Raw genomic sequence first — 57671 nt, 5'->3', positions numbered from 1 at the left:
GGTTCTGCGCCAGCGCGCCGCCCAGCGAGAAGCCGGCGTACACCAGCCCGCCCTCGGACAGCGGCGCGGCCGCCGTCACGCCCCGCCGCAGCAGTTCCTCGCTGCCGCCGAGCTCCTCCTGGAACTCCTGCGCCTCCTCGACGGAGTCGAAGGTCCGCCCGTCGAACAGGTCCGGGGTGTGCACGGTGTGCCCGGCGGCGCGGAGCCGCTCGGCGGCGGCCCGCACGGCGGGGCGCAGCCCGTAGGCGGAGTGGAAGAGGACGATCTGGGCCACGGTTCGGGTCCTTCATCAGGGGAGTCGGCTACCCACCCATGATCCCGCATCCCTCACCGGGCCCGACGATCCCACCTCCGGCTGGGGCTCCACGCCCGGCTACGAGACCACGTCCTTGCGCGCGAACCCCCGGAATGCCAGCGCCAGCAGCACCACCGCGTACGAGAGCGACAGCGAGACGCCCTGCACCATGCCGCCCCACTCCAGTTGCGGCTGGAGGGCGTCCGCCCAGGAGTACTGCCAGTGCGCCGGCAGCCACTCCCGCAGGTCGCCCAGCGCGGTGACGGCGTCCAGCACGCCCGTGATGATCGACGCGAACACCGCGCCGCCCACCGCGCCCAGCGGCGCGTCGGTCGCCGTGGAGAGCCAGAACGCCAGCGCCGCGATCACGATCTCGCCGAAGAACACGAAGGCCACCGCGACGGCGATCCGGGGCAGCGCCTCCCCGGCCGGCAGGCTGACCCCGGCGGGCAGCTTGAGGTCCCCCCAGCCGTACGCCGCGGTGCCGACGACCAGTCCGATCGCGGGCAGCATCACCACAGCCACGGCCGAGAACGCCAGTCCGACCGCGAACTTGCGGGCCAGCAGCCTGGCCCTGGGCACCGGCGCGGCCAGCAGGTAGCGCAGCGAGGACCAGCTCGCCTCGGAGGCGACGGTGTCGCCGCAGAACAGCGCGACCGGGATCACCAGCATGAAGCCGGTGCCGACGAACAGCATGGTGACCGCGAAGTTGGCCCCCGAGGCGGTGGCCAGCTCGATGAAGGTGGTCCGGCCAGGACGGCCCGGGGTGCCGCCGATCTGGAACGCTGCCAGGAGGACGAACGGCATGGCGGCCAGCACCGCGCCGATCACCATCGTGCGGCGCCGGCGCAGCTGGCGCATCGCCTCCACCCGCAGCGGCAGCGTCCGGCTCGCCCGGTACCCCTCGGCATGGTCCTTCGACTCGGCGAGGTCCGTCGTCGTCACGGCGCTCACTCTCCACCTCCGATCAACGACAGGAACGCGTCCTCCAGGCGCCGCTGCGGTCCGGCGCTCTCCACCGGCACCTCCAGCCGCACCAGCTCGGCCAGCAGCGCGCTCGCCGCCAGCCCGTCCAGGCGCACCAGCAGTCCGCCCTCGACGGCCTCCGCCGAGCCGACCCCGGCCAGCGCGGCGACCTTCCCGGCCACCGGCACCGGGTCGTACGGGCCGGCGATGCCGACCATCAGCAGCTCGCCGGCCCCCACGATGTCCCCGACCGGCCCGGCCGTGACGAGCCGCCCGCGGTCCATCACCACCAGGTCGGTGCAGCTCTGCTCGACCTCGGACAGCAGGTGGCTCGACACGATCACGGTCCGCCCGCCGGCCGCGTACCGGATCATGACCTCGCGCATCTCGCGGATCTGCGGCGGGTCCAGCCCGTTGGTCGGCTCGTCCAGGATCAGCAGGTCCGGCATCCCGAGCATCGCCTGCGCGATCGCCAGCCGCTGCCGCATGCCCTGCGAGTACGTCCGCACCGCGCGGTCCAGCGCCTCGCCGAGCCCGGCGATGGCCAGCACCTCGTCGAAGCGCGCGTCGGCCTCCGGCCGTCCGGTCGCCTGCCAGTACAGCCGCAGGTTGGCCCGCCCGGTGAGGTGCGGCAGGAAGCCGGCGCCCTCCACGAACGCCCCGACCCGGGACAGCACCGGGGCGCCGGGCCGCACCAGGTGCCCGAAGATCCGGATCTCGCCGGCGTCCGGGCGGATCAGGCCCATCAGCATCCGCAGCGTGGTGGTCTTGCCCGCGCCGTTCGGCCCGAGCAGTCCGAGCACCTGCCCCCGCTCCACCCGGAAGCCGAGGTCCCGGACGGCGTAGCGGTCCTGGGAGCCCTTGTAGCGCTTGCTCAGCCCGCTGATCAGCAGCGGCACCGCGGCCAGCTCCGGGTCGAAGCCGGGCCCGGCGGCCGCCCTGCGGCGTCGCAGCCGCGGCACCAGCACCAGCCCGGCGGCCACCACGACCGCGACCACCGGCAGCAGCCAGGTCCGCGAGGGCAGCGGCGCCGCCTCGGTGACCAGCTCCTCGACGGTCGGCACGGTGAGCGCCCCGGCCGGCGCCACCTGGTAGGTGGCCGGCTCGACCGGTGAGGCGTACGCCAGGTCGGTGCTCGCCAGCACCAGCCGCACCCGGTGCCCGGCCGGGAAGGTGTGGTCGACGGTCGGCAGCGCCACCGTGACGGTCTTCCCGGCGTCCGCGCCGGTCACCCGCAGCGGGGCGGCGAGCTGCTGCGGCAGCACCGCCTTGCCGTCCGGGCCGACGTCGTACAGCTTCGCGAACAGCACCGCGTCCGGCCGGTCGGCCTTCACCCGCACCGGCACGGTCGGCTGCCCGGTGAGGTGCAGCGGCGAGTCCAGCGGCGCCGAGTCGAAGGCCGCGTTCTGCCCGGGGAAGTCCAGCGACAGTCCGGCGCCCAGCGAGGCCGCCTGGCTGAGCGCGCCGACGCCGGGCAGCGTCGAGATCCCGGGCGGCGCGCCGCCGGGCGGGTTGACGAGGGTCTTCTCGCCGCCCGCCAGCTCGACGGGCCGCGAGCCCGTCCCGCCCAGCCCCGGGTACCGGTCAGCGGTGGCCCCGCGCAGCACGGCCTGGAAGCCGGTCGAGTCCACCCCGCCGGTGCGGGTGACCCGGAACGCGGCACCGGTGTCGGTGCCGCCGCCCTTCAGGCCGTGATCCTTCAGATACCGGTCGAACCAGGCGGTCGCCCGGTCGTCCACCCGGGCGCTGGTGTCCGTCCCGCCGTCGTGGCCGCCCGCGAACCAGTCCACCGCCACCGGTGCGCCGTTGGCGGCCACCGCCTTGGCGATGCGGTCGCCCTGGTCCAGCGGGAACAGCGAGTCCTGCTGCCCCTGCACCACCAGCGTGGGCGCCTTGAGCTGCGCCGCCACCGAGGACGGGCTGGAGCGCTCCAGCAGCGCGACGGCCTCCGGATCGGCGTGCCCGGCGGTGGCGACCTGGTCGTACATCGCGCAGAGCGACTCCAGGAACCGCCCGCAGCCGACCGGTCCGTCCGCCTGCGGCTGTGCGCCGCCGCCCGTCGGCGCCCCCGCGCCGCCGCTCTCCCGCGGCGCCTCGCCCGAGGGGCCGAGGTCCCCGGCCGCGCCGGTGGTGAAGAAGATCCCGGCCCACAGCTTCTTGAACACGCCGTCCGCCGCGCCCGAGCCCTGCACGCCCTGCGGGAACAGCGCGTCGGCCAGGTTCCACCAGGTGATCTGGGTGGCCACCGCGTCGATCCGGTGGTCGTACGCGGAGGCCAGCAGCGAGACCGCCCCGCCGTACGAGGCACCGGTGATGCCGACCTTCGGGTCGCCTGGCCCGTCCAGCCGCACCTCGGGCCGCTGGGCCAGCCAGTCCACCAGGTGCCTGACGTCCTCGACCTCGCGGTCGGGCGCGTTCAGGCCGATCCTGCCGCCCGAGTGCCCGAAGCCGCGCGCCGACCAGGTCAGCACCGCGTACCCCTGCCGGGCCAGCTGCTCGGCGCGGGCGCGCTGGCCCTCCTTGGAGCCGCCGAAGCCGTGGGCCAGCAGCACCGCGGGGCGCGGACCGCTGCCGGTGGTGAAGAACGAGGTGTCCAGCTGGACCTGCTGGTCACTGCCGGGCGTCTCGGGCATGGCGAGGAACCGGTCCTCCTGAAGGACCGCCTGCTCACCGCCGGAGGCCACCGTCACGGTGCCCGCTCCGGCCACCGCCACCAGGGCCACCGCCCCGGCCAGCAGCCGACGTCTGACCGATGTTCCCCGGGCGCGCCAGCGACGCCATGCCCCACCGAACTCCATGGGCGCTGATCGTATCCGCCGTCCGGGTAGGCCGCCGATAAAGCCGCCGCACGCTTTCGCCCGGTTCGCCCCGCTGTGCACGGGTATCGTACGGCCCATGCCCTGGCCGCTGATCTCGCTGCTCGCCACCGTCGCCGCCACCCTGGCGATCGGCTGGATCGTCGACCAGGCCCTCCAGCGGATCGCCGCCCGCCGGCCGGGGGCACCGGTCTGGCCGCTGCTCCGACGCTGCCGGATCCCGCTCCAACTCACCGTCGTGTCGGCCCTGTTGCTCGCCGCCAAGCCGCTCCAACAGGCCTTCCGCCTGAAGCGGGACGACGGCGCGCACCACCTGCTCCTGCTGCTCCTGCTCGCCTCGCTGGGCTGGCTCACCGTCCGCGTGGTGGCCGCCGTCCTGGAGGCCCTGCTCAGCCGGTACGAGACCCGGGTCGACGACCCGGCCCGGGTCCAGCGGGTGAACACCCAGATCAGCATGCTGCGCCGGGTGGTCAGCGCGGTGATCGTCGTGGTCACGGTGGCCGTGATGCTGCTGACCTTCTCCGCCATGCGCACCATCGGCGCCAGCCTGCTCGCCTCGGCGGGCATCATCGGCATCGTGGCCGGCATCGCCGCCCAGAGCACCCTGGGCAACTTCTTCGCCGGCCTCCAGATCGCCTTCGGCGACACCGTCCGGATCGGCGACACGGTGGTGGTGGACGGCCAGCAGGGCACGGTCGAGGAGATCACCCTCAGCTACCTGGTCGTCCGGCTCTGGGACTACCGCCGGCTGGTCGTCCCGGTCTCGTACTTCGTCAACAAGCCCTTCGAGAACTGGACCCGCAGGGACCCCGGCCTGCTCGCCGCCGTCCTGCTCCACCTCGACCACACCACCCCGGTGGACGAGCTGCGCGCCGCCCTGCGCGCCCGCCTCGACCGGAACCCGCTCTGGGACGGCGCCGAATGGGCCCTCCAGGTCACCGACACCACACCCAGCACGATGGTCGTCCGCGCCACCATGACCGCCCGCACCCCCGACGACGCCGCCCAGCTCCGCTTCGACGTCCGCGAACAGCTCATCGCCTACCTCCGCGACGAGCACCCCGACGCCCTCCCCCGCCTCCGCACCACCGGCACCTGACCCCCGCCGGCCCCGGAAACACGTGCCGCCCCCGGCCGAAGACCGGGGGCGGAACCGTGCGAGGAACGCCTACAGCACCCGCGTCATCGTCCGGTGCGGGATCCCCGCGTCGTCGTACACGGGCCCCTCGGCCACGTACCCCAGCCGCTCGTAGAACCCGAGCGCCTGGACCTGCGCGTGCAGCTCGACCTCCGCGCCACCGCGCCCGGCACCCGCGGCCTCGACCGCCCTGACCAGCTCCGCGCCCAGACCCGTGCCCCGGGCCGCCGCGACGACCGCGAGCCGCCCGAGCAGCACCCGCCCCTCGACGCCGCCGGTCAGCTCCCGGGCGTGGTCCCCGAAGATCAGCCTCGCGGTCCCCAGCCCGGCCCCGTCGGCCCCCACCGCCAGCAGGTGCACCGAGGTCGCGTCGTACTCGTCGTACTCCAGCTCCTCCGGCACGCCCTGCTCGACGATGAACACCTCACGCCGGACGGCCCGCACCAGCTCCAGGTCCGCCTCGCCCTCGGCGACCCGGACGGCAGTGGCCGACATGTCAGCTCTCCGCCGCGATGATGTCCAGCGCCTTCGTCAGGTCCTCCGGGTACTCGCTGGAGAACTCGACCCACTGGCCGTCCGCCGGGTGCTCGAAGCCGAGCGACACCGCGTGCAGCCACTGCCGGGTCAGCCCCAGCCGCTTGGCCAGCGTCGGGTCGGCGCCGTACGTCAGGTCGCCCACGCAGGGGTGCCGCAGCGCGGACATGTGGACGCGGATCTGGTGGGTGCGGCCGGTCTCCAGCTTGATCGTCAGCAGCGACGCGGCGCGGTACGCCTCGATCAGGTCGTAGTGGGTGATGGACGCCTTGCCGTCCTTGGTGACGGCCCACTTCCAGTCCGAGCTGGGGTGCCGTCCGATCGGCGCGTCCACCGTCCCGCTCAGCGGGTCCGGGTGGCCCTGCACCAGCGTGTGGTACCGCTTCTCGGTGATCCGGTCGTGGAACTGGCGCTTGAGGTCGGTGTACGCGCGCTCGGACTTGGCGACCACCATCAGCCCCGAGGTGCCGACGTCCAGCCGGTGCACGACGCCCTGGCGCTCGGCGGCGCCCGAGGTGGAGATGCGGAACCCGGCCGCGGCCAGCCCGCCGATCACGGTGGGGCCGGTCCAGCCCGGGCTGGGGTGCGCGGCGACGCCGACCGGCTTGTCGACCAGCACGATGTCCTCGTCCTCGTGGACGATCCGCATGCCCTCGACCGGCTCGGCGACGATCCGCACCGGGGCGGCCGGCGCCGGGATCTCGACCTCCAGCCAGGAGCCGGCGGTCACCCGGTCCGACTTCCCGGCCACGGCGCCGTCGAGCGTCACCTTGCCGTCGGCGGCCAGCTCGGCGGCCTTGGTCCGGGAGAAGCCGAACATCCGGGCCAGGGCGGCGTCGAGGCGTTCGCCCTCCAGGCCGTCGGGTACGGGGAGGCTGCGGATCTGCGCTGCGGTACTCACCCGTACGAGTATGCCGGAAACGCGACCCGCCCCCGCCCGCCGGTGATCCGGGGGCTACTTCCCGGCCTGCTCCGGCTTCTCGCCCTTCCCGTCCTTCTCGGGCTGCTGGTGGACGGTCCCGTCCGGGTTGCTGCCGCGGAAGGAGAGCAGCACCACCAGGATCCCGCCGCAGACGATCGCCGAGTCCGCGAGGTTGAAGACCGCGAAGTGCTGGACGGAGATGAAGTCCACCACGTGCCCGCGGAAGACGCTCGGCGAGCGGAACAGCCGGTCGGTGAGGTTGCCGAGCGCCCCGCCGAGCAGCAGCCCGAGCGCGATCGCCCAGGGCAGGCTGTACAGCCGGCGGGCGATCCGCCAGATCACCACGATGACGGAGGAGGCGATCATCGTGAAGACGACGGTCAGCGCCTGCCCCATCCCGAAGGCCGCGCCCGAGTTGCGGATCACCTGGAAGGTGACCACGTCCCCGATCACCTTGATCGCCGAGTGGTTCTCCAGCCGGGCGACCACCAGCGACTTGCTGGCGAGGTCGATCAGGAACGCGAGGACGGCGATGACCAGCAGCACGCCGATCCGGCGCGGGCCCCTGGGCTTCTCGGCCGTCGCGTCGTCCACGGGCGAGGCCTCGGCCGGCTCGGCCACGGGCACCTCCACGGCATCGGCGGGGGACGGGACGGCGTCGTCCCGGGTCTGGGGGGAACCTTGCGTACTGATGATCCGCTCCGCTGCCGATGGAGCTCCCCCGGTCCGCAGGAGGGGGAGGGTGGTGGGCCGATGACGGCCTGCCCGCGTTCACGAACGCGTCAGGCGACGTTTATTCAGGCGACGATACGGGGTCGAGCGTACGGCAAGCCCGACCCCCCACGTCGCTCCGGTCGCCCGGTTCAGCGGCGCTCCTGCTTGGCCTTGCACTGTACGCAGAGCGTCGCCCTGGGGAAGGCCTGCATCCGGGCCTTGCCGATGGCCTGCCCGCAGGACTCGCAGGTGCCGAAGCCGACGCCCTCCAGCCGCCCCAGCGCGCGTTCGGTCTGGGCCAGGCTGTCCCGCGCGTTGTTGGCCAGCGCCAACTCGCTCTCCCGCGAGATGTTCTTCGTACCGGCGTCCACCTGGTCGTCGCCGGCTCCGTCGTTGGAGTCGCGCATCAGTCCCGAGATGGCCGCCTCGGCGGCGTCGATCTCGCTCCGGAGCCGGTCCAGCTCGCTGATCAGCTCGTCGTGCAGCTCGTGGACCTCCGCCCTGGTCCACGGTTCCTCGCCGGGCCGGACCGGCAGCGTGGCCGGGTCCACCGACTCGGCGCCGTGCGGCCCGGTGACGGTGTCCTTGCTGGTCTTCGGTGCGGTAGTGGTCACGGTCCCCTCCCCTGGGTCGACCGCCACGGCCTTGCGTGCCCGCTTGGTGGCGGTACCCGCGCCGGTTCCCTTCTCAGCCATGGCTTTCGACCCCATCTACGAACGAATCGAGCCGCCGGTTCCCGGCGGCTTCCAGTGCCGGAACGATAATCCCGATCAAAACCGGTCACAACATGACATACCGACGCCTCATAACGATCCCACCCAGGCAGCCGCCCCAACCGTCACGCCCCGTACGCTCAGAGATTTGTGCCCAGATCGACTCCGGCTAATCTCCGCCGTCGAACGCCACGGAATGCCACCGAACGGCACCGCACGGCACCGCACGGCACCGCACGGCACCGCACGGCACCGGACAGCGCCGTACGCGCCTCCGCGTACGCGCCTCCCCGGGCGGCCCCGGAGAGCCCCCGGGGAACCACCCCGGGGGCCGCCCGCCGGAAACGGTTTGGACAAACCGCCTCACCCGGCCGATACACTGGCCGTGCGAGGCGCAGATGGGACGAGTACCGACGTACGCAGCCACCAGCGACCCGGGGACGGTGCGAGCCCGGGGGTGTGCACGGCGGGAAGATCACCCCGGAGCCGCCGGAAGAACGGCCACCGACCACGGCGGCCCACTAGACCCGGCAGCAAGCCCAAACAAGAGGGCCGCGAACGCAGCACCGCGGCCAAGGAGGGTGGTACCGCGGGGCGGCCAGGCCGTCTCGTCCCTCCGGAGGATCCAGTCCCAGTATCCGCCGGAGGTCGACGCCCGCGATGAGCAGCTCCTACAACCCCGTCCCCGCGCAGGTGGACCTGCCTGCCCTGGAGCACCAGATCCTGTCGTTCTGGCAGGACAACAAGATCTTCCAGCGCAGCCTGGAGCAGTCCGAGGGCCGCCCCGAGTGGGTGTTCTACGAGGGCCCGCCCACCGCCAACGGCATGCCCGGCGCGCACCACATCGAGGCCCGCGTCTTCAAGGACGTCTTCCCGCGCTACCGGACCATGAAGGGCTACCACGTCGCCCGCAAGGCCGGCTGGGACTGCCACGGCCTGCCGGTCGAGCTCGCCGTCGAGAAGGAGCTGGGCTTCTCCGGCAAGCAGGACATCGAGGCGTACGGCATCGCCGAGTTCAACGCCAGGTGCCGCGAGTCGGTGACCCGCCACACCGACGCCTTCACCGAGCTGACCACCCGCATGGGGTACTGGGTCGACCTGGACGAGGCCTACCGGACGATGGACCCGTCGTACGTCCAGTCCGTCTGGTGGTCGCTCAAGCAGATCTTCGACAAGGGCCTGCTGGTCCAGGACCACCGGGTCGCCCCCTGGTGCCCGCGCTGCGGCACCGGCCTCTCGGACCACGAGCTGGCCCAGGGCTACGAGACCGTGGTCGACCCCTCGGTCTTCGTCCGCTTCCCGCTGACCAGCGGCCCGCTGGCCGGCCAGGCCGCCCTGCTGGTCTGGACCACCACCCCGTGGACCCTGGTCTCCAACACCGCCGCCGCCGTCCACCCCGAGGTCACCTACGTGGTGGCCACCGACGGCGCGGAGAAGCTCGTCGTCGCCGAGCCGCTGCTGGCCAAGGCACTCGGTGAAGGCTGGGAGACCACCGGCGAGTCCTTCACCGGCGCCGAGATGGAGCGCTGGGCCTACCGCCGCCCCTTCGACCTGGTCGCGATCGAGGACGCCCACTACGTCGTCAACGCCGACTACGTCACCACCGACGACGGCACCGGCATCGTCCACCAGTCCCCCGCCTTCGGCGCGGACGACCTCGCGGTCTGCCGCCGCTACGGCCTGCCGGTGGTCAACCCGGTGCTCGGCGACGGCACCTTCGCCCCCGAGGTCCCGCTGGTCGGCGGCCAGTTCTTCAAGAAGGCCGACGAGGCCCTGGTCGCGGACCTCAAGGAGCGCGGCCTGCTCTTCCGCCACCTGCCGTACGAGCACAGCTACCCGCACTGCTGGCGCTGCCACACCGCGCTGCTCTACTACGCGCAGCCGTCCTGGTACATCCGGACCACCGCCGTCAAGGACGCGATGATCCGTGAGAACGAGGCCACCAACTGGTTCCCCGACACGGTCAAGCACGGCCGCTTCGGCGACTGGCTGAACAACAACATCGACTGGGCGCTCAGCCGCAACCGCTACTGGGGCACCCCGCTGCCGATCTGGCGCTGCGAGGAGGGCCACCTCACCTGCGTCGGCTCGCTGGCCGAGCTGTCCGAGCTCACCGGCACCGACCGGAGCGACCTCGACCCGCACCGCCCGTACATCGACGAGGTGACCTTCGCCTGCCGCGACTGCGGCGGCACCGCCACCCGCGTGCCCGAGGTCATCGACGCCTGGTACGACTCGGGCTCGATGCCCTTCGCCCAGTACGGCTACCCGTACCGGAACAAGGAGCTGTTCGAGAAGCGCTACCCGGCGCAGTTCATCTCCGAGGCGATCGACCAGACCCGCGGCTGGTTCTACACGCTGATGGCGATCGGCACCCTGGTGTTCGACAGGAACAGCTACGAGAACGTCGTCTGCCTGGGCCACATCCTGGCCGAGGACGGCCGCAAGATGTCCAAGCACCTGGGCAACATCCTCCAGCCGATCCCGCTGATGGACCAGCACGGCGCCGACGCCGTCCGCTGGTTCATGGCGGCCGGCGGCTCGCCCTGGTCGGCCCGCCGGGTCGGCCACGGCACCATCCAGGAGGTGGTCCGCAAGACCCTCCTCACCTACTGGAACACCGTCGCCTTCCAGGCGCTGTACGCGCGCACCTCGGACTGGGCCCCCTCCGCGGGCGACCCGGCCCCGACCGACCGCCCGCAGCTGGACCGCTGGGTGCTGTCCGAGCTGAACACCCTGGTCCGCGACGTCGACGCGGCCTTCGAGGCGTACGACACCCAGCGCGCCGGCAAGCTGCTGTCCGGCTTCGTCGACGACCTGTCCAACTGGTACGTCCGCCGCGGCCGCCGCCGCTTCTGGCAGGGTGACGCCGCCGCGCTCGCCACCCTGCACGAGGCGCTGGAGACGGTCACCCGTCTGATGGCCCCGCTCACCCCGTTCATCACCGAGCGGGTCTGGCAGGACCTGGTCGTCCCGGTCGCCCCGGACGCCCCGTCCTCGGTGCACCTGGCCACCTGGCCGGAGGCCGACGAGTCGCTGATCGACACCGAGCTGTCCCGGCACATGGCGCTGGTCCGCCGCCTGGTCGAGCTGGGCCGGGCCACCCGCGCCGAGTCCGGCGTGAAGACCCGTCAGCCGCTGTCCCGCGCGCTGGTCGCCGCCCAGGGCTGGGAGGACCTGCCCGCCGACCTGCGCGCGCAGATCGCCGAGGAGCTCAACGTCTCCACCCTGGAGTCGCTGGCAGCGGTGGGCGGCTCACTGGTCGACACCAGCGCCAAGGCCAACTTCCGCGCACTGGGCAAGCGTTTCGGCAAGGGCGTCCAGGACGTCGCCAAGGCGGTCGCCGCCACCGACGCCGCCCGGCTTGCCGCCGAGCTGCGCGCCGGCGGCGAGACCTCGGTCGAGCTGAACGGCGAGACGATCACCCTCTCTCCGGACGAGGTGATCATCACCGAGACCCCGCGCGAGGGCTGGGCCGTCGCCAACGAGTCCGGCGCCACCGTCGCCCTCGACCTGGCCATCACCCCGGAGCTCAAGCGCCTCGGCATCGCCCGCGACGCCATCCGCCAGATCCAGGAGGCCCGCAAGAACTCCGGGCTGGACGTCGCCGACCGCATCGTCCTGCGCTGGCGCGCCACCTCGGAGGAGACCGCCGAGGCCATCGCCGAGCACGGTCCGCTGGTCGCCGAGGAGGTCCTCGCCACCGACTTCGCCGCCGGCGCGGCCGACTGGGAGTCCGAGAGCTTCACCGACGACTCGCTCGGCCTCGCCTTCCAGCTCCGCAAGGCCTGATCCGCACGACGAAGCCGCCGTCACCCCCACGTGACGGCGGCTTCGCCATACCTGCCCCATATCCCACACCCACCCCAACTCCCGCACGCCCCCGTCGAGTTCCCCGCGCCCCTCAGCACTCCCACGCGCCCCCCGGCACACCCGCACGCCCCTCCCCACGCAGAGAGGCGCCCCCTCCCCGACCCGTGGGTCGGAAGGGGGCGCCTCCGAAAGGCCCTGCTACAACCTCAGTTGTCGCCGTCCTCGTCGATCAGGAAGCCCCGCATCGGCGCCGGAGCCTGCTGCATCGGCTGCGGCGGCTGCGGACGGACCGCCGCCATCGGCTGGGTCATCCCGGCCGGCTGCATCTGCGGAGCACCGCTGTTGCCACCGGCCGACTGCCCGCCGAAACCCGGCGCCGAGGAGCCGCCACCGAAGGAGCTGCTCCCGCCGAAGGACGGCGAGTTGCCACCGAAGGACGGCTGGTTGCCACCGAAGCTCGGCGCGCCGCCGCTCATCGCACTGGCACCGGCCGGCGCCATCGACGAGGCCGCCGGCGGCAGCGACGCGGTGGCGGGGATCCGCGGCGGGGCGAGCGAGTCGTCCGCCTGCGACTCCAGCTGACGCAGCTGGGTCTCCAGGTACGACTTCAGACGCGTGCGGTACTCACGCTCGAACGCCCGCAGGTCCTCGACCTTGCGCTCCAGCGTGGCCCGCGCGGACTCCAGCGAGCCCATCGCGACACGGTGCTTCTCCTGCGCGTCCCGCTCCAGCGCGTCGGCCTTGGCACGGGCGTCGCGCTCCAGGCCCTCGGCCCGGCTGCGCGCCTCGCCGACGATCTTGTTGGCCTCGGAACGGGCCTCGGAGATCGCCTGGTCGGCGGTCTGCTGAGCGAGCGCCAGCACACGGGCGGCACTGTCTCCGCCGGGGCTCTGCTGCTGCATCGGGCCGCCCATGGGGCCGCCCATCTGCTGCGGGCCGCCCATCGGGCCACCCATCGGCTGCATCTGCTGCTGGCCCATGCCCTGGCCCATCGGGTTGCCCATCTGCTGCGGGCCACCGGGGCCGCCCATGGGCTGGAGCATCTGACCGCCCATCGGCTGGACCAGCTGCTGCTGTCCGCCCATGGTCTGGTTCATCTGCTGCTGCTGTCCGCCGGCAGCCGGAAGCTGCGGCTGGGAGCCGGCGGGCAGGCCGAGCGGCTGGTTGCCCATCTGCTGCTGCGGGCCGCCGGGGCCCATCTGCTGCGGACCACCCGGACCCATCTGCTGCGGACCGCCGGGACCCTGCTGGCCGGGGACCGGCGGACCGGATATGGCGGCGGGCACCGGAGCACCACCCTGTCGGGGGGCGTCCTGCTGCGGCTCCTTGCGCAGGTTGGCCTGGTTCTGCGCGGCGGCACGAGTCGCGGCGGCCAGCTTGGCACGCAGGTCCTCGTTCTCCCGGAGGAGGCGGGTCAGCTCCCCCTCGACCTCGTCGAGGAAGGCATCGACCTCGTCCTCGTCGTAGCCTTCACGCAGGCGGACGGTCGTGAACTGCTTGTTCCGAACGTCCTCGGGGGTCAATGGCATCTCTTCACCTCAACGTGATCGTCGGCACACCGGCATCCTGTCGCATCGCTCACCTACGACTAGGGGTGCACAAGCGAGATCAGGACATACACAATGATCATCAGTACGAAGAAGGACAGGTCGAGCGCCACGCCCCCGAAACGCAACGGCGGAATGAGCCGCCGAAGAAGCTTGAGCGGCGGATCCGTGACAGTGTACGTGGCCTCCAGGACCAGGACCATGGCCTTGCCGGGCCGCCACGAACGCGCGAACTGGAAGACCCAGTCCATGACCAGCCGTACGAGCAGGAACACCAGAAAGACGGTCAGGGCGTAGTAGAGCACCGCCCATACGATGTCCATCCCGTTTCCCTCTCCCCGGTCCCGATCCCTCGGGCCTGCCGCTCGTCACCTGTCGCTAACCCACTGTTGATCAGATCCACACGTAAAGTCGTGGCCGGGTCAGCTCTGGTTGAAGAACCCACCCTCGGCGATCCGAGCCTTGTCCTCCGCCGTGACATCGACGTTAGCAGGCGACAGCAGGAACACCTTCTGTGTCACGCGCTCGATACTGCCGTGCAGACCGAAGACGAGTCCAGCCGCGAAGTCTACGAGGCGCTTCGCGTCGGTGTCGTCCATCTCGGTCAGATTCATGATCACGGGAGTCCCGCCACGGAACTGTTCCCCGATGGTACGGGCCTCGTTGTAGGTTCGGGGGTGCAGCGTGGTGATGCGGTAGGGCTCTCGTTCGTTCACTACCTTGGGCATGATCACCGGTGCGCTCTTCTCCAGGTTGTGGCGACGTTCGGGTGTGATGGACGACACGGGGGCCATCCTCGGAGTCTCCTGTCGGATCGGCACCGCCGCGGGCACCGGCTGCGGGGTGATCGAGGAGACCGGGGCCGGCGCGGCGGCCGCCGCGGCCGGGGCCGGACGGGGAATGTCCTCGGTCCGCTGTCCCGTCCGGATCGGCTCGGGATCCGCGTCGTAGTCGTCGTCGGGGTCGTACCCCTGGCCGTCGTACGTCTCGTCCTCCACGAGGCCGAGGTAGACCGCCATCTTGCGCATTGCGCCGGCCATGCTCCTGTCTCCTCCGCTCATAGCCACCTCGCTGACGCTCGGTGGCAGCTTCGCGATGCGCGCGCCTTCTGATGGTCGCTCGCTTCGCTCGCTCCGTGCGGACCGGCGCTCCGTCCCGGCAGCCCGGGCGCGTGACGGCCCTGCCTGCGGATTCCGCGGTCCCTCCACGACGGAACGTCAGCCCGACGGCCGGTCGGATTCGTGGTGTGGGGGCCGCGGAGCTGCGATCCACGGTTCGCTAGCGCTCCGGGGAGCTGCTAGATTCTGTCCTATTTTGTCCTGCTGTCTGATCTACTACCCGGTGACGTTACCTGAGGGGTGACCTCACTCCGAGTACCGCCGTTCCGACGCGCACATGTGTCGCCCCGGCGGCAATCGCCTGCTCAAGGTCGCCGCTCATCCCTGCGGAGACCATGGTGGCAGCCGGATGGTCCGCCCGTACGGCGGTTGCGATTTCCGCCAGCCGCTCGAAGGCGCGGGCCGGGTCACCGGCCAGCGGGCCTGCCAGCGGAGCGACGGTCATCACACCGTCCAGTCGGAGCCCGGGCGTGTCGGCGATCGCGTCGGCCAGTCGCACGACGTCCTCCGGCGCGACCCCCGCCCGGTGCTCGCCCTCCCCGTGCTCCTTGTCCAGCGCCACCTGCACCAGGCAGCCCAGCTCGGGGCGCTCCGACTTCAGCACCGCCGCGGAGAGCGACTCGACCAGCCGCGGCCGGTCCACCGAGTGCACGTGGTTCGCGTACCGGACGACCGAGCGGACCTTGTTGGTCTGCAACTGTCCGACGAAGTGCCAGTCAAGAGGAAGGTTTCTGCACTGCTCCGCCTTCGGCGCGGCGTCCTGGTCGCGGTTCTCCGCGACGTCCGTCACGCCCAACCCGGCCAGCAGCGCGCTGTCCTCGGCGGGGTAGGTCTTGGTGACGACGATCAGGGTGACCTCGTCCCGGGCGCGTCCGGCGGCCGCACAGGCGTCCGCGATCCGGCGCTCGACCACGTCGAGGTTGGTCCCGAGCTCCTCGTAGCGCGCCCGCTGGCCGTCCGTCAGGGCCGCCACGAACTCGGCGCCACCGGGGAACGGTCCGTAGATGTCGTTCGTCATCAGTGATCAGAGTCCAACCAGACGTAGCTCGCGAGCCGGCCCGTGCGCTGCTCGCGACGATAGGAGTAGTGATCGGCGGATTCGAGGGTGCAGACCGCTGATCGCACCACCTCGCTGACCCCCGCCGCCGCCAGCTGGGCCGCGACTCCCCCGGGCACGTCCAGGGCCGGGGTCCCCCAGGAGGTCTCGGCGAAGGCCTCCGGCACCACCGCGGCGACTTCGGCACGCAGTGCGGCCGGCACCTCGTAGCAGCGGCCGCAGACCGCGGGGCCGGTGGCGGCGGTGATCCGCCCGGGCTCCGCGCCCAGCTCGACCATCGCCCGGACGGCCGCGGGCACCACCCCGGCCGCCAGCCCCGGCCGGCCCGCGTGGGCCGCGCCCACCACGCCCGCCACCGGGTCGGCCAGCAGCACCGGGGTGCAGTCGGCGGTCAGCACCGCCAGCGCGAGCGGCCGGTCGGAGACCACCGCGTCCACCGTCGGCGCCTCGCCGAGCGGCTGGCGCCCGGTCACCACCGCGACCTCGGCGCCGTGCACCTGGTTCATCCACACCACGTCGGCCGGGTCGATCCCCAGCCGCCGGGCGGCGACCGCCCGGTTCTCCCGGACTGCCTCCGGGTCGTCGCCCACCGCGCCGCCGAGGTTCAGCTCCCCGTACGGCGAAGTGCTCACCCCGCCCCACCGTGAGGTGAAGGCGAAGTGAGCACCCGCGCGGATCGCGTGATCGATCACTTAAGGAAATCCGGGACGTCGAGCTCCTCGGCCGGACTCTCCACGAACGGCTGCCTGACCGGCTGCACCTGGGGCGGCACCGGGGCGGCGGTCGTGGTGGCCGAGGTCTCGGCGTTCCGGCTCGACCCGGAGGACTCGCCCTCCGAACGGGACGTCACCGAGCCGATGGTCCCGTACGGGCGGCCGGCCGGACGCTCCGGGGCGGCCGGCGGCGTGGCCGGGCGCTCCGGGGAGGTGGACTTGACCACCGGGTCGCGGACGATCGCCGGCGGCTGCCCGCCGTCGAAGCCGGCCGCGATGACGGTGACCCGGACCTCGTCGCCGAGCGCGTCGTCGATGACCGCACCGAAGATGATGTTGGCCTCGGGGTGGGCCGCCTCGCTGACCAGCTGGGCCGACTCGTTGATCTCGAAAAGACCGAGGTCGGAGCCGCCCGAGATGGACAGCAGCACGCCGCGGGCGCCGTCGATCGAGGCCTCCAGCAGCGGCGAGGAGATCGCCATCACCGCGGCGGCCTTGGCGCGGTCCTCGCCGCGGGCCGAGCCGATGCCCATGAGCGCCGAACCGGCCTCCGACATGACGGACTTGACGTCGGCGAAGTCGAGGTTGATCAGGCCCGGGGTGGTGATCAGGTCGGTGATGCCCTGGACACCGGAGAGCAGGACCTGGTCGGCCGAGCGGAACGCGTCGAGGACGCTGACCTGGCGGTCCGAGATGGACAGCAGCCGGTCGTTGGGGATCACGATGAGGGTGTCGACCTCTTCGCGCAGGGAGGCGATGCCGTCCTCGGCCTGGTTGGCCCGGCGCCGGCCCTCGAAGGTGAACGGACGGGTGACCACGCCGATGGTCAGGGCGCCCAGGGAGCGCGCGATGTTGGCCACGACGGGCGCGCCGCCCGTGCCCGTGCCACCACCCTCACCGGCGGTCACGAAGACCATGTCGGCCCCCTTGAGGACCTCCTCGATCTCCTCGCGGTGGTCCTCGGCGGCCTTGCGGCCGACCTCGGGGTTGGCGCCGGCGCCGAGGCCCCGGGTGAGTTCACGGCCCACATCGAGCTTGACGTCGGCGTCGCTCATCAGGAGGGCCTGCGCATCGGTGTTGATCGCGATGAACTCGACGCCCTTGAGACCGACCTCGATCATCCGGTTGATGGCGTTGACACCACCGCCGCCGATTCCGACGACCTTGATGACTGCGAGGTAGTTCTGCGGTGCTGCCACGTCGAAGGCCTCTCGCCTCGAATTTCCGGGTCGGCCCGCCCCGGAGCGGGGCCGTTCCGACGGATGTCGATGGGTAGGGAGCCTGGTTTCTGACTGAATGTCCGAAATGCCGACCGCCGACCCCAACCCTAAACTTGACCTTTAGGGTTAGTGCTGTGTCTCCGTCACGTCACCAGGAAACACAGTCTGGTGACACAGGACACTAGGTGGCTCCGGGCACGTGTTTCAACGAACACGCCGAGCTTCCCTTTTTCTTTTGAGCCTATGTGATCATCGGCCGGCTTAGGAAACCGGGGGTGACCACCAAGAGTCGGGCCGACACTTCAAGGCGTCAACCCCTCCCTCAGGCAGAGAACCTACCGGATCATCCGGACACCGCCGGCGCCTCCGGCGCCGTCACGTCGAAGGTCGTGCCCTTCTGGTTCATCAGCGCGACCAGGACCCTGGCCTTCCGGTCGATCTGCTCAGGACTCCCCCAGCGCACCGTCACACCCCCGCTGAGCTGCAGCTGGATGTCGTCGTACGAGTGCACCACCATCGAACCGGCCAGCTTGGCGACCTCCGGCGGCAGCCCGGCGGCCACCGCCACCGCGCCCTGCACCAGCTGCGGACGGGAAATCACCCCGTCCACGTCGTTCGCCTGCTGACTGAGTCGCAGCTCCACCACGGGAACGCCCTCCGGCGGGGCCTGCTCGGTGGCGAAGCTCACGCCCCCGGCATCCACCTGGGTGAACTGGCCGTCCTCACCCTTGACGGCGGCCACCGCCTTGCGCTCGACCACCTTCACCCGCAGGGTGTGCGGCCAGCCCCGCCACACCTCCGCCCTGGCCACCCGGGGGATCGCCTCCACCCGGTGCCTGACGTCGTCCAGGTCCACGCGCGCCAGGGGGCCGTCACCGAGCCCGCCGACCGTCTCGCGGACCTGGTCCGCCGTCAGCTTTCCGTCACTCGTCCCCTGGACGGCGACGTCGCGCACGTCCAGCACCGAGGAGAAGAACACCAGCCAGGCCAGCACGCCGAGCACCGCGGCGCCGAGCGCGCCCAGCACCACGATGCCCCGCCGGGAGAGCCGGAGGCGGGGAGCGGACTCCTCCACCTCCAGCTCCTCCTCCAACGGGTCGGCGAGCCGGCCGTCAGCCACGGCGGCGGCCGCCGCGGTGGGCCTGGATCGCCTCGTAGACCATGCCGACGAGCAGGTCGTCGGCGTCCCTGCGGCCGAACTCGGCGGCCGCCCGGCTCATGTCCCACAGCCGCTGCGGGTCGGTGAGCACCGGCAGCACGTTCTGGAGCACCCAGTCCGAGGTCAGCTCGGCGTCGTCCACCAGCAGACCACCGCCGGCCTTGACCATCGGCTGGGCGTTCAGCCGCTGCTCGCCGTTGCCGATCGGCAGCGGGACGAAGGCGGCGGGCAGGCCGACGGCCGCCAGCTCGGCCACCGTCATGGCGCCGGCCCGGCAGAGCATCATGTCGGCCGCCGCGTAGGCGAGGTCCATCCGGTCCAGGTACGGCACCGGGCGGTACGGCGGCATCCCGGGGACGTCCGCCACCTGCGGCAGCTCGTTCTTCGGGCCGACCGCGTGCAGGATCTGCACGCCGTACTGCTGGAGCCGCGGGGCGATCGCGGTGATCGTCTCGTTGAGCCGGCGCGCGCCCTGGGAGCCGCCGGAGACCAGCAGGGTGGGCAGCCGCTGGTCGAGGCCGAAGTACTGGCGGGCCTCGGGGCGGGCGGCACCCCGGTCCAGGGTGGCGATGGTCCGGCGCAGCGGGATGCCGATGTACCGGGAGTCACGCAGCTTGCTGTCCGGCGTGGAGACCGCCACGAAGTCGCTGTAGCGGGCGCCGATCTTGTTGGCCAGGCCGGGGCGGGCGTTCGCCTCGTGCACCACGATCGGCACGCCGGCCCGCTTGGCGGCCAGGTAGGCGGGCATCGCGACGTAGCCGCCGAAGCCGACCACCGCGTCCGCGTTGACCCGTTCGATGATCTCCTGCGCGGCCCGGACGGTGCCGCGCAGCCGCCCGGGGACGGTGATCAGCTCCGGGGTGGGCTTGCGGGGCAACGGGACGGCCGGAATGAGCTCCAGCTGGTAGCCGCGCTCGGGTACCAGCCGGGTCTCCAGTCCGCGCTCGGTGCCCAGGGCGGTGATCCCGACGGACGGGTCGTGCCTGCGGAGGGCATCCGCGAGGGCCATGGCCGGCTCGATGTGACCGGCGGTCCCCCCGCCGGCGAGTACGACATGCACCGAAATTCACCGCTCCCTGCGTGCCGGCCCCGGGGCCGGGCGCGCTGTGGTTCGTCGTCGTGGCAGCACCCGGGCCAGTTGTCTCCTGATCCGGGAGTTCTTGCTCCGGGCGGCCAGGGCCGCCTTCGCGCCCGAGGAGCTGCGCGCCAGGCACAGCAGCACTCCGATCGCGGACATGGCCGACAGCATGGCGGAACCGCCGTAGGAGAACAGCGGGAGCGGGACGCCCGCGATGGGCAGCAGTCCCAGCGCCGACCCCAGGTTGATCATGGCCTGCGCCATGATCCAGGTGGTGGCGGCTCCCGCGGCGTACCTGACGAAGGGGTCCTTCGTACCGATGGCCACACGGATACCCGCGTAGCCTAGTGCCGCGAAGAGACCGAGCACCGACAGCGTCCCCACCAGACCGAGTTCCTCGCCGGTCGCGGCGAAGATGAAGTCGGTGTGCGCCTCGGGCAGCTGGCCCCATTTCTCCACGCCGGCGCCCAGGCCGGTGCCGAAGCCTCCGCCGTTGGCGAACGCGAAGGCGCCGTGCAGGGCCTGGAAGCAGGCGCCCTCGGGATCGATCTTGGTGACGCCGATGCAGCTCAGCCGCTCCGCCCGGTGCGGGACGGTGACCACCAGGGCGGTGCAGACCACCACCGCCACCCCGACGGTGGCCACGAACAGCCGCAGCGGCGCTCCGACCATCCAGAGCAGCGCGAACACCATGGCCACCAGGATCATCGAGGTGCCCATGTCGCCGCCGAACATGATCAGCGCGAGCAGCAGCAGGGCGCCCGGCACCAGCGGCACCAGCAGGTGCTTCCAGGAGTTGAGGGTGCCGGCCTTCTGCTTGCGGGCGAGCAGGTCGGCGCCCCAGAGCACCAGTGCCAGCTTGGCGAACTCCGAGGGCTGGAACTGGAAGAAGCCGAAATCCAGCCAGTTCTGGTTGCCGTTGATCCGCATCCCGATGCCGGGGATGGCGACCAGCGTGAGCGCGCAGATCACCGCGAACATCACCGGGTAGACGATCACCCGCAGCACCGCCACCGGGACGGAGGCGAAGCCGATCAGCAGGACCAGGCCGAGGACGGCCGCGATCAACTGCTTGAGGAAGTAGTACTGCGCCGAGTGGTGCTGGTTCAGGGCCAGGATCTGGGAGGCCGAGAAGACCATCATCAGGCCGAGCACGACCAGCAGCAGGGTGCTGCCGAGGACCAGCAGGTACGGGGTGAGCGGCCGGTCCAGCCAGTACCGGACCCGGGCCCTGAGGGCCTGGACCCGGCCCAGCGGACCGGCCGACTTGTACTTGGTCGTGGTGGCGGAGATCACTCTCATCGGCTCGGCGGCGTCCCGCTTCACAACGCCGGAATCCGCTCTGCCCTGCCCCGCCACCGCTCCCCGCCCACTCTCTCCGGCCGACATCCGTGCCGGCCCGCCTACTCGCCCGCCAGCTCCAGGACGGCCGCCGCGAAGAGGTCGCCGCGCTCGCCGTAGTTGGTGAACATGTCCATCGAGGCGCAGGCCGGTGCCAGCAGCACGGTGTCACCCGATCGGGCGAGCGACGCGGCCGTTCGAACGACCTCGGCCATCGCCATCGCGCCAGTCTGGCCCTCGGCCGCCTCGATCACCGGCACATCCGGAGCGTGTCGCTCCAGCGCCTCCCGGATCAGCGCCCGGTCCTGGCCGATCAGCACCACCGCGCGCAGCCGCCCTGCCGCGCCCCGCACCAGGTCGTCGAAGGCCGCGCCCTTGGCCAGGCCCCCGGCGATCCAGACGACCGGCCGGTAGGCGGCCAGCGAGGCGGCCGCCGCGTGGGTGTTGGTGGCCTTGGAGTCGTCGATGTACGTGACCTCGCCGACCACCCCGACCTCGGCGATCCGGTGGGCGTCCGGACGGAAGGCCCGCAGGCCCTCCCGGACGGCCTTCGGCTCGACGCCGTACGCCCTGGCCAGCGCCGCCGCGGCGAGCGCGTTGGCGATGTTGTGGGGCGCCGGTGGGTAAACATCCTCGACGGCGCCCAGTTCGGCCGCGTTCTTGGCCCGGTCCTCGACGAAGGCCCGGTCCACCAGCAGGCCGTCCACCACGCCGAAGTTCGACGGGCCCGGCGCGCCGAGACCGAAGCCGACCGCCCGGCAGCCCTCCTCGACGTCGGCCTCGCGGACCAGCGCCTCGGTGGCCGGGTCGGCCAGGTTGTACACGCAGGCGACGACGTTGCCCTCGTAGATCCGGCCCTTGTCGGCGGCGTACGCCTCCATCGAGCCGTGCCAGTCGAGGTGGTCGGGCGCCAGGTTGAGCACCGCCGCCGCGTACGGGCGCAGCGAGGGCGCCCAGTGCAGCTGGTAGCTGGAGAGCTCGACGGCGAGCACGTCGTACGGCTCCTCGGCGAGCACCGCGTCCAGCACCGAGACCCCGACGTTGCCGACCGCGGCGGTGCGCTTGCCGGCGGCGGTGAGGATCGAGGCGAGCATCTGGACGGTGGTGGTCTTGCCGTTGGTGCCGGTGACGGCCAGCCAGGGGGCGGGCTCGCCGGTGCCGGGCAGCGGCTTGCGCAGCCGCCAGGCCAGCTCGACGTCGCCCCAGACCGGTACCCCGGCCGCCTCGGCGGCGGCGAACAGCGGGCTGTCCGGCGCCCAGCCGGGCGAGGTGACGATCAGCTCGGTGCCCTCGGGCAGGCTCGCGCCGTCGCCGAGCCGCACGGTGACGCCCAGCGCCTCCAGCTCGGCGGCCCTGGGGGCCAGGCCGGGCCCGCTGCCGCCGTCCACGACGGTGACCCGGGCGCCGAGGCCGTGCAGGACGCGCGCGGCGCTGATGCCCGAGACGCCGAGCCCGGCGACGGCGACCGGCAGGCCGCCGAAGTCCGGGTTGGTCAGCTGGGGGTCTGTCATCCGGTCACCCATCCCGCGTAGAACAGGCCGAGGCCGACGGCGACGCACAGGCCCTGGATGATCCAGAACCGGACCACGATCAGGACCTCGGTCCAGCCCTTGAGTTCGAAGTGGTGCTGCAACGGCGCCATCTTGAAGACGCGCTTGCCGGTCATCCGGAAGGAGCCGACCTGGATGATCACCGACAGGGTGATGATCACGTAGAGGCCGCCGAGCAGGGCGAGCAGCAGCTCGGTGCGGGAGCAGATCGCCAGACCGGCCAGGGCGCCGCCGAGGGCGAGCGAGCCGGTGTCACCCATGAAGATCTTGGCGGGCGAGGTGTTCCACCACAGGAAGCCGAAGCAGGAGCCCATCAGGGCGGAGGCCACGACGGCGAGGTCCAGTGGGTCGCGGATGTCGTAGCAGTTGGCGGTCGCGGTGATCGCGTAGGCGCAGCTCTGGGTGTGCTCCCAGATGCCGATGAACGTGTAGGCGCCGAAGACCATCACCGAGGCACCGGTGGCGAGGCCGTCCAGACCGTCCGTCAGGTTCACGCCGTTCGACATCGCGGCGATCATGAAGTACGCGAAGATGACGAACAGGACGGGGCCGACGGCCCACTTGAAGTCCCGGACGAAGGAGAGGCTCTGGGACGCCGGGTTGAGCCCGCGGTCGTCCGGGAACTGCATCGCCAGCACCGCGAACCCGAGGCCGACGATCGACTGCCCGGCCAGCTTCGCCTTGGCCCGCAGGCCCAGCGAGCGGCGCTTGACCACCTTGATGTAGTCGTCCAGGAAGCCGACCAGGCCGAGGCCCGCGGTCAGGAAGAGCACCAGCAGCCCGGAGGCCGTCGGGCTCTCGCCCGTTATCGCCTTCGTGGCGAAGTACGCGATCAGGGTCGCCAGGATGAAGGCGATGCCGCCCATGGTGGGCGTGCCCTTCTTGCTGTGGTGCGCCTTGGGGCCGTCGTCACGGATGTACTGGCCGTAGCCGTGCTTGGCGAGCACCTTGATCAGGGCCGGGGTGCCGAGCAGCGACAGGATGAGACCGATCATCCCGGAGAAAAGGATCTGCTTCATTATTCGGTCACACCGTCCGCCAGGAGGGTCTCGGCCACCTTCTCCAGCCCCACCGAACGGGAAGCCTTCACCAGGACCACATCCCCCGGCCGAAGCTGACTGCGCAGCAGCTCGACCGCCGCGTCCGCGTCGGACACCAGCACCGACTCCTCACCCCACGAACCTTCGTTCCTCGCGCCGAGTTCCATGCAGGCCGCATCGCGTCCGCCGACCGCCACCAGCTTGGTGACGTCCAGCCGGACGGCGAGCCGCCCGATGGCGTCGTGCTCGGCCAGGCTCTCCTCGCCGAGCTCCCGCATCTCGCCGAGCACCGCCCAGGTGCGGCGGCGCTCCGGGCCCCTGCCCCCCATCGAGACCAGAGCCCGCAGCGCGGCCCGCATCGAGTCGGGGTTCGCGTTGTAGGCATCGTTCACGACGGTGACACCATCGGCCCGGTCGACGACCTCCATGCGCCAGCGGGACAGCGCACCCGCCTCGCCCAGGGCGGCGGCGGTGTCGTCGACGGACATCCCGAGCTCCACCGCCACCGCGGCGGCGGCGAGGGCGTTCGAGACGTGGTGCTCACCGTACAGGCGCAGCTGCACGGGCGCGGAACCGGCCGGGGTGGTGAGCGTGAACGACGGCCGCCCGGTGGCGTCCAGACGAACGTTCACGGCCCGTACGTGGGCATCCGGTGATTCCCCGAACAGGACCACCTTCGCCTTGGTACGGGAGGCCATCGCGCGCACCAGCCGGTCGTCCGCGTTGAGGATCGCGACGCCGTCGGCGGGCAGCGCCTCGACCAGTTCGCCCTTGGCCTCCGCGATCGCCTCCTGGGAGCCGAACTCGCCGACGTGGGCGGTGCCGACGTTGAGGACGAGGCCGATCCGGGGCGGGGTGATCGAGGTGAGGTACTCGATGTCGCCCTTGTGCCGGGCGCCCATCTCCATGACCAGGTGCCGGGTGCCTGCCTCGACCCGCAGCGCGGTCATCGGGTGGCCGATCTCGTTGTTGAGCGAGCCGGGCGGGTAGACGGTCTCGCCGCGGCGCTGGAGCAGCTGGGCGATCAGGTCCTTGGTGCTGGTCTTGCCGGCCGACCCGGTCAGCGCGACGACGGCGGTGCCGTCGGCACGGGCGACCACGGCGCGGGCCAGCCTGCCGAGCGCCTCCACCACACTGTCGACCAGGACGGCGGGCACGCCGACCGGCCGGGAGGCCAGCACCGCGAGGGCGCCGTCCTCGACCGCCTTGGCCGCGTAGTCGTGGCCGTCCGCGTGCTCGCCGACGAAGGCCGCGAACAGGCCGCCGGGGCTCACCTTCCGCGAGTCGACCTCGACCGGGCCGGTGACCAGGGCGTCCGGGTCGGCGCCGTCCAGCGTGCCTCCGACGGCGGCGGCCACCTCGGCGAGGGTCAGTGCGATCACTGCTGCTCTACTCCTCGGTCGCCCCGCGCGGCGGTGGTCCGCGCGATGGACTCGCGCAGCACCTCCCGGTCGTCGAAGGGGCGGATCTCGTCTCGTACGTACTGCCCGAGCTCGTGGCCCTTGCCGGCCACCAGCACGATGTCTCCCGCCTCGGCGCGGGCGACGGCGAGTTCGATCGCCTCGGCCCGGTCGGGGACGACCAGGACGGCCCCGCGCTCGGCCTCGGGCACCGAGGCGGCGCCGGTCAGCATGGTGGCGAGGATCGCCAGCGGGTCCTCGCTGCGCGGGTTGTCGCCGGTCAGCAGGGCGGTGTCGGCGAGGCGGGCGGCGATGGCGCCCATCGGGCCGCGCTTGTGCGGGTCGCGGTCGCCGCCGCAGCCGACCACGACGTGCAGCCGGCCCTCGGTGACCTCGCGCAGCGAGGCGAGGACGGCCTGGAGGGCGTCCGGCTTGTGCGCGTAGTCGACGACGGCGACGAAGGGCTGTCCGGCGTCCACCCGCTCCAGCCGGCCCGGCACGCCGGGGACGGCGGCGACGCCGGCCACGGCCCGCTCCAGCGGCAGCCCGGCGGCGACGAGCACGGTGATCGCGGCGAGCGCGTTGGCGACGTTGAACGGTCCCGGGAGCGGGACGGAGGCGTCGGCCCCGGCGCCGTCCGGGCCGAGCACCCTGAAGGTGGAGCCGACCGGGCCGAGCCGGACGTCCACGGCCCGCCAGTCGGCCTCGGCGGCGCCGGTCGCGGAGAAGGTGGTCACCGGGATCTTGGCCTCGGCGGCGAGCCGGCGGCCGTACGCGTCGTCCAGGTTGACCACGCCGTGGCGGGACTTCCCGGGCTGGAAGAGCCGGGCCTTCGCCTGGAAGTAGTCCTCCATGTCCGGGTGGAAGTCGAGGTGCTCGGGGGTCAGGTTGTTGAACAGCGAGACGTCGTACGCGACCCCGTCGGTGCGGCCGAAGACCAGGGCGTGGCTGGAGACCTCCATGGTCACCGCGTCGGCGCCGCGCTCGGCCATCACGCCGAGGATCGCGTGCAGGTCGGTGGCCTCGGGGGTGGTGCGCTCGCTCTTGATCCGCTCCTCGCCGACCCGCATCTCGACGGTGCCGATCACGCCCGGGCCGCGCCCGGCGCCGCGCAGGCCGCCCTCGACCAGGTACGAGGTGGTGGTCTTGCCGTTGGTGCCGGTCAGCCCGATCATCAGCAGCCGCTCGGAGGGGCGGCCGTAGACGATCGCGGCCAGCTCGCCCATGACGGCCCGCGGCCGGTCCACGACCAGCAGCGGCAGGCCGGTGGCGGCCGCCTGCTCGGCGCCGGCCGGGTCGGTGAGCACCGCCACCGCACCGGCCCCCGCGGCCGTGGCGGCGAAGGCCGCGCCGTGGTGGTTGGCGCCCGGGAAGGCCACGTACACGTCGCCCGGGCGCACCGCGCGGGAATCGTGGGTGACGCCGGTGACGGCGCCCCCCTCGACGGGCGGCAGGCCCAGTTCGGCGGCCAGTTTCGCGAGCGGCAGGGCGGTGGTCCCGGTCGGGCGGGGCGGACTCACGGTGGTTTGATCGGGTTTCGGCACGGCGGGAAGGCTATCCGCCGAAGGGTGTCCAGGGCCAAACCGGCCCTCCTCCGCGCCGCGCTCCAGCCCCGCCCGCTCGTTGCTCATCGTTCGTTCACGGCTTCCACTCGACGGCCAGGTTGGGCGCCGGGCTGCCGCTCGGCGGGACCTGCATGGTCTTCAGGGTGAACTCCATCACCTGCTTGAACACCGGGCCGCACAGCTGGCCGCCGAAGTGGCCGTTGACCGGGCCCTGGAGGGTGCAGGAGACGGTGTACCTGGGGGCGTCCGCGGGGGCGAAGCCGATGAAGGAGGCGGTGAAGCCGTCGTAGCCCTTGCCGTCGGCGGCGCCCCGGTCGGCGGTGCCGGTCTTGCCCGCGACCCGGTAGCCCGGGATGGCGGCCTTGCCGCCGGTGCCCTGCTCGTCGTCGACGACCGACTCCAGCATCGAGGTGAGGGTCCTGGCCGTCTCCGGGCTGACCACCTGGGTCTGCGCCCCCGGCGTGCTCGGCGTGTACTTGCCGTTCGGGTCGGTGAGGCCCTGGACGACGCTGGGCGCGACCCGCACCCCGCCGTTGGCGATGGTCGAGTAGACCGAGGTGGCCTGGAGCGCGTTCATCTGCAGCGGGCCCTGGCCGAAGGAGATGTTGTACTTCTCCGAGGCGACCAGGTCCTCCGGCTTCTTGAGCATCCCGGAGGCCTCTCCGGGGAAGCCCAGGCCGGTCGGCTCGGCCACGCCGAACTTGCGCAGGTAGCCGTCCAGCACCTGGTTGGCCTTGAGCTGGTCCCCGTCGCCGAGGGTCTCGACCGCCTCGATGGTGCCGATGTTGGAGGACTTGGCCAGCACCCCGGCCAGGGTCAGGTACCAGGGGTCGTGGTTGACGTCGTCCTTGAACTGCTGCCCGGCCCTGACCAGCCGGTTGGGCACGGTGACCTTGGTGTCCCAGGTGGCCTTCCCGCTGTCCAGCACGGCGGCCAGGCTCATCAGCTTGGCGGTGCTGCCGGGCTCGTACGCGTCGACCAGGGCGGGGTTGCCCAGGTCGGCCTGCTTGGACAGGCTCAGGTCGTTCGGGTTGAAGCCGGGCGCGCCGGCCATCGCGAGGACCTGACCGGTCTTCACGTCCTGGACCACCACGTAGCCCTTCTCCGCGCCGGAGTTGGCCACCTGGTCGGTGATCGCCCGCTGGGCGGCCCACTGGATGTCCCGGTTGATGGTCAGCTTGACGTCGCTGCCCGGCACGGCGGGCTCCATCGAGCCACCGGCGGTGGGCACCAGCCGCCCGCCCGACTGGGCGTAGCTGCTGTGGCCGTCCTTGCCGGCCAGCAGCTTCTGGTACTGGAGTTCCAGGCCGCCGGCGCCCTCGCCCTCGGCGTTGACGAAGCCGACCAGGTTGGCGGCCAGCCCGTCCGCCGGGTAGATCCGCTTCTGGGTCTCCCGGTTGAACACCCCGGCCAGCGGGTTGGCGCACTCGTTGTCCACCCGGGTGCGCCCGCCCTGGTCGGCGGGCTTGCCGAGCAGCTTCTTCTGGGCCTGGCAGGCCCGCGAGCCGGCCTGCTTCTCCAGGCTCGACTTGAGGTCGCTGATCTGCTTCCTGGTGGCCGGGGTCTGCTGGGGGGCGAGCCGCTTGTACCGGCTCTTGGGGGTGTGCAGGTCGGTGGCGATCTTCTCCTTGGGCACGCCGAGGATCGGCGACAGCAGCGCGGCCGCCTGCTCGGGCGCGTCCGGGATGCCGGTCGCCTCCGGGGTGAACATCGCCGGGTCGGCGGTGATGTCGTACGCGTCCACGGTGGCCGCCAGGGCGACCCCGTCGGAGGACGTTATCGAGCCGCGTTCGGCGGTGATCGGGATGTTCAGGTAGCGGTTGGTGTTGGCGTCGGCGGCCAGCGCGTCGGCGTCCACCAGCTGGAGCTGCACCAGGCGCCCCGCGAAGACGGAGAACACCAGCGACAGCACCACGGTGATCACCTTCAGCCGGCGCTTGGGCTCGGCCAGCTTGAGTGCCTTGGGGCGCAGCGGCGGACGGCTCTTCGGGCGCGCCGCCGCCTGGCTGCGGGCCGGCGGGCGGCCCTCGGGGCGGCGCTGCTGCGGCGCCCGCGGGGTACGGCCGGCGGAGGCGGACCTGGCCGGCTGGGCCTTGGCCGACTGGCTGCGGGCGGGCTGGCCCTTCGCGGGCTGCCCCTTCGCGGACTGGCCGCGACCGGCTGCCGGCTGGCCCTTGGCCGGGGGCTGGCCGCGGCCGGCTGCGGGCTGGCTGCGGCCGGAGGAGGACTGCGCGCGCGGCGCGGTGCCCCGGGGCACCGGACGGCGGCCGTTGCCGCTGCCGGACCCGCCCGGCTGGCGTGGCTCACTCATGCGCGCACCTCGCTGTGCTCGGCGGGCGCTTCGCGCGATCCGCACGTTCCGATGGTTCGCTCGTTCCACTCGTTCCACTCACTCACCGGGCCGCGCCCCCGCCCGGGTGCCCGGGTGCCGGCGAGACCGGGTTGAGCTGGATCACCGAGTCCCCCGCGGACGTCGCCGGGGCCGGCGACGGCGGGGGCGCGGCCGGCGACGGCGGGGGCGCGGCCGGCGACGGCGCGCCGCCCGGCTGGCCCTTGGTCGGCCACGGCTCGGCGGTGGAGCGCTTGACCGGCGGACTGTCCTTGGCCGGGCCCGGGGTGCCGATCACCGTGCCGCTGTTCGGGACGTCCAGGAAGGCCATCCCGCCGGCCGGGACCAGGCCCAGCTCGGCGGCGCGCCTGGCCAGCGCGTCCGGGGCCGAGCTCTGGTCGATCTCGTGCTGGAGGCTCTGCTGTTCGTCGGTCGCCACGGTGGTCTGCTTCTGCAGTCGGGACAGCTCGAAGGAGCCCTCGTTGAGCGCGGTGTTCAGCGCCAGCAGGCCGAGCAGCCCGGCCGCCAGCAGCACCACGACGAGCACCGCGAACGGTGTGCGCCCCCGTACCGGTCGTTTCCCCGGGCGGACCGTGATCCGCGCCCTGCCCTGTCCGGGGAGTCCTCCCCGCCCCGCCCGGACCTCACCGGCCACCGGCCCCACTGCTTTCCTCCGCCCTTCGGACCCTGCCGGGGCCGGTTCGTCAGCCCCGCTTGCTTCGGTCCCTGATCCTCTCCGCCACCCGCAGCCGTACGGGCGCGGCGCGCCGGTTCTCCTCGATCTCCTCCTCGGTGGCCAGTTCGGCACCGCGAGTGATCAGTTTGAGCCAGGGCTGGTGCTCCTCCGGGATGAACGGCAGCCCCGGCGGTGCGGTGTCGGTCGCTCCGGCGGCGAGGTACTGCTTGACCAGGCGGTCCTCCAGCGACTGGTAGGACATCACCACGATCCGGCCGCCCACCGCGAGGGCGTCCAGCGCCCCGGGGATCGCCCGGTCCAGGACCTCCAGCTCGCCGTTGACCTCGATCCGCAGCGCCTGGAACGTCCGCTTGGCCGGGTTCCCGCCGGTGCGACGGGTCGCCGCCGGAATGGCGTTGCGCACCAGATCGACCAGACGCGCGCTGGTGGTGAACGGTTCCTTCTCCCGCTCCCGCAGGATCACCGAGGCGATCCTCCCGGCGAACCGCTCCTCGCCGTAGAACTTGAGGATCCGGGCCAGCTCGCCGTGGCTGTAGGTGTTCAGCACCTCCGCCGCGCTGATCCCCCTGGTCTGGTCCATCCGCATGTCCAGCGGGGCGTCCTGGGCGTACGCGAAGCCGCGCTCCGCCTCGTCCAGCTGCATCGAGGAGACGCCGAGGTCGAACAGGACGCCGTCCGCCTTCTCGATGCCCAGGCGCTCCAGCACCTCGGGGATCTCGTCGTAGACGGCGTGCACCAGGGTGGCGCGGTCGCCGAACGGGGCCAGCCGCTCGCCGGACAGCTTCAGCGCCTGCGGGTCGCGGTCCACCGCGACCAGCCGGACCTCGGGGAACTGGGTCAGCAACGCCTCGCTGTGGCCGCCGAGGCCGAGGGTGGCGTCCACCACCACGGCACCGGGGCGCGAGATCGCCGGGGCCAGCGCGTCCATGCACCGCTGGAGCATCACCGGAACGTGCTTCGGGCCCGGTTCGTTGGTGGTCATGCGCGGTGGCGCCCTTCCTCGGTGCGGAGCAGCCCGACGTCCGGGAGCTGCGACCATTCTCGCCCACCGCGCACCGGCACGACGAAGCGGCCCGTGGTCCCCGCCCGCTCAGGGGGAAGGTCGTGACCGCCCGGCACCGGGGAAGGTGCGCCAGGTGAGCACGGAGCGGGTGGAGGCCACGGGCCCGCGTCGACCGGACCGCACCGGCCGGGAAGGCACCGTTGACGGGCCCGGCCGGGTGTGCTCCAATGCGCCGCAAACTCTATCGCGCGAGCCCTGCCAGTCAATGGTCCGCTCCGGCGCACCACCCGGGCGGCGGTACGGATCACCGCAGGTCGCAGCCGTCGGGGCGGCCTGGCGACGGTCCGGACCGGGGGCCCTCGGTGGCGGGCGCGCGCCCCCCGTCCGCCACCGCGTGCGGGCCACTCGGGGAACGGCCGGGCCGCACCCCCCTGTTGTGGCTTTGCGCTCGATCACGGCGCCCCGTTCTGTAGTTCTCCGCTCCACCGCGCGGGCCCGATCCCCACTAACGTCGCCACCATGACAGTGACACCTGATCGGCCCTCGCCGAACGCCGCTGCCGACCCTGCCGGATCCACCGTCATCGACCGCTTCGTCACGGCCAACCGCGCCTACGCGGTGACCTTCCGGGACGGCGGCATGGACGCCCGCCCGGTGCAGAAGATCGCCGTGGTGGCCTGCATGGACGCCCGCCTGGACCTGTTCGCGGCACTCGGCCTCGAACTCGGCGACGCCCACGTCATCCGCAACGCCGGCGGTGTCGTCACCGACGACACCATCCGGTCCCTGACCATCAGCCAGCGCGCCCTCGGCACCCGCTCGATCGCGCTGATCCACCACACCGGCTGCGGCCTGCTCGGGCTCACCGAGGACTTCCGCCGCGAGCTGGAACTGGAGGTCGGCCAGCGCCCGCAGTGGGCGGTGGAGGCCTTCGTCGACCTGGACGGCGACGTCCGCCAGTCCATGCAGCGCGTCCGCACCTCTCCCTTCCTGCTGCACACCGACGACGTCCGCGGCTTCGTCTTCGACGTCCACACCGGCCTGCTGCGCGAGATCGACCAGCACCCAGGCCCCGTCCCGTCCTGAGCCACCGCCCCGTCCCGGGTCCCGCCCGGGTCCCCGCCGTCCCGGCATTGGGGCACCGCCGAATGGTGACTTCTGGCCATCGCCCGGGGGACAATGCGCCTGCCGGTCGGACCCCGAACCACCTGGGGCGGCCAGGCCGCAGGCCGCCTTCCCGGCGCCGGGACCCTCGTTCGGAACCGCCCCCGGGACGGCCGCGTCAAGCATGGGGTGGGGCCCGGCCTCGGGACGGGGCGGGCACAGGGTGCCAGGGAGCGTATACGGGTGACGAGCTACAGCGATCAGGCCGGACTCGGCAGTGCTGCGGGGGGCGAGCAGCAGAGGGCGAACGGGTACCGGCAGGTCGGGCACGACGAGCTCGCCGCGGTCGTCGACCGCGTCCGCGCCAACGTCGAGAGCGTGATCGAGGGCAAGCCGGAGGCCGTCCGGATCGCCCTGACCGTCCTGCTCGCCGAGGGCCACCTGCTGCTGGAGGACGTGCCGGGCGTCGGCAAGACCATGCTGGCCAAGGCGCTCGCCCGTTCCCTGGACTGCACCGTGCGCCGCATCCAGTTCACACCCGACCTGCTGCCCTCGGACGTCACCGGCACCAACATCTACGACCAGCAGCGGCACGACTTCGAGTTCCGCCCCGGCGCGATCTTCGCCCAGCTCGTGGTCGGCGACGAGATCAACCGCGCCTCGCCCAAGACCCAGTCCGCGCTGCTGGAGTCGATGGAGGAGCGCCAGGTCACCATCGACGGCACCAGCTACGAGCTGCCCTCGCCGTTCATGGTCGTGGCCACCCAGAACCCGGTCGAGATGGAGGGCACCTACCCCCTCCCGGAGGCCCAGCGCGACCGCTTCATGGCCCGGATCTCGATCGGCTACCCCAGCCCCGAGGCCGAGCTCGCGATGCTGGACGTGCACGGCGGTGCCAGCCCGCTGGAGGACCTCCAGCCGGTCGCGCACGCCTCCGACATCCTCAAGCTGATCGACCTGGTCCGCACCGTGCACATCGCCGACCCGGTCCGCCGCTACGCCGTCGACCTGGTCGGCGCCACCCGGACCAGCCCCGAGCTGCGCCTGGGCGCCTCGCCGCGCGCCACCCTGCACCTGGTCAGGGCCGCCCGCGCCGCCGCCGCCCTGGACGGGCGCGACTACGTCACCCCGGACGACATCCAGCGCCTCGCCGTCCCGGTCCTGGCGCACCGTCTGATGCCGACCGCCGAGACCCAGCTCAGCCGCCGCACCTCCGAGCAGATCGTGGCCGACCTGGTCGCCCGGCTGCCGCTGCCGCGCCCGCAGGGCGGCCCGGCCGTCCGGAGGGGCTGAGGTGGTCCAGTCCGACTCGGCGTCGGGACTGCGGGCCGGGTTCCGCGGCCTCACCACCCGGGGCCGCTCCTTCCTCGCCGCCGGGGTCACCGCGGTGGTCTGCTCCTACCTGCTCGACCAGGACGCCCTGCTGCGCGTCGGCGTCCTGCTCGCCGCGCTGCCGCTGGTCGCCGTGGTGGTGGTCGCCAACACCCGCTACCGGGTGGCCAGCGGACGCCGGCTCAGCCCGCGCCGGGCGGCCGCCGGCCAGGAGGCCAGGGTGCACCTGCGGGTCGACAACGTCTCCCGGGTGCCCACCGGGGTGCTGCTGCTGGAGGACAAGGTCCCGTACGTGCTCGGGCCGCGCCCGCGCTTCGTGCTGGACCGGGTCGAGCCGCGCGGCCACCGCGAGGTCTCCTACCGGGTCCGCTCCGACCTGCGCGGCCGCTACCCGCTCGGGCCGCTCCAGCTGCGGCTGTCCGACCCGTTCGGGATGTGCGAGGTGACCCGCGCCTTCACCGCCTCCGACGTCCTCACCGTCGTCCCCCAGGTCCAGGCGCTGCCGAACGCCCGGCTCAGCGGCGAGTGGGCCGGCCAGGGCGAGAGCCGCAGCCGCACCCTGGCGATGGCCGGCGACGACGACCTGATCCTGCGCGAGTACCGGCCCGGCGACGACCTGCGCCGGGTGCACTGGCGCTCCACCGCCCGGTACGGCGAGCTGATGGTGCGCCGCGAGGAGCAGCCGCAGCAGGCCAGGGCCACCGTCCTGCTGGACACCCGGGAGATCGCCCACCGCGGCAGCGGCCCCGCCTCCTCCTTCGAGTGGGCGGTCGGCTGCGCCGCCTCGGTCTCCGTGCACCTGCTGGAGCGCGGCTACCAGACCCGGCTGCTCACCGACACCGGCCAGTCGGTGCCGGGGCCCGGTGGCGGCCGCAGCCACAGCACCGCCGAGACCTCCGGGCTGGTCCTGGACGCCCTCGCGGTCGCCGACCTGTCCGACGGCGGCACCCTCTCCCGCGCCGAGGACCCGCTGCGCACCGGCGGCGAGGGCCTGCTGGTCGCCGTCCTCGGCGACCTGGACGACACCCAGGCCGCCCGGCTGGGCCGGCTGCGCAGCCGCACCGGCGGGGCGGTCGCCTTCCTGCTGGACACCGGCACCTGGGCCGGCCTGCGGATGCTCGCCCCGGACACCGGCGGCGACGAGTTCCGGGACCGCGCCCGGCAGCTGCGCGAGGCCGGCTGGACGGTGATCCCGGTGCGCGCCGGGGACTCCGTACCGGACCTCTGGCGGGCCGCCGACGGCAGCAGGACGACCGCCCCCTACCGAGAAGAGGCCGGCGCGTGACCACCCGGGCCAAACTGACCGTGTACTCGGCGCTGGCCACCGCCCTCGCCTCGCTGTGCATGATGCCGCTGCTCACCACCCGCAGCTGGCTCTCCCACGCCTTCCTGGTGATCGCCGTGATCGGGGCCGTCGGCGCGGGCCTGCGCCGCTCCCCGCTGTACCGCTGGACGGTGCCGGTCGGGCAGCTGCTGGCGCTGCTGATGCTGATGCTGCTCGGCTTCGCCGGCGCCGGCGGGGTGCTGCCGGGGCCGGCCACGATGCGGGTCCTGGACCAGGTCTTCGCCTCCGGCGTGGACGACATACAGCAGTACGCCATCCCGGCTCCGCCCTCCGCGGGGCTGCGGCTGATCCTGGTCTCGGCGGTCGGCCTGATCGCCGTCGCGGTGGACACCGTCGCGGTGACCTACCGGCGCTCGGCGCTGGCCGGGCTGCCGCTGCTGGCGCTGTACTCGATCGGCAACGGCCTGGCCGGGGCGCACGGCAGCTGGGTCTGGTTCGGCGCCGCCGCGGCCGGCTACCTGCTGCTGCTGTTCGCCGAGGGCCAGGACCGGGTCTCCCGCTGGGGCCGCGTCTTCTACGGCGGCTCGCGCGGCTCCGTGGAGTCGGGCCGGGTCAGCCCCGGCGGCCGTCAGGTCGGCGTGCTGGCCCTGGCGGTGGCCCTGCTGCTGCCGGTGGTGCTGCCGCACTGGAGCTTCGGGCTGCTGCGCTCCGGCTCCGGCGGATCGAGCGGCAAGGGCGTCGGCGGGAGCCTGTCGACCAGCCTGGACCCGCTGGTCAGCCTGGAGGCCGCGATCACCAAGCCCACCGACGCGGAGCTGCTCAGCTACACCCTGGACAGCCCGCTGGCCGACCAGACCTACCTGCGGACCGGCTCGCTCGACCAGTTCGACGGCACCAACTGGAAGCTCGGCAGCACCACGGTCGGCGACCTCCCGGTGACGCTGCCCACCCCCGAGGGCCTGCGCAACGCCCAGGTCCCCCGGATCGAGGGCGACTTCCAGGTCAGCGACCGGCTGGAGGCCAGCTGGCTGCCGATGCCCTACCCGGCCGCCTCCGTCCAGGTCCCCAACCGCGGCGACTGGAAGCTCGACCCGCTGACCGGCACCGTCCTGCCGGCCGGCGACAAGGCGATCCGCGGCCTGCGCTACCACGTCAGCGCCCTGGACCTGCGGCCCACCGCCGACGAGCTGCGCCTCGCGGCCACCGCGCCCCAGGACGTCAGGGAGCACTACACCGCCCTCCCGTCCGACCTGCCGGCGGTGGTCGCCGAGCAGGCCAGGGCCGTCACCTCGGGCGCGCAGAACGACTACGACCGGGCGACGGCGCTGGTGAACTGGTTCACCGGGCCGACCTTCAAGTACGACACCACGGTCAACGGCGGCACCGGCAGCAACGCCATCGCCGTTTTCCTGCGCGACCGCAGGGGATTCTGCGTGCACTACGCCTCCACCATGGCGGCGATGGCCAGGGTGCTGAAGATCCCGGCCCGGGTGGCCGTCGGCTTCACCCCGGGCGACAACAAGGGCGGCGACGTCTACTCGGTGAACGGCCGGATGTACCACGCCTGGCCCGAGCTGTACTTCGCGGGCTACGGCTGGCTGCGCTTCGAGCCGACCCCGAGCCGCGGCGTCCCGGCCCGCTACACCGAGAAGTCCAGCACCCCGACCACCGCGCCGAGCCAGCAGGCGACCGCGGCCCCGCAGTCCGCCTCGGCCGCCCCGGTGCCGACCGCCGGTTCGGACTGCACCGCCAAGCAGCGCCAGCTGGGCGAGTGCGGCACCAAGGGCAGGACCGCCGCCACGGCCGGCGAGGAGTCCTGGCTGCTCTCCGCCCAGGTGCTCGGCACCCTGGCCGCGGTGGCCGTGCTGATCGCGCTGCTGCTCGCCCCGATGCTCTGGCGCGCCGCCGTACGCCGGCGCCGGCTGGGCGGCGGCGGACGGCGCGGGCCCGGCGGGAGCGGTCCCGCGGAGCTGACCGACGCCCAGGTGCTGGCCGCCTGGGACGAGCTGGTCGACTCCGCCTGGGACCTCGGAATTCCCCCGGACGAGTCACGCACACCGCGTTCCGCCGCGCGCCGGATCGCCGAGACGGCACAGCTGGACGCGGACTCCGCGGCGGCCACCGGCCGGCTCGCGCTGGCCACCGAGCGGGTGCTCTACGCCCCGCCCGGGCCGCTCACCGCGGAGCCGCTGGCCGCCGACGTCCGCGCCGTACGGCGCGGGCTGCGGGCGGCGGCCGGGCGGCGCGGACGGACCAGGGCGCTGCTGCTGCCGCCGTCCTCGGCGCAGCTGTGGTGGCGGATCTCCGACGCGGTGCGGGCCGCCAGGGCGGCCGTCGCCACCGGGGCGGGCCGGGCGGTCGAGCGGGTCTGCGTGCCGGTGCGGCGGGTACTCACCCGGCGCAAGCGCTCCACGCCGGAGTCCTGAGCCGGGGTTCCGCGCCAGGGTTCCGCGCCGGACACGAAGCCGAGACGTACGAAGCCGGGGCGGGCAGTCGATCGACTGCCCGCCCCGGCTTCGTAGGTCTCGGCCGAGCGGCTCAGAAGCCGCCGGTCTGCTCGTCCCTGCGGCGCTGCCAGCGCTGCTCCACCCGGTCCATCATCCCGGCCTTGGGGCGCGGGGCCGCGGCCGGGCCGGCACCCCCGGTGCCCTGGCCCGCGGGCCCGCGCCGCCAGCCGGTCACGGCGAACACCGCACATCCGAGCATCACCAGGAACCCCACGACGCTGACCCAGATCTGGTCCGGCACGACCATGCCGCCCATCAGCAGGCCGATCCCCACCACGAAGCCGGCCACGGCCAGGTAGACCCGCCGACGGGTGTAGGTGCGCAGCCCGGTTCCCTCGAGCGCCGACGCGAATTTGGGATCTTCGGCATACAGCGCTCGCTCCATCTGGTCGAGCAGTCGCTGCTCGTGCTCCGAGAGCGGCACGGAGTCCTCCTACTCGTCGGTCGCGGGTGCGACCGGTCCGCCCACCCCGGTCGGGGAGGCAAGTCCAATCAGCCTTGGGGCACACGGTCGGACGCCTGTGCGGGGGCCCGGCCCGTGTCGTCCATATGCCCCACGCATCCGGCTGTCATGCTTTCCGGCTTTACCCAGATCATACGGTCCGTGAGCCCGTTACGGGGTGGTCTGCGCCGCGTGGGACGGGCCACTTCGAGCGCGGACGACCGCATCGGAGTCAACGCGCCACGCCCCGGACAAGTGCCCGATCGGATGGAATCGTCCCGGACCTGGGGAGGTATGCCGCCGGGCGGCCCGGCGCGAACGGGGAGCGGGCGGGAAACCGGCGGGCGTACGGGGCGCGAACCACCGCCGTACGGTGTGCGAAACCGTGCGGCGGTGTGAAGGCGCTGCGAAAGGGGCGCGCGGGTCCGGAGGGACGCCTCAGGCCAGGGTGGCCAGCAGGTGCAGCTGGGTCGCCACGGCGTGGAAGGCGGGCTGCGCGGCGGCGGCCTCCTCCAGCTTCAGCAGCGCCTCCAGGGCGCCGGGCTCGGTGTCCACCAGCACACCGGGGACGAGGTCGGCGAAGACGCGTACACCGTGCACCGACTCCACCCGCAGGCCCGCGGCCTCGGCCAGCCGGCCCAGCTCGTCGCCGGTGAAGCGGCGCGGCATCGGGTCCTGCTCGCCCCAGCGGCCGTCGGAGGCGGAGAGCACGGTGCGGGCCTCGGTGAAGTGGCCGGCCAGCGCGCGGGCCAGCACGGCGCCGTTGCGGTTGGCCGCCAGCAGGCTGACCAGGCCGCCCTTGCGCAGGGTGCCGGCCAGGCTGCCGAGCGCCTCGGCCGGGTCGTCCACGACCTCCAGCACGCCGTGGCAGAGCACCGCGTCCACACTGCCGGCGGCGACCACCTCGGGCAGCGTCTGGGTGTCGCCCTGGACGGCCCGCACCAGGTCCGTCACACCGGCCTCGGCGGCCCGGCGCTCCAGGGCGAAGAGGGCGTCCGGGCTCGGGTCGACCACGGTGACGCGATGACCGAGCTTGGCGACCGGCACGGCGAAGTTGCCGGTGCCGCCGCCGGTGTCGACCACGTCGAGCACCGGCTGGTCCAGCTCGGCCGCCCGCTTCTCCAGGGCCGTCCGGACCACCTCCCACACCACGGCGGTACGCAGGGCACTGCGGGGACGCGTCGGGTACAAGGTGGAACTCCTCGGCACGTGCGGTTCGATCAGGTTGCCTCCACCTTAGACCGGCCCGGCGGGCTGCCCGCCCGCGCCCGGCGGCTCGTCGGCGTCCGGCGGCGGTCCTGCCGCGGGCGGGGCTGCGTGCAGGCCCAGCAGCCGCTCGACCAGGCGCAGGAAGAGGGCGGAGTTGCGGATCAGGTCGTCGGCGTCGCGGGCCGAGGCGGCGCCCCGGATCCCGGCCTCGGCGGCGGCCCGGCGCCGGGCCCCCGCGCCGTAGTAGAGCGCCCACTCGGCGAGCTCGGGGGCCACCTCGGGCAGCACCTCCCAGGCGCTGCGGATGGCCTTGCGCCGGCGCGGGCTCTTCTCCGGGCGGCCGCGCACCGCCAGGACGGCCGCCACCGTGCGCAGCGCGGCCAGGTGGGCGGTGGCGTAGCGCTCCAGCGGATCGTCCAGGGCGCGGGCCCCGGCGAGGGTGCGGTGGGCGTCGGCGAGCAGGTCGAGGGCGGCCGGCGGAGCGGCGATCCGGCGCAGCACGGGGTGGACGTCCCCTCCGGCGGGGCGTGCACCGGACGGACCCGGCAGGTACGGCAGGGCGGCGGAGCGGAGGCGGGCGGTGACGGGCTCAGGGTGACTGATGGTCATGGTCTCCCCCTTCCGAGGCAGCGCGCGGACCGGGTGGCCCGTGCCCCTCCATCGTGAACGGCACCACTGACAATCCGGCCCCGTCCGCCGTCATTCCCCGGGAACGGGCCGGAAACGGGCGTAGCGGCGGCGGGCGCGGTCCTCCCCCGGTCCGCGCCGCCGCCGTGCCGTCGCTCCGCCGCTCCCCCCGGGGCGGCGGTGGCGAACTCCCCCCGCGGCCGGTCTCCCCCCGGCCCGCTCCGCCGCCCCGTGTCGGCGGTGCGGGGACCGTGACCAGCCCCGTGGCGGACCGTCCACCCGACTCCCCCGGCGTTCGCTGCCGGGAGACGGACGGATCCGCCGCCCGGGCGGGCCCGGCGCCCGACGCGCCGCCCTCCCGGGTGCCACCACTCTCCCGTCTCCGCAGGTCGGGGGCCATCCGTTGACGTACTCAACCGGGGATCTGAGTATCCGTACTCAGTCCGCCGCACGCCGGCCGCCGGAACCGCGACCCGCGCCCACGGCGTCCCGGCTGCCGGTACGGTACGGCGGGGCCGGCGGAACCGGCCCGGGTTCCGAGGAGGGGGACGCGATGACCACGAGGAGGGGGACGCGATGACGGTCCTGCCGCTGATCTTCACCAGCGGACTGGCCAGCGGCATCAACGCCTACGCGGTGGTGCTGCTGCTCGGCCTGCTGGGCAGGTTCGCCGACGCGGACTCGGTGCCGCAGGCGCTGGAGCGCACGGACGTGCTGCTCGTGGCCGCCGTGCTGTTCACGCTGGAGGCGGTGGCCGACAAGATCCCGTACGTGGACAGCGTCTGGGACGCCGTGCACACGGTGATCCGGCCGATCGCCGGTGCCACCGTCGGCGTGCTGATCGCGAGCAACGACCCCGGCTCGCTCAGCGAGGTCGCGGCCGGCGCGATGGGCGGCACCTCGGCGCTGGTCAGCCACCTGGTGAAGGCCTCGCTGCGGATGGCCGTCAACACCTCCCCCGAGCCGCTCAGCAACATCGTGGTCAGCATGGCGGAGGACCTCTCGGTGGCCGGCCTGGTCACCCTGGCGATCTTCCACCCCTGGCTGGCCGCCACGGTCGCCGGCGTGGTGCTGGCCGTCGGCCTGCTGCTGGTCTGGCTCGCGGTCAGCAGGATCCGGGCCTTCCGGGCCCGCCGCCGCGAACGCAGGGCCGCCCGGGCGGCCGCGGACGGATCGCCCGCCCGGCCGACCTAGGATCAGGTGCCATGGCACAGATCGTCATCATCGGCGCAGGAATGAGCGGGCTCGCGGCGGCCTCCCGGCTGGCGACCCTCGGCCACCGGGTGACGGTCTGCGAGGCCGGCGGCACGTACGGGGGCATGGTCGGGCGGTACGAGCGCGAGGGCTTCGCCTTCGACACCGGGCCCGGCCTGCTCACCCTCCCCGCGGTCTACCGCGACCTCGCGCTGAAGACCGGCAGGGAGCCGCTGGAGCAGCTGGTCGGGCTGGCCCCGGTCGACCCGGAGAGCCGGCACCTGTTCCCCGACGGCACCGCCGTCACCCTGCCCAACGCCTCCAGGGGCGGCGTCGGCCAGGCCCTGGACGCCGCCTTCGGCGCGGGCTCGGGCGCCCGCTGGAGCGAGGTGATGAACCACGGCCGGACGGTCTGGGAGGCCACCCGCCGCCCGCTGCTGGAGGAGCCGCTCCCGGCCGAGCGCGGCGTCCTGTCCCCGGCCGACCGGGCCGTCCTGGAGGCCGACCCGTACCCCGTCCCGCCGCGCACCGGCCTGGCCCGGCTGCGCAAGCCGGTCCGGTGGACCCTCGACACCGTCGCCCGGCGGCAGCTCGACGGCCACCCCGGCCTGACCGCCCTGCTGGGTGAGGCCGCGCTGCGGTACGGCCTGCCGCCCGGCCAGGCCCCGGCCGGGGCCACCGTGCTGCCGTACATGGAGCAGTCCTTCGGGGTCTGGTACGTCCGGGGCGGCCTGCGCGCCCTCGCGGACGCGGTGTACCGGCGCTGCGAACTGCGCGGGGTCGGGTTCCGCTTCGACACCCCGGTCACCCGGGTGGTCGTCGAGGGCGGCCGGGCCCGCGGGGTCGAGACGGCGGACGGCCGGATCGACGCCGACCTGGTGGTCTCCGCGATGGACACCGCCGCGCTGTTCCGCCACGGCCTCGCCGAGTGGCCGGGGACGGAGCCCGACGGGTGGGAACCGTTCGAGGTGCCCGGCCGGTTCAGCGTGCTGCTGGCCCTGCGCGGGCCCCGGCCCGAGGGCACCGTGCACCGGACGGTGGTGCACGCGGCCGACCCGGCCGCCGAGGAGAACGCCCTCACCCTCTCGGAGCCGCCCTGCGAACGCCCCACCGTCCAGGTGCTCCGCCCGGACGACCCGTCGCTGCGGCCCGACGACGCCCACGAGAGCGTGGTGCTGACGGCGACCGTCCCGGCCCAGGGCGACGTCGACTGGACGGCCCCCGGCGTCGCCGACCGCTACGCCGACCGGCTGCTCGCCCACGTGGACGCGGCCGGCCTGGGGCTGCGCGAGCGGGTGCTGTGGCGGGTCGTGCGCACCCCGGAGGACACCCGCAGGGAGACCGGCGCCCTCGGCGGCTCGGTCGCCCGCCCGGTGCTCGCCTGTTCGTTTCCGGGGCTGCACGCCGCCAACGAGTCCCCCGTCCCCGGCCTCTACCTGGTCGGCGGCAACGCCCACCCCGGCGGCGGGCTGGCCCGCGTCGGCATGTCGGCCTGCATCGCCGCGGGCCTGATCGGCCCGGCCTGACGGCCTGCGGCTCAGCCCTGGTGCCAGGTGTTGTCCTGCTGCTGGTAGCCGTAGTTCTGGTCGTACACCGGCTGCTGCGGGATGCCCTGGGTGTGCTGCTCGGGCTGGGGCTGCCACTGCTCGTGCTGCTGGGGCTGGGGCTGGGCGTTCGGGTCCCAGGGCTGCTGGTGCTGCGGCTGGTAGCCGGCGTACTGGTCCTGCTGCTGGCCCTGCTGCTGCGGGTAGCCGCCGTACGGGTCCTGCTGGTACTGGGGGTAGCCGCCGTAGGGCTGCTGCTGGTCGTAGGCGAAGGCGGGCTGCTGCTGGGTCTGCCACTGCTGCTGGTCGTAGCCGCCCTGGTAGGTGGCGGCGTACGGGTCCTGGGGCTGCTGCGGGATCTGCGGCTGCTGCTCGTAGTACGAGGTGGCGTAGACGCCGTCCTGGGCGATTTCCTGCATCTCGAAGGCGGCGGTCTGCTCGACCTCGGGCACCTCCGCCGGGAGCTCGTCCGGTACCGGAACCTGCACCGGCACCGCGGCCGGGGTCTCCTCGACCGCGCTGACCTCGCCGATCCGCTTCCGGGCGACCGCGGCCGCCGCCACCGCGGCGGCGCCGCCGGTGAGGGCGCCGAGCAGCGGCACCTTGGCGAGCGGGCCCGGCAGGCTGCCGTCGGACTTCCGCAGCGACCAGCCGGCCTGGTGGCCGCGCTTGACCGAAAGGGTGACGAAGGTCTGGCCGACCGCGAACAGCGCGGCGCCGGCCCCGATCACCACGACCGACCCGAGGCTCATCCCGGCGGCCACGCCCAGGAAGCCGGTCAGGGCCAGGGCCCGCCAGTGCAGCGGCGCCCGGTTCTGCAGCAGCACCTCCGCGACCAGCCAGAGCGCCACCACCGCCAACGCGACGTACAGCAGCAGGTATCCGATGCCCATCCGCCCGCTACCTCCAGCTCGCGTGCCCACGCGTGTGCGCCGCGCGTGTGCGGCGACTGTACCGGTTCAACGGCCGGGGTACCGCATCGCGTTCCCACCCCCCGGACACCGGCCGCACACGTCCGGGCCCGCCACCGTCGGTACGGTGACGGGCCCGTGAACACCCGGCGCCGGCGCCGCGGAGACACCCGCCCGGCCCGGTCTCCCGGCGCCGGGCCGGGCCCGCCGCTCAGCGCTGGTGCAGCCCCAGGTTCTGGTAGATCTCCAGCGTCGCCGTCGAGTGGTTCAGCGTGATGAAGTGCAGACCGGGCGCGCCCTCGGCGAGGAGGCGCTCGGCCATCGCCGTGGCGTGCTCCATGCCGATGGCCCGCAGCGCCGCCGGGTCGTCGATGGCCGCCCGCAGGCGGGCCTCCAGGTCGGCGGGGAAGGCCGAACCGCTGAGCTGCGGGAAGCGCTCCAGCTGCTTGGCGTTGGTGACCGGCATGATCTCCGGGATGATCGGCGTCTCGCAGCCGGCGGCCGTCACCCGGTCGCGCAGCCGCAGGTAGTCGTCCACCTCGAAGAACATCTGGGTGATCGCGTAGTCGGCCCCGGAGCGGACCTTCGCCACGAAGTGCCGGATGTCGTCGTCCCAGTCGGTCGAACGCGGGTGCATGTTCGGCGAGGCGGCGACGCCCACGCAGAAGTCGCCGATGCCCTTGATCAGCTCCACCAACTCGTAGGCGTACGTGACGCCCTCGGGGTGGCTGACCCACTCGCCCATCGGGTCGCCGGGCGGGTCGCCCCGGACCGCGAGGACGTTCCGGACGCCCTGGTCGGCGTACTGGCCGATGATGTTGCGCAGCTCCGCGATCGAGTGGTCGACCGCGGTGAGGTGGGCGACCGGGGTCAGCGTGGTCTCGGTGGCGATCCGGCCCACCATGTTGACCGTGCGTTCGCGTGAGGAGCCGCCCGCGCCGTACGTCATGCAGACGAAGTTGGGGTCGAGTGGTTCGAGTCGCCGGATGGCGTCCCAGAGTTTCTGCTCGCCGACCTCGGTGCGCGGCGGCATGAACTCGAAGGAGAAGGAGCGCTTGCCGGCCGTCAGGAGTTCGCGGACCGTCAGTGCGCGATCCGTCCTCGTGGAAGCGATGCCGAGTGCCATGCTGGCAGGCTATCCGGCGTTCGAAGGGGCCGGACAACCCAGGTCCATTTATTGAGACAACAAGTGGACGGCGTTCCGGTTCGCCCGGCGCCTCTCCGCGGCACCTCCGGGAGCGCCCCCGGCGCCGCCGCTCGCACATCCGTTCCCAGTCGCCCCGCTACGCTTGCTGCACCCCAGCGAACCAGCGGAGCCCCATCGTGACCTCGTCCAGCACCCGGCCGGCCAACCCCAGCGCGGCCAATCCCATTGACGCGGAGGACGTCCGCACCCGCGTCAACACCGCGCTCGCCGCCTTCATCGACGGCCAGTCCGTGCTGCTCGGCAAGATCTCGCCCCAGCTGGTCCCCGCCGCCGACGCGCTGCGCGACTTCCTGCTGGACGGCGGCAAGCGGCTGCGCCCGGCCTTCTGCTACTGGGGCTGGCGCGGCGCCGGCGGCCCGGCCGGGGGCGCCACCGGCGAGGGCATCGCCAACGCGGCCGCCGCCCTGGAGCTGCTCCAGGCGAGCGCCCTGGTGCACGACGACCTGATGGACCGCAGCGACACCCGCCGCGGCCTGCCCTCGATCCACCGCCGCTTCGAGGCGCTGCACCGCGACAGCGGCTGGCGCGGCGACCGCGAGCAGTACGGCACCTCCGCCGCGGTGCTGCTCGGCGACCTGCTGCTGATCTGGTCCGACGAGCTGTTCCTGCGCTCGGGCCTGGACCCGGCCGCGGCGCTGGCCGCGAAGCCGGTGTTCGACCTGATGCGCACCGAGGTCATGCTCGGCCAGTACCTGGACGTGCTGGAGCCGGTGGCCGGCGACTCGACGGACGAGGGCGCGCTGGAGCGGGCGCAGACCGTGCTGCACTACAAGTCCGCGAAGTACACCATCGAGCGGCCGCTCCAGGTGGGCGCGCTGCTGGCCGGCGCCGGTCCCGGGCTGGTCGAGGCGTACGGGGCGTTCGGGCTGCCGCTGGGCGAGGCCTTCCAGCTGCGCGACGACCTGCTCGGCGTCTTCGGGGATCCGGCCGTCACCGGCAAGCCGGCCGGTGACGACCTGCGCGAGGGCAAGCGCACCCTGCTGGTCGCGCACGCGATGCGGGGCCTGTCGGCCGCGGACGCCCGGCACCTGGACGGGCGGCTCGGCGCGCCGGACCTCGCGGCCGAGGAGGTCACCGGGCTGCGCGGGCTGATCGCCCGCAGCGGCGCCCCCGAGCTGGTGGAACGCCGGATCGAGGAGCTGATGCGGCAGTCGCTGGCCGCGCTGGAGGCGGCGCCGCTCGCCGACGAGCGGGCCCGCACGGTGCTGCTGGCACTGGCCGAGGCCGCCACCGTCCGCAAGTACTGACGGACGGCGGCGGCCTCCGGGCCCGCCGTACGGCCCGGGTGGGTCAGAACCCGGGTGGTCAGAGCGCGGCGCGCACCCGGCCGGACAGTTCGGCGGCGGCCGCCCGCGGGTCCGCCGCGGCCGTGATGGCCCGGACCACGACGATCCGGCGGGCCCCGGCGGCCAGCACCTCGTCCAGGTTGCCGAGGTCGATCCCGCCGATCGCGAACCACGGCCGGTCGGTGGTCCGCTTCGCCGCGTACGAGACCAGGCCGAGGCCCGGCGCCGGGCGGCCCGGCTTGGTCGGGGTCGGCCAGACCGGACCGGTGCAGAAGTAGTCCACCCCGGGCTCGTCGATCGCCGCGTCCACCTCGGACTCGGCGTGGCAGGAACGCCCGATCAGCACGTCCTCGCCGAGGATCGCCCGGGCGGCCGGCACCGGCAGGTCGTCCTGCCCGAGGTGCAGCACGTCCGGCCGGGCCGCGTGGGCGACATCGGCGCGGTCGTTGACGGCCAGCAGCCTGCCGTGCCGGCGGCAGGCGTCGGCCAGGACCTCCAGGACCTCCAGCTCCTGCCTGGCCTCCAGGCCCTTGTCGCGCAGCTGGACGATGTCCACCCCGCCGGCCAGCGCCTCGTCCAGGAAGTCGGCGAGGTCGCCCTGCTCCCGACGGGCGTCGGTGCACAGGTAGAGCCGGGCGTCGGCCAGCCGGGTGCGCGGCGTGTCCGCCGCCATCAGATCAGCATCGCCTGGGCGCGGCGCTTCACCTCGGTGCCACGGTTCTCCCGCAGCGCCTGGATCGGGCTGCCGGGCAGCGACGGGTCCTCGGTGAAGAGCCACTCCAGGATCTCCACGTCGTCGTACCCGCAGTCCCGCAGGACGGTCAGGGTGCCGGACAGGTGCTTGACCAGGCCCGGGCCGTCGATGAACGCCGCCGGGACCTGCAGCGACTTGTTCGGCCCGCGCCGTACGGCGATCAGGCCGCCGTTCTTGACCAGGTCACGTACCTCGGTGACCCGGACCCCCCACTGCTCCGAGATGTCGGGCAGGTACATCCAGTCGGTGACCAGGGCTTCAATCTTGCTTTCGATCTCACTCACGCCACCAGACTGCCACCTCCACGGCCCACCGCGCACCAGGCGCTACCCCGCGACGGCCGCCTTCAGCGGCACCGCCGGGTCGGCCGCGCGGGCCGGGTCCAGCGCGGTGCCGCGCTCGATCAGCTTCCGCCCCTGGGTGAGGTCGCGCGGCCGGTCCACGGTCAGCAGCGCGCTCGGCACCCCGTCGCGCAGCCAGAGCACCGACCAGCCGACGTCCTGCGGACTGCCGCGCCGGAGCGGCTCGTCGCCCTCGGCGTGCCGGCCGGCGTACTGGACCATCCGCCCGAACTGCTCGGACCAGAAGTACGGCACCGGGTCGTAGGCCGGCGCGTCCGCGCCCAGGACGGCGGCGGCCACCGCCTCGCCGGACTGCAGGGCGTGGTCCCAGTGCTGGACGGCCAGCCGGGCGCCGGCCCGGGCCGAGGGGTAGCTGACGCAGTCGCCGGCCGCGAAGACCCCGGGCAGCGAGGTGCGCAGCCGCCCGTCCACCACGACGGCGCCGGCCGCGTCCAGCTCGACCCCCGTGCCGGCCAGCCAGCCGGTCGCGGGCCGGGCGCCGATGCCGACCACCACCTCGTCGGCGGGCAGGTGCGAGCCGTCCGCCAGCAGCACCGCGCCGGGCTCGACGGCGGCCACGCCCACCCCGCAGCGCAGGTCCACGCCCGCCTCGGCGTACCAGGCGGCCATCGCCGAGCCGATCTCCGCCGGCAGCGCGCCGGGCAGCGGCGCCGGACCGGCCTCGGCCACGGTCACCTCGCAGCCCGCCGCCCGGGCCGCGGTGGACACCTCGGCGCCGATCCAGCCCGCGCCGACCAGCACCAGCCGCAGCCCGGGGCGCAGCAGCGCGCGCAGCGCCAGGGCGTCGTCCAGGGTGTGCAGCAGGTGCGCCCGCTCGGCTCCGGGCAGGGCGCGCGGGACGGCGCCGGTGGCGATCACCAGCGAGCCGTACGGGAGGTCGCCGGCGTCGGTGTGCAGCACGCCGGGGGTGAGGCCGGTGGCGCGGCGGCCGGTGAGCAGCTCGATGCCGAGCCCGTCGTAGTCGATGTCCAGGGCGGTGGAGTCGGTCTTGCCGAGCAGCACGTCCTTGGAGAGCGGCGGCCGGTCGTACGGCGCGTGCGGCTCCTCGCCGACCAGCGCGATCCGTCCCCGCCACCCGCCCTGCCGCAGCTTGAGGGCGCACTGCGCCCCGGCCAGCCCGGCTCCGACGACGACCACCTGATCCGTTGCGCTCAGCTCTGCCACGCCCGTCACTGTACCCAGCGGCCGGACGGCGGCCGCGGGCCGTCCCGTCCCCCGTACGGGCCCGCGGCCCCTCCCCCGTCCGCCCTGCGTACGGGCCTTCGGCCGGGCCGACCCCCGGCGTTATGGTGGGAGCACCACACGGGAGCCCGGCGCACCGGGCTGAGAGGCGGGCTGACACGGCCTGCGACCGTCCGAACCTGATCCGGGTCATACCGGCGAAGGGAGAAGAGCAGCCTTGTCACGCTTGCTACCGGGCGCCCGCACGGACGTCCTGGTGATCGGCGGGGGCATCATCGGCCTCGCCGTCGCCTGGCGGGCCGCGCAGCGCGGCGTGCGGAACGTGGTCGTGGTCGACCCCGATCCCGGCCACGGCGCCGCCGGGGTCGCGGCCGGGATGCTCGCCCCGGTCACCGAGCTCCAGTACGGCGAGGAGCCGCTGCTGCGCCTCGGGATGGCCTCGAACGAGCGGTACGCGGCGTTCGCCGCCGAACTGACGGAGGCGAGCGGCGGCCTGGACACCGGCTACCGCCGCTGCGGCACGATCGCCGTCGCCCAGGACTCCGACGACCGCGCGGAGCTGCGCGAACTGCACGCCTTCCACCAGCGGCTCGGCCTGGACTCGACCTGGCTGACCGGCCGGGAGGCCCGCAGGCTCGAACCGATGCTCGCCCCCGGCGTGCGCGGCGGCCTGCACGTCGCCGACGACCACCAGGTCGACCCCCGCCGGCTGCTCACCGCCCTGTCCGCCGCCTGCGAGCGCGCGGGCGTCCTGCTCCACCGGGCCGAGGCGGTCGAGCTGCTGGTCGGGGGCGGCCGCGCGGTGGGCGCCCGGCTGAGCACCGGCGGGACGGTGACCGCCGGGCAGGTCGTCCTCGCCGCCGGCCCGCACAGCCACCGGCTGCCCGGCCTGCCGCAGGACGTGCTGCCCGCGATCCGTCCGGTGAAGGGCCAGATCCTCCGGCTGCGCGTTCCCGAGTCCTACCGGCCGTTCCTCTCCCGCAACGTCCGCGCGGTCGTCCGCGGGCAGCACCTGTACGTCGTCCCGCGCGAGAACGGCGAGCTGGTGGTCGGCGCGACCACCGAGGAGCAGGGCTACGACACCACGGTCACCGCCGGCGGGGTGTACGAACTCCTGCGGGATGCCCACGAGTTGATCCCCGGGATCACCGAACTCCCGCTCGTGGAGACCTCCGCGGGCCTGCGCCCCGGCTCGCCGGACAACGCCCCGCTACTGGGCCCGACCGCCCTGCCCGGCCTGGTCGCCGCCACCGGCCACTACCGCAACGGCGTGCTGCTCACCCCGGTGACCGCGGACCTGGTCTCCGAGCACCTGGCCACCGGTGAAGTCCCCGATCTGGCCCGGCCGTTCACGCCGCTGCGCTTCTCCCCCGACCGCTCCACGACGAAGGCCTCCGCATGACCGAGACCGCACCCCCCGAGACCGCCTCGCACGGCACCGCACCGCACGGGACCGCACCGCACGAGATCGCCCTGACCGTCAACGGCGAGCCCCGCAGGACACCCGCCACGACCACCCTCGCCGAGCTGGTGGCCACCGTCAGCGCCGCCAACACCGGCGTCGCCGCCGCACTCAACGAGGCCGTGGTGCCGCGCAGTTCGTGGTCCGCGACGGCACTGAGCCCCGGCGACCGGATCGAGATCCTCACCGCCGTACAGGGAGGCTGAACCAATGGCCGACGACCTTCTGACCATCGCCGGGACGTCCTTCTCCTCCCGGCTGATCATGGGCACCGGCGGCGCGCCCAGCCTGGAGGTCATGGAGCGCGCGCTGCTCGCCTCCGGCACCGAGCTGACCACCGTCGCGATGCGCCGGGTCGACGCCACCACCCAGGGCTCCGTCCTGGACGTGCTGACCCGCAACGGCATCCGGGTGCTGCCCAACACGGCCGGCTGCTTCACCGCCGGCGAGGCCGTGCTGACCGCCCGGCTGGCCCGCGAGGCGCTCGGCACCGACTGGGTGAAGCTGGAGGTGATCGCCGACGAGCGCACCCTGCTGCCCGACCCGATCGAGCTGCTGGACGCCGCCGAGACTCTGGTCGACGACGGTTTCACCGTCCTGCCGTACACCAACGACGACCCGGTGCTGGCCCGCAAGCTGGAGGACGTCGGCTGCGCGGCCATCATGCCGCTGGGCTCGCCGATCGGTTCGGGCCTGGGCATCCGCAACCCGCACAACTTCCAGCTGATCGTGGAGGGCGCCGGCGTCCCGGTGATCCTGGACGCCGGCGCCGGCACCGCCTCCGACGTGGCGCTGGCGATGGAACTGGGCTGCTCCGCGGTGATGCTGGCCTCCGCGGTGACCAGGGCTCAGGACCCGGTGCTGATGGCCGAGGCGATGCGGCACGCCGCCGAGGCGGGCCGGCTCGCCCGCCGGGCCGGCCGCATCCCGCGCCGCTTCCACGCCGAGGCCTCCTCCGCGATGGCCGGCCGGGCCGATCTGGACACCCGGGAGCACCCGGCGTTCTGAACGCGCCGGTGGGACCGTGTCACAAGCCGGGCACAGCCGGGCCGGCGGGCGGTGTCCTCCGGGCCCGGCCGGGCGCGGCGGCACTAGACTCACCGGGTGGACATGGCACTGCACGACCCCCTGATCGGTAGCCTGCTCGACAACCGGTACCGGGTCGAGCAGCGCATCGCGACCGGCGGGATGTCCACCGTCTACCGGGGCACCGACACCCGGCTGGACCGGGTGGTCGCGCTCAAGGTGATGCACCCCTCGCTGGCCGGGGACGAGGGCTTCACCGCCCGCTTCATCCGCGAGGCCAAGGCGGTCGCCAAGCTCACCCACCCCAACGTGGTCAACGTCTTCGACCAGGGCGCGGACGGCGGCCACGTCTTCCTCGCCATGGAGTACGTGCCCGGCCGCACCCTGCGCGACCTGCTGCGCGACCGCGGCGCGCTGTCCGTCCGGGCCGCGCTGGACGTGCTGGAGCCGGTGCTCGCCGCCCTCGGCTCCGCCCACCGGGCCGGGCTGGTCCACCGCGACGTCAAGCCGGAGAACGTGCTGATCACCGAGGGCGGCCTGGTCAAGGTCGCCGACTTCGGCCTGGTCCGGGTGCTCGGCACCGCCGACGGCGCGCCCACCTCGACCAGCACAGCCACCGGCGGCACGGTCCTGGGCACGGTCTCCTACCTGGCCCCCGAGCAGATCCTCCCGGACGCCCCCACCGACCAGCGGGTGGACGTCTACGCGGCCGGCATCCTGCTGTACGAGATGCTCACCGGCCGCCGCCCGCACACCGGCGACAACCCCGTCCAGGTCATGTACAAGCACCTGCACGAGAACGTCCCCGCCCCCTCGCTGGTCGCCCCCGCCGTCGGCCCCGGGCTGGACGCGATCGTGGCCGGCGCCTGCGCCCGGTCCGCCGACGCCCGCCCGTACGACGCGGTCGAGCTGCTCGCCGCCCTCCAGCGGGTCCGCCGCACCCTCACCCCGGCCGAGCTGGACGCCGAGCCGCCGGCCTCCACCCGGCCCAGCCCGCGCTACCCGACCAGCGAGCCGACCTCGGTGATCGAGCCGCTGCCGTGGCCCGCCGACGCCCCGCCGCAGGAACGCACCAGCGTGCTGGACATGCCGCCGGAGCTGATGGACGAGCTGCTCGCCGAGCCGCGCCCGTACGACGAGCCCGCCCCGGTGCGCCGGCGCCGGCCCGGCCTGCTGCGCCGGCTCCCCCGCAAGCCGCTGATCTGGACGGCCGCGCTGACCGCCCTGGTGCTGGCGATCGGCGGCGCCACCTACGGGATCTCCGAGGGGCTGTACGGCTCGGTGCCCGGCGTGCTCGGCAGGGACCGGGCCGAGGCCCAGCGGGTCCTGGACGGGCAGGGCCTGCACGGGAAGTTCGTCGAGGTGTTCAGCGAGTCCGTCCCGTCCGGGCAGGTGATCTCCACCGACCCCGGGGTGGGCGCGCGCACCCGCAAGAGCGACAGCGTCACCGTCACTGTCTCCAAGGGCCCCAAGCGGATCGCGGTGCCCGACCTCACCGGCAGGAGCGCCGCCGACGCCGCCACGGCGCTGACCGGCGCCCAGCTGGCCAGGGGCAACGTGACGGAGGCCTACGACGACACCGTGCCCGAGGGCTCGGTGATCAGCAGTTCACCCGCGGCCGGGCAGCTGCTACAGGAGAACACCGCGGTCTCGCTGGTGGTCAGCAAGGGCATGGTGGCGGTCCCGAACGTCACCGGGATGACCAAGGACGAGGCGCAGAAGGCGCTCCAGGCGGCCGGCTTCACCATGCAGACCAGCGGCTGGGACGTGTTCGGCGCGGTCACCGCGTCCGGCCAGAGCCCGGCGGCGGGCGAGCGGCGGCCGCAGCGCAGCCCGGTGACGGTCAAGTTCTCGCTCTTCTAGCCGCCGGTCCAGCACCGCCGGCCCCCGGTCGGGGTCAGCGCAGCGGCCCGTCGCCCGGCTCCTCCTGGTAGGAGTAGCGCTGCTCCCGCCAGGGGTCGGCGAGGTTGTGGTAGCCGCGTTCCTCCCAGAAGCCGCGCCGGTCGGCCCGCATGTACTCCACCGCGCGCACCCACTTGGGGCCCTTCCAGGCGTACAGCCGCGGCACCACCAGCCGGACCGGGAAGCCGTGTTCGGCGGTGAGCGCCTCGCCGTCGCGGTGGGTGGCGAGCAGGGTGTGGGGGTCCGCGAAGTCGGCCAGCCGGAGGTTGGCGCTGTAGCCGTACTCGGCCCAGACCATGACGTGGGTGACGCCCGGCGCCGGGGGCACCAGGTCGAGCACGGCGGCGGCCGACACGCCCGTCCAGGTGTTGCCGAGCACGGAGAACTTGGTCACGCAGTGCAGGTCGGCGACGACCGTGGTGCGCGGGAGGGCGCTGAAGGCCTCGAAGTCCCAGCTGTGCTTCTCCGCCGAGGCGGTCGCGCCGAACACCTGGAGGTCCCAGGTCAGCGGCTTGAAGCGGGGCACCGGGCCGTAGTGCAGAGCGGGCCAGCCGCGCTGTGCGCGCTGCCCCGGGGGGAGCCTCGGGTCAGACGGCGGAGGCGGTTCGTGTTTCGGCTGACCCATGGATCCATGGTGACAGACGGCGGACTCGCCCCGGTGCGCGCCCCTTTGCGAGGGTTCGCGCCCCCGCCCGTACGGACCAGCAGTCGACGGCCCACCAGCACGTTTCATCATGAATCGGATATTCCGACACATGTCCTAGTGAGTGTGAACTTACTGGAATTTCCACCCGAAGCGATGCCAGGATGCGCAGCGCAGGACGAAGCAGCAGGACCGAGACGGGAACCGACGCAGGACCCGACGCAGGAACCAGAGCAGGACCCACGGCAGGACGAGTGCAGGAGGCACCACCATGCAGGGCGATCCCGAGGTCATCGAATTCCTCAACGAGCAGCTCACCGCCGAGCTGACCGCGATCAACCAGTACTTCCTGCACGCCAAGATGCAGGAGAACTTCGGCTGGACGAAGCTCGCCAAGTACACCCGGCACGAGTCCTTCGACGAGATGAAGCACGCCGAGACGCTCACCGACCGGATCCTGTTCCTGGACGGGCTACCCAACTACCAGCGGCTGTTCCACGTCCGGATCGGCCAGACCGTCAAGGAGATGTTCGAGGCGGACCGCCAGGTCGAGGTCGAGGCGATCGACCGGCTCAAGCGCGGGATCGTGGTGATGCGGGCCAAGAACGACGTCACCTCGGCGAACATCTTCGAGGACATCCTGGCCGACGAGGAGCACCACATCGACTACCTCGACACCCAGCTGGAGCTACTGGAGAAGCTCGGCGAGGCGCTCTACCTCGCCCAGCTCATCGAGCAGCCGGAGTCCTGAGGCCGGAGCCCCGAGGCCCCGGAAACCCTGAGGCCGGGGACCGGTCAGGCCGCCCGGGCCGCCCGCAGCGGGACCACCGGGGCGGCCGCCGGGGCCGGTGCCGCCGGGGCCTGCGGGTCGGCGAGGCCGAGCTTCGCGGCCAGCCGGGCGGTCGGGCAGGGCCGGGCGCCGTGCTCGCCGAGCAGCGCCTGGATCCGGCGCACGCAGGACCCGCAGTCGGTGCCGGCCTTGCAGCCCTTCGCTATCCGGCGCGGGGAGTCGGCACCGGCGTCGATCGCCTTCTTCACCTGGTCCTCGGTGACCGCATGGCACATGCACACGTACATCGCGGTCTCTCCCGGTGGGTGAAGCGGAGTGGATCTTGACTAAGGCTTGCCTTAGTTCACTGAGGCTTACCTTACCTGGCGAAACGGGTACGAAAAAGCCCCTCCGGGCTCGGGGACACCGAATCCGGAGGGGCCTTCGTCACATCCGACGGGCACCGGGCCTACTGGCCGCGGTACATCTCCGCCACCAGGAACGCCAGGTCCAGCGACTGGCTGCGGTTGAGGCGCGGGTCGCAGGCCGTCTCGTAGCGCTGGTGCAGGTCGTCCACCAGGACCTCGTCGCCGCCGCCGACGCACTCGGTGACGTCGTCGCCGGTCAGCTCCACGTGGATGCCGCCCGGGTGGGTGCCGAGCGCGCGGTGCACCTCGAAGAAGCCCTTGACCTCGTCCAGGACGTCGTCGAAGCGGCGGGTCTTGTGCCCGCTGGACGCCTCGAAGGTGTTGCCGTGCATCGGGTCGCAGATCCACACCGGCTTGGCGCCGGAGGCGGTGACCTTCTCCACCAGGGCGGGCAGGTGCTCGCGGACCTTGCCCGCGCCCATCCGGGTGATGAAGGTCAGGCGGCCGGGCTCGCGCTCCGGGTCCAGCTTCTCGATCAGGGCGAGCGCGTCGTCCACCGAGGTGGTCGGGCCGAGCTTGACGCCGATCGGGTTGCGGATCTTCGAGGCGAACTCGATGTGCGCGTGGTCCAGCTGCCGGGTGCGCTCACCGATCCACACCATGTGGCCGGAGACGTCGTACAGCTCGCCGGTGCGCGAGTCCACGCGGGTCAGCGCGGTCTCGTAGTCGAGGACCAGCGCCTCGTGCGAGGAGAAGAACTCGACCGCCTTGAACTCCTCCGGCTCCACGCCGCAGGCGCTCATGAACGCCAGGGCGTTGTCGATCTCCCGGGCGAGCTGCTCGTAGCGCTGGCCGGCCGGCGAGTTGCGGACGAAGTCCTGGTTCCAGGCGTGCACCTGGCGCAGGTCCGCGTACCCACCGGTGGTGAAGGCGCGCACCAGGTTGAGCGTCGCGGCGGACGCGTTGTACATCCGCTTCAGGCGCTCCGGGTCCGGGATGCGGGACTCGGGGGTGAACTCGAAGCCGTTCACCGAGTCGCCGCGGTAGACCGGCAGGGTCACGCCGTCGCGGGTCTCGGTCGACTTGGAGCGCGGCTTGGAGTACTGCCCGGCGATGCGGCCGACCTTCACCACCGGCACCGAGGCCGCGTACGTCAGCACGGCGGCCATCTGGAGCAGCGTCTTCAGCTTGTTGCGAATGTGCTCCGCCGAGACACCGTCGAAGGCCTCGGCACAGTCACCGCCCTGGAGGAGGAAGGCCTCCCCGCGCGCCACGGCTCCGAGCCGGGCGCGCAGCTGGTCGCACTCGCCGGCGAAGACGAGCGGCGGATACGAGGCGAGCTCGGCAAGGGTCTTGCGCAGAGCCTCTTGGTCCGGCCATTCAGGCTGCTGCGCCGCGGGCAGGGACTGCCAGGAGTGGGCAGTCCTCGATGTCTCAGTCGTAGCGGTCACGCTGCCAAGGCTACGGGGTGACTGGAGTGACGCGTGACCATTGCCCGAGGGATGAGACACATCTCGGACAAAGACGTGACCGCCCTCACCCGTCCTGCCGCATCCGCTACGCTCGCACCATGCACGCGCCCCACAACCTCTCCTGGTGGTGGGCCTCCCCCAAGGGTGGCCCACCGATCGCGCGTTCCTAGACGAACCACGACGGCCGCCCCTCGGGGCGGCCGTCGGCGTCTGAGCAGACGGCCCCTCCGGGAGCGGACCCCGCACCGCCCCTCGCCTCCCCGCCCGGAAGGAAGCCGTAACCGTGACCACCGCCGTCGACCTGCTCACCCGCCTCACCGGCCCCGACGCCCCCGCCTTCGCGCTGCTGCACCGCCGCACCCCCCGGCTCGCCCCGGACACCGTCGAGGTGCTGCTGGGCACCGTCGACAGCTACGAACACCTCGCCGACCTGCCCGTCCGCGGCGACGCGCCGGCCCACGGCGGCCCGGTGCACGACCTGCTCGCGCTCGTCCCGTACCGCCAGATCCGCGAGCGCGGCTTCGAGGCGCACGACGACGGCACCCCCCTCCAGGCCCTCTCGGTGACCGAACAGCACACCCTGCCACTGGCCGAACTCACCGCGGCCCTACCAGAGTTGCCGGTCTCCCTCGCCGACGGCGGGTTCGACGTGGACGACGACGCGTACGCGGCGATCGTCCGCCGGGTGATCCGGGACGAGATCGGCAACGGCGAGGGCGCCAACTTCGTGATCCGGCGCGACTTCCACGCGACGCTGGAGGACTTCTCCCCCGCACTCGCGCTGACGCTGTTCCGGCGCCTGCTGGAGCAGGAACGCGGCGCGTACTGGACCTTCCTGGTGCACACCGGGGAGCGGGTGTTGGTCGGCGCCTCCCCCGAGGTGCACGTCCGGCAGAGCGGCGGCACCGTCGTGATGAACCCGATCTCCGGCACCTACCGCTATCCGGCCGGCGGCTCCGACCTCGACTCGCTGCTCCGATTCCTGCACGACCCCAAGGAGTTGGAGGAGCTCACCATGGTCGTGGACGAGGAGCTCAAGATGATGTGCACGGTCGGCGACCTCGGCGGCCAGGTGCTCGGGCCCCGCCTCAAGGAGATGGCCCACCTCGCCCACACCGAGTACGAGCTGCGCGGGCGCACCTCGCTGGACGTCCGCGAGGTGCTCCGCGAGACGATGTTCGCCGCGACCGTCACCGGCAGCCCGGTCGAGAACGCCACCCGGGTGATCAAGCGCTACGAGCCGACCGGGCGCGGCTACTACTCCGGCGCGCTCGCCCTGATCGGCCGCTCCGCCAGCGGCGGGCAGCTGCTGGACTCGCCGATCTGCATCCGCACCGCCGACATCGACCCGGCCACCGGCCGGCTGGTCGTCCGGGTCGGCGCCACCCTGGTGCGCCACTCCGTCCCCGAGTCCGAGGTCGCCGAGACCCACGCCAAGGCCGCCGGGGTGCTCACCGCGATCGGTGCCAGGCCCGCCCCCGCCCGGCCGCTCCACCCGGTCGGCCCCAGGCTCGCCGACGACCACCGGGTGCAGGCCGCCCTGGACGCCCGCCGGGCCGACCTCGCGCCGTTCTGGCTGCGGATGCAGGAAGCGGCCGGGATCACCGAGACCGAGCCGACCCTGGTGGTGGACGGCGAGGACACCTTCACCTCGATGCTCTCCCACCTGCTCGGCTCGCTCGGCCACCGGGTGACGGTGGCCCGCTACGACGAGCCGGGGCTGCGCGAGCGGGTCGCGGCCCACCGGGGCCCGCTGGTGCTCGGCCCCGGCCCGGGCGACCCGGCGCTCCTGGACGACCCCAAGATGGCGCTGCTGCGGCCGATCGTCGCGGACGCCCTGGCCGCCGTCCGCTCCGGCGACCGCACCTCGCCGCTGCTCGCGGTCTGCCTGAGCCACCAGCTGCTGGCCGCCGAACTCGGCCTCGCCCTGGGCCGCAAGGCCGTCCCGTACCAGGGGGCGCAGGAGCGCATCGACCTGTTCGGAGACAAGCGGACGGTCGGCTTCTACAACACCTTCACCGCGCGCTGCCCGGAGGCCGACGCGGTGCGGCTCGCCGCCGAGGGCGTCGAGGTCTCCCGGGACGCCGTCACCGGCGACGTGCACGCGCTGCGCGGGCACGGCTTCGCGGGGCTCCAGTTCCACCCCGAGTCGGTGCTCACCCGCGACGGCGTGGACATCGTGGCCGGCCTGCTGCGCGAGGCGACGGCCGCCCTGCGCTGAACCGGCGGCGGGGGGCCCCGGGGGGGGGGCCCCCCCCCGGGCGCCCCCCCCGGGGGGCCGCCGGCGCGGGGCCAAAAGGCACGGGCCGCCCCGGGGAGACGCGGGACCAGACACAGACCACCCCGCGGGGGAAA

General features: G+C 73.3%; 49 protein-coding genes and 1 riboswitch (1 of these 50 only partly in view). Of the genes, 15 read left to right on the top strand and 34 right to left on the bottom strand.

Annotation, left to right across the window (positions count from 1 at the left end; translation table 11 throughout):
• From ACIQOW_RS02750 to ACIQOW_RS02740, 3 genes are all read right to left on the bottom strand, one after another.
• On the bottom strand, positions 1-274 hold the 5' end (the start) of the coding sequence (locus tag ACIQOW_RS02750; protein ID WP_401079015.1) for a dienelactone hydrolase family protein. It extends 302 nt beyond the left edge of the window; 274 of the gene's 576 nt are visible here — the first part of the coding sequence; the start codon lies at positions 272-274; its stop codon lies off the left edge, out of view.
• Positions 275-373: 99 nt separating this feature from the next.
• The gene (locus tag ACIQOW_RS02745; protein ID WP_401079012.1) at positions 374-1249 is read right to left on the bottom strand and encodes an ABC transporter permease; all 876 of its coding nucleotides are present in this window, start codon (positions 1247-1249) and stop codon (positions 374-376) included.
• Entirely contained in the window at positions 1246-4059 is a 2814-nt protein-coding gene (locus ACIQOW_RS02740) for an alpha/beta fold hydrolase (RefSeq protein ID WP_401079009.1), read from the bottom strand. The genes ACIQOW_RS02745 and ACIQOW_RS02740 overlap by 4 nt, the downstream gene beginning before the upstream one ends.
• 97 nt (positions 4060-4156) lie before the next feature.
• Here ACIQOW_RS02740 and ACIQOW_RS02735 point away from each other — a divergent pair, with 97 nt between their 5' ends.
• Positions 4157-5176, top strand: a complete 1020-nt coding sequence (locus ACIQOW_RS02735) for a mechanosensitive ion channel family protein (RefSeq protein ID WP_401079007.1) — start codon at positions 4157-4159, stop codon at positions 5174-5176.
• Between the two features lie 69 nt (positions 5177-5245).
• Here ACIQOW_RS02735 and ACIQOW_RS02730 read toward each other — a convergent pair whose 3' ends face one another.
• The 4 genes from ACIQOW_RS02730 to ACIQOW_RS02715 form a co-directional block, all read right to left on the bottom strand.
• Positions 5246-5710 (bottom strand): GNAT family N-acetyltransferase, encoded by a 465-nt coding sequence (locus tag ACIQOW_RS02730; protein WP_401079004.1) that lies wholly within the window; start codon positions 5708-5710, stop codon positions 5246-5248.
• 1 nt (position 5711) lies between these two features.
• A complete protein-coding gene (locus ACIQOW_RS02725; protein ID WP_188298875.1) occupies positions 5712-6650 on the bottom strand; it encodes an RluA family pseudouridine synthase in 939 nt (312 codons plus the stop codon).
• 54 nt (positions 6651-6704) lie between these two features.
• Positions 6705-7403 (bottom strand): signal peptidase II, encoded by a 699-nt coding sequence (gene lspA, locus ACIQOW_RS02720; RefSeq protein ID WP_401079783.1) that lies wholly within the window; start codon positions 7401-7403, stop codon positions 6705-6707.
• Positions 7404-7534: 131 nt separating this feature from the next.
• Entirely contained in the window at positions 7535-7999 is a 465-nt protein-coding gene (locus ACIQOW_RS02715) for a TraR/DksA family transcriptional regulator (protein WP_317620284.1), read from the bottom strand.
• Positions 8000-8758: 759 nt separating this feature from the next.
• Between ACIQOW_RS02715 and ileS the strand changes: the two genes are divergently transcribed.
• Entirely contained in the window at positions 8759-11890 is a 3132-nt protein-coding gene (gene ileS, locus ACIQOW_RS02710) for an isoleucine--tRNA ligase (RefSeq protein ID WP_401079000.1), read from the top strand.
• Positions 11891-12117: 227 nt separating this feature from the next.
• Here the strand turns inward: ileS and ACIQOW_RS02705 are convergent, their stop codons facing one another.
• The 16 genes from ACIQOW_RS02705 to rsmH form a co-directional block, all read right to left on the bottom strand.
• A complete protein-coding gene (locus ACIQOW_RS02705; protein WP_401078996.1) occupies positions 12118-13440 on the bottom strand; it encodes a DivIVA domain-containing protein in 1323 nt (440 codons plus the stop codon).
• A 59-nt stretch (positions 13441-13499) separates the two neighbouring features.
• On the bottom strand, positions 13500-13781 hold the full coding sequence (locus ACIQOW_RS02700) for a YggT family protein (protein WP_030060143.1): 282 nt from the start codon (positions 13779-13781) through the stop codon (positions 13500-13502).
• A gap of 99 nt (positions 13782-13880) precedes the next feature.
• Positions 13881-14498: a cell division protein SepF gene (locus ACIQOW_RS02695; RefSeq protein WP_188298871.1), complete on the bottom strand. Its 618-nt coding sequence runs from the start codon at positions 14496-14498 to the stop codon at positions 13881-13883.
• Between the two features lie 307 nt (positions 14499-14805).
• A complete protein-coding gene (locus ACIQOW_RS02690) occupies positions 14806-15594 on the bottom strand; it encodes a YggS family pyridoxal phosphate-dependent enzyme (protein WP_401078992.1) in 789 nt (262 codons plus the stop codon).
• Positions 15594-16325: a peptidoglycan editing factor PgeF gene (gene pgeF, locus ACIQOW_RS02685; protein WP_401078989.1), complete on the bottom strand. Its 732-nt coding sequence runs from the start codon at positions 16323-16325 to the stop codon at positions 15594-15596. The genes ACIQOW_RS02690 and pgeF overlap by 1 nt, the downstream gene beginning before the upstream one ends.
• A complete protein-coding gene (gene ftsZ / locus ACIQOW_RS02680; protein ID WP_401078986.1) occupies positions 16322-17545 on the bottom strand; it encodes a cell division protein FtsZ in 1224 nt (407 codons plus the stop codon). The genes pgeF and ftsZ overlap by 4 nt, the downstream gene beginning before the upstream one ends.
• Positions 17546-17909: 364 nt before the next feature.
• Positions 17910-18686, bottom strand: coding sequence for a cell division protein FtsQ/DivIB (locus tag ACIQOW_RS02675; RefSeq protein WP_401078983.1), 777 nt, complete (start codon positions 18684-18686; stop codon positions 17910-17912).
• Positions 18679-19785: an undecaprenyldiphospho-muramoylpentapeptide beta-N-acetylglucosaminyltransferase gene (gene murG / locus ACIQOW_RS02670; protein WP_188300855.1), complete on the bottom strand. Its 1107-nt coding sequence runs from the start codon at positions 19783-19785 to the stop codon at positions 18679-18681. The genes ACIQOW_RS02675 and murG overlap by 8 nt, the downstream gene beginning before the upstream one ends.
• Positions 19786-19791: 6 nt before the next feature.
• Positions 19792-21105: a putative lipid II flippase FtsW gene (gene ftsW, locus ACIQOW_RS02665; RefSeq protein WP_401078980.1), complete on the bottom strand. Its 1314-nt coding sequence runs from the start codon at positions 21103-21105 to the stop codon at positions 19792-19794.
• Positions 21106-21206: 101 nt separating this feature from the next.
• Complete coding sequence (gene murD, locus ACIQOW_RS02660) at positions 21207-22655, bottom strand: UDP-N-acetylmuramoyl-L-alanine--D-glutamate ligase (protein ID WP_401078978.1); 1449 nt, start codon at positions 22653-22655, stop codon at positions 21207-21209.
• Entirely contained in the window at positions 22652-23713 is a 1062-nt protein-coding gene (gene mraY / locus ACIQOW_RS02655; RefSeq protein ID WP_188300858.1) for a phospho-N-acetylmuramoyl-pentapeptide-transferase, read from the bottom strand. Before mraY ends, murD begins: the two co-directional genes overlap by 4 nt.
• Positions 23713-25116, bottom strand: coding sequence for a UDP-N-acetylmuramoyl-tripeptide--D-alanyl-D-alanine ligase (gene murF / locus ACIQOW_RS02650; RefSeq protein ID WP_188300859.1), 1404 nt, complete (start codon positions 25114-25116; stop codon positions 23713-23715). The genes mraY and murF overlap by 1 nt, the downstream gene beginning before the upstream one ends.
• Positions 25113-26678, bottom strand: a complete 1566-nt coding sequence (locus tag ACIQOW_RS02645) for a UDP-N-acetylmuramoyl-L-alanyl-D-glutamate--2,6-diaminopimelate ligase (protein ID WP_401078973.1) — start codon at positions 26676-26678, stop codon at positions 25113-25115. Before ACIQOW_RS02645 ends, murF begins: the two co-directional genes overlap by 4 nt.
• A 94-nt stretch (positions 26679-26772) precedes the next feature.
• Positions 26773-29010: a penicillin-binding transpeptidase domain-containing protein gene (locus tag ACIQOW_RS02640; protein WP_401078970.1), complete on the bottom strand. Its 2238-nt coding sequence runs from the start codon at positions 29008-29010 to the stop codon at positions 26773-26775.
• An 82-nt stretch (positions 29011-29092) separates the two neighbouring features.
• Positions 29093-29575 (bottom strand): hypothetical protein, encoded by a 483-nt coding sequence (locus ACIQOW_RS02635; protein WP_401078967.1) that lies wholly within the window; start codon positions 29573-29575, stop codon positions 29093-29095.
• Between the two features lie 157 nt (positions 29576-29732).
• Positions 29733-30707: a 16S rRNA (cytosine(1402)-N(4))-methyltransferase RsmH gene (gene rsmH, locus ACIQOW_RS02630; RefSeq protein ID WP_401078965.1), complete on the bottom strand. Its 975-nt coding sequence runs from the start codon at positions 30705-30707 to the stop codon at positions 29733-29735.
• A 540-nt stretch (positions 30708-31247) separates the two neighbouring features.
• Between rsmH and ACIQOW_RS02625 the strand changes: the two genes are divergently transcribed.
• From ACIQOW_RS02625 to ACIQOW_RS02610, 4 genes are all read left to right on the top strand, one after another.
• Complete coding sequence (locus ACIQOW_RS02625; RefSeq protein ID WP_188300217.1) at positions 31248-31814, top strand: carbonic anhydrase; 567 nt, start codon at positions 31248-31250, stop codon at positions 31812-31814.
• A gap of 396 nt (positions 31815-32210) precedes the next feature.
• The gene (locus ACIQOW_RS02620; RefSeq protein WP_317620399.1) at positions 32211-33125 is read left to right on the top strand and encodes a MoxR family ATPase; all 915 of its coding nucleotides are present in this window, start codon (positions 32211-32213) and stop codon (positions 33123-33125) included.
• Between the two features lies 1 nt (position 33126).
• A complete protein-coding gene (locus tag ACIQOW_RS02615; RefSeq protein WP_401078962.1) occupies positions 33127-34449 on the top strand; it encodes a DUF58 domain-containing protein in 1323 nt (440 codons plus the stop codon).
• Positions 34446-36875, top strand: a complete 2430-nt coding sequence (locus ACIQOW_RS02610; RefSeq protein ID WP_401078960.1) for a DUF3488 and DUF4129 domain-containing transglutaminase family protein — start codon at positions 34446-34448, stop codon at positions 36873-36875. Before ACIQOW_RS02615 ends, ACIQOW_RS02610 begins: the two co-directional genes overlap by 4 nt.
• Positions 36876-36987: 112 nt before the next feature.
• On the opposite strand, the gene ACIQOW_RS02605 is transcribed toward ACIQOW_RS02610, so the two are convergent.
• The 3 genes from ACIQOW_RS02605 to ACIQOW_RS02595 all read right to left on the bottom strand — a co-directional run bounded on the left by ACIQOW_RS02605 (position 36988) and on the right by ACIQOW_RS02595 (position 39210).
• Entirely contained in the window at positions 36988-37380 is a 393-nt protein-coding gene (locus ACIQOW_RS02605; RefSeq protein WP_401078957.1) for a DUF3040 domain-containing protein, read from the bottom strand.
• A 456-nt stretch (positions 37381-37836) separates the two neighbouring features.
• The gene (locus ACIQOW_RS02600; RefSeq protein ID WP_401078954.1) at positions 37837-38589 is read right to left on the bottom strand and encodes a methyltransferase domain-containing protein; all 753 of its coding nucleotides are present in this window, start codon (positions 38587-38589) and stop codon (positions 37837-37839) included.
• Positions 38590-38634: 45 nt separating this feature from the next.
• Complete coding sequence (locus ACIQOW_RS02595) at positions 38635-39210, bottom strand: SAV_6107 family HEPN domain-containing protein (RefSeq protein WP_401079781.1); 576 nt, start codon at positions 39208-39210, stop codon at positions 38635-38637.
• Positions 39211-39810: 600 nt separating this feature from the next.
• Between ACIQOW_RS02595 and ACIQOW_RS02590 the strand changes: the two genes are divergently transcribed.
• Positions 39811-40428, top strand: a complete 618-nt coding sequence (locus ACIQOW_RS02590; RefSeq protein WP_401078951.1) for a DUF4126 domain-containing protein — start codon at positions 39811-39813, stop codon at positions 40426-40428.
• 11 nt (positions 40429-40439) lie between these two features.
• Complete coding sequence (locus tag ACIQOW_RS02585; protein WP_401078948.1) at positions 40440-41954, top strand: phytoene desaturase family protein; 1515 nt, start codon at positions 40440-40442, stop codon at positions 41952-41954.
• 11 nt (positions 41955-41965) lie between these two features.
• Here ACIQOW_RS02585 and ACIQOW_RS02580 read toward each other — a convergent pair whose 3' ends face one another.
• Both ACIQOW_RS02580 and metF read right to left on the bottom strand, forming a co-directional pair.
• On the bottom strand, positions 41966-42865 hold the full coding sequence (locus ACIQOW_RS02580) for a hypothetical protein (RefSeq protein WP_401078945.1): 900 nt from the start codon (positions 42863-42865) through the stop codon (positions 41966-41968).
• 229 nt (positions 42866-43094) lie between these two features.
• Positions 43095-44009 (bottom strand): methylenetetrahydrofolate reductase [NAD(P)H], encoded by a 915-nt coding sequence (gene metF / locus ACIQOW_RS02575; RefSeq protein ID WP_188295427.1) that lies wholly within the window; start codon positions 44007-44009, stop codon positions 43095-43097.
• A 197-nt stretch (positions 44010-44206) separates the two neighbouring features.
• Between metF and ACIQOW_RS02570 the strand changes: the two genes are divergently transcribed.
• Positions 44207-45337 carry a polyprenyl synthetase family protein gene (locus ACIQOW_RS02570; RefSeq protein WP_401078941.1) on the top strand — a complete coding sequence of 377 codons (1131 nt, stop codon included), beginning with the start codon at positions 44207-44209 and terminating at the stop codon, positions 45335-45337.
• Positions 45338-45395: 58 nt separating this feature from the next.
• On the opposite strand, the gene thiE is transcribed toward ACIQOW_RS02570, so the two are convergent.
• Genes thiE through ACIQOW_RS02555 form a run of 3 tightly spaced genes read right to left on the bottom strand, consistent with a single transcriptional unit; the run spans position 45396 to position 47665 of the window.
• Entirely contained in the window at positions 45396-46049 is a 654-nt protein-coding gene (gene thiE, locus ACIQOW_RS02565; protein ID WP_401078938.1) for a thiamine phosphate synthase, read from the bottom strand.
• A complete protein-coding gene (locus ACIQOW_RS02560; protein ID WP_188295425.1) occupies positions 46049-46414 on the bottom strand; it encodes an Rv2175c family DNA-binding protein in 366 nt (121 codons plus the stop codon). Before ACIQOW_RS02560 ends, thiE begins: the two co-directional genes overlap by 1 nt.
• Before the next feature lie 42 nt (positions 46415-46456).
• Positions 46457-47665 (bottom strand): NAD(P)/FAD-dependent oxidoreductase, encoded by a 1209-nt coding sequence (locus ACIQOW_RS02555; protein ID WP_401078934.1) that lies wholly within the window; start codon positions 47663-47665, stop codon positions 46457-46459.
• Positions 47666-47784: 119 nt separating this feature from the next.
• Positions 47785-47897, top strand: a riboswitch (TPP riboswitch).
• On the opposite strand from ACIQOW_RS02555, the gene thiO reads away from it, so the two are divergent.
• The 4 genes from thiO (at position 47892) to pknB (ending at position 52025) form a co-directional block, all read left to right on the top strand.
• On the top strand, positions 47892-49076 hold the full coding sequence (gene thiO / locus ACIQOW_RS02550) for a glycine oxidase ThiO (RefSeq protein WP_401078931.1): 1185 nt from the start codon (positions 47892-47894) through the stop codon (positions 49074-49076). Its footprint overlaps the riboswitch before it by 6 nt.
• Positions 49073-49342: a sulfur carrier protein ThiS gene (thiS, locus tag ACIQOW_RS02545; protein ID WP_401078928.1), complete on the top strand. Its 270-nt coding sequence runs from the start codon at positions 49073-49075 to the stop codon at positions 49340-49342. Before thiO ends, thiS begins: the two co-directional genes overlap by 4 nt.
• 4 nt (positions 49343-49346) lie before the next feature.
• Positions 49347-50144, top strand: a complete 798-nt coding sequence (locus ACIQOW_RS02540; protein ID WP_188300922.1) for a thiazole synthase — start codon at positions 49347-49349, stop codon at positions 50142-50144.
• A 102-nt stretch (positions 50145-50246) separates the two neighbouring features.
• Positions 50247-52025 (top strand): Stk1 family PASTA domain-containing Ser/Thr kinase, encoded by a 1779-nt coding sequence (pknB, locus tag ACIQOW_RS02535; RefSeq protein ID WP_401079779.1) that lies wholly within the window; start codon positions 50247-50249, stop codon positions 52023-52025.
• A 34-nt stretch (positions 52026-52059) separates the two neighbouring features.
• On the opposite strand, the gene ACIQOW_RS02530 is transcribed toward pknB, so the two are convergent.
• The gene (locus ACIQOW_RS02530; protein WP_401078924.1) at positions 52060-52689 is read right to left on the bottom strand and encodes a molybdopterin-dependent oxidoreductase; all 630 of its coding nucleotides are present in this window, start codon (positions 52687-52689) and stop codon (positions 52060-52062) included.
• 289 nt (positions 52690-52978) lie between these two features.
• Between ACIQOW_RS02530 and bfr the strand changes: the two genes are divergently transcribed.
• Positions 52979-53458, top strand: coding sequence for a bacterioferritin (gene bfr, locus ACIQOW_RS02525; protein ID WP_030239990.1), 480 nt, complete (start codon positions 52979-52981; stop codon positions 53456-53458).
• A gap of 44 nt (positions 53459-53502) precedes the next feature.
• Here bfr and ACIQOW_RS02520 read toward each other — a convergent pair whose 3' ends face one another.
• Both ACIQOW_RS02520 and ACIQOW_RS02515 read right to left on the bottom strand, forming a co-directional pair.
• A complete protein-coding gene (locus ACIQOW_RS02520; protein WP_401078920.1) occupies positions 53503-53784 on the bottom strand; it encodes a bacterioferritin-associated ferredoxin in 282 nt (93 codons plus the stop codon).
• Between the two features lie 161 nt (positions 53785-53945).
• Positions 53946-55295: a class II 3-deoxy-7-phosphoheptulonate synthase gene (locus tag ACIQOW_RS02515; protein WP_401078918.1), complete on the bottom strand. Its 1350-nt coding sequence runs from the start codon at positions 55293-55295 to the stop codon at positions 53946-53948.
• 304 nt (positions 55296-55599) lie between these two features.
• Here ACIQOW_RS02515 and ACIQOW_RS02510 point away from each other — a divergent pair, with 304 nt between their 5' ends.
• A complete protein-coding gene (locus ACIQOW_RS02510) occupies positions 55600-57537 on the top strand; it encodes an anthranilate synthase family protein (protein WP_401078915.1) in 1938 nt (645 codons plus the stop codon).
• The last annotated feature ends 134 nt before the right edge of the window (positions 57538-57671 follow it).

Origin of the sequence: Kitasatospora sp. NPDC091335, assembly GCF_044757205.1 — a bacterium.
GTDB lineage: Bacteria > Actinomycetota > Actinomycetes > Streptomycetales > Streptomycetaceae > Kitasatospora.
The sequence above is the reverse complement of the archived record's forward strand: the minus strand, read 5'-3'. Positions and strand labels throughout refer to the sequence as shown.

What these genes read in the sequence shown, in the direction of transcription:
- ACIQOW_RS02640 (WP_401078970.1), bottom strand. Translation starts at nt 29,010, where the DNA reads ATGAGTGAGCCACGCCAGCCGGGCGGGTCCGGCAGCGGCAACGGCCGC.
- pknB (WP_401079779.1), top strand. Translation starts at nt 50,247, where the DNA reads ATGGCACTGCACGACCCCCTGATCGGTAGCCTGCTCGACAACCGGTAC.
- metF (WP_188295427.1), bottom strand. Translation starts at nt 44,009, where the DNA reads ATGGCACTCGGCATCGCTTCCACGAGGACGGATCGCGCACTGACGGTC.
- ACIQOW_RS02740 (WP_401079009.1), bottom strand. Translation starts at nt 4,059, where the DNA reads ATGGAGTTCGGTGGGGCATGGCGTCGCTGGCGCGCCCGGGGAACATCG.
- ileS (WP_401079000.1), top strand. Translation starts at nt 8,759, where the DNA reads ATGAGCAGCTCCTACAACCCCGTCCCCGCGCAGGTGGACCTGCCTGCC.
- ACIQOW_RS02520 (WP_401078920.1), bottom strand. Translation starts at nt 53,784, where the DNA reads ATGTACGTGTGCATGTGCCATGCGGTCACCGAGGACCAGGTGAAGAAG.
- ftsW (WP_401078980.1), bottom strand. Translation starts at nt 21,105, where the DNA reads ATGAGAGTGATCTCCGCCACCACGACCAAGTACAAGTCGGCCGGTCCG.
- thiS (WP_401078928.1), top strand. Translation starts at nt 49,073, where the DNA reads ATGACCGAGACCGCACCCCCCGAGACCGCCTCGCACGGCACCGCACCG.
- ACIQOW_RS02585 (WP_401078948.1), top strand. Translation starts at nt 40,440, where the DNA reads ATGGCACAGATCGTCATCATCGGCGCAGGAATGAGCGGGCTCGCGGCG.
- ACIQOW_RS02540 (WP_188300922.1), top strand. Translation starts at nt 49,347, where the DNA reads ATGGCCGACGACCTTCTGACCATCGCCGGGACGTCCTTCTCCTCCCGG.
- rsmH (WP_401078965.1), bottom strand. Translation starts at nt 30,707, where the DNA reads ATGACCACCAACGAACCGGGCCCGAAGCACGTTCCGGTGATGCTCCAG.
- ACIQOW_RS02730 (WP_401079004.1), bottom strand. Translation starts at nt 5,710, where the DNA reads ATGTCGGCCACTGCCGTCCGGGTCGCCGAGGGCGAGGCGGACCTGGAG.
- bfr (WP_030239990.1), top strand. Translation starts at nt 52,979, where the DNA reads ATGCAGGGCGATCCCGAGGTCATCGAATTCCTCAACGAGCAGCTCACC.
- ACIQOW_RS02700 (WP_030060143.1), bottom strand. Translation starts at nt 13,781, where the DNA reads ATGGACATCGTATGGGCGGTGCTCTACTACGCCCTGACCGTCTTTCTG.
- murD (WP_401078978.1), bottom strand. Translation starts at nt 22,655, where the DNA reads ATGACAGACCCCCAGCTGACCAACCCGGACTTCGGCGGCCTGCCGGTC.
- ACIQOW_RS02695 (WP_188298871.1), bottom strand. Translation starts at nt 14,498, where the DNA reads ATGGCCGGCGCAATGCGCAAGATGGCGGTCTACCTCGGCCTCGTGGAG.
- ACIQOW_RS02705 (WP_401078996.1), bottom strand. Translation starts at nt 13,440, where the DNA reads ATGCCATTGACCCCCGAGGACGTTCGGAACAAGCAGTTCACGACCGTC.
- thiE (WP_401078938.1), bottom strand. Translation starts at nt 46,049, where the DNA reads ATGGCGGCGGACACGCCGCGCACCCGGCTGGCCGACGCCCGGCTCTAC.
- ACIQOW_RS02690 (WP_401078992.1), bottom strand. Translation starts at nt 15,594, where the DNA reads ATGACGAACGACATCTACGGACCGTTCCCCGGTGGCGCCGAGTTCGTG.
- ACIQOW_RS02590 (WP_401078951.1), top strand. Translation starts at nt 39,811, where the DNA reads ATGACGGTCCTGCCGCTGATCTTCACCAGCGGACTGGCCAGCGGCATC.
- ACIQOW_RS02735 (WP_401079007.1), top strand. Translation starts at nt 4,157, where the DNA reads ATGCCCTGGCCGCTGATCTCGCTGCTCGCCACCGTCGCCGCCACCCTG.
- ACIQOW_RS02530 (WP_401078924.1), bottom strand. Translation starts at nt 52,689, where the DNA reads ATGGGTCAGCCGAAACACGAACCGCCTCCGCCGTCTGACCCGAGGCTC.
- ACIQOW_RS02580 (WP_401078945.1), bottom strand. Translation starts at nt 42,865, where the DNA reads ATGGGCATCGGATACCTGCTGCTGTACGTCGCGTTGGCGGTGGTGGCG.
- ACIQOW_RS02625 (WP_188300217.1), top strand. Translation starts at nt 31,248, where the DNA reads ATGACAGTGACACCTGATCGGCCCTCGCCGAACGCCGCTGCCGACCCT.
- mraY (WP_188300858.1), bottom strand. Translation starts at nt 23,713, where the DNA reads ATGAAGCAGATCCTTTTCTCCGGGATGATCGGTCTCATCCTGTCGCTG.